The following is a 57,312-nucleotide window of genomic DNA, read 5'->3' on the forward strand; positions in this document are numbered from 1 at the left end:
AATGCGCTTTACGCCATCTCGGTGGTGAATATTCCTTTCTTCGCCCGTAATATTCGCGGTCTGACCGTTGGCCTGCGTCAGCGCGATTTTATTCAGGCGGCGCGGCTGTCGGGCAAAAATCATTTGCAAATTTTGCTGACCGAAGTGCTACCCAACATGATGCCGGTTGTGGTGGTCACCATGTCAACCACCGTCGGCTGGATGATTTTAGAGACCGCCGGGTTGTCGTTCCTCGGACTGGGAACCCAGCCACCCAACGCTGATTTAGGCTCGATGCTGGGTCAGGGACGCGCACAGATGTTCAGCGCACCGCACGTTTCCATCGTACCTGGATTGACGATTTTCATTCTTGTCATGAGTTTTAATCTGCTGGGTGACGGCGTGCGCGACCTGCTCGATCCACGCCTGAAGTCCGGCATTCTATTGCGCGGGAAAGCCGTCACTACGGTCAATCGTGCCAGCGTTCCCTCTGCCATACAGGGCAAGAATGCGCTGCTGGAAGTGGTGGATTTACAAGTGAATTTCCGCTCGGGAAAACAATCCGTCGCAGCGGTCAAAGGCGTAAGTTTTTACGTTGCCAAAGGAGAATGTCTGGGGCTGATTGGGGAGAGCGGATCTGGAAAAAGCGTCACTGCGCTGTCCGTGATGGGGCTGGTATCTTCCCCACCGGGAGAAATCACCGCTGGCGCGATTTACGTCGGCGGCGAAGAGATGCTGTCGCGAACGCAAAGCCAACTGCAACAGTGCCGCGGCGCGCGGGTGGCCTATATTTTCCAGGATCCGCTGACCACCCTGCACCCTCAGTTCAGCATTGGCGCACAAATCATTGAAGCCATTCAGGCCCATCAGCCGCTGTCAAACCGGCTGGCTAAAGAGAAAGCACTGACGCTGCTCCACAGCGTAGGAATTGATGAGGCTGCGGCGCGCTTCGACGCCTTTCCCCATCAGCTTTCTGGCGGGCAGCGTCAGCGTGTCGGCATCGCAGTGGCACTGGCCAATGACCCGGAAATCATCATCGCCGATGAACCCACTACCGCGCTGGATGTCACGGTACAGGCACGTATTCTCGAGCTGCTGCAACAGCTGCGTCGTGAACGTGGCCTGACGCTGCTATTCATCACTCATGATTTTAGCGTGATCGCCCAGATTTGCGACCGGGTGGCAGTGATGCGTAACGGCGAAATTGTTGAAAGCGGTGAAACCCGGTCAGTGCTGCGGGACCCGCAGCATGATTACACCCGCAGGCTGATTGCCAGTGTGCCGAAACTCGGCCAGGGACGCGATTTCCTCAAACAGGTCGGCGAACTGTATGCCAACTCAAAACCACAGCCGGGGGCAATATGAGCAACGTGATTGAAGTCAACGGGCTGGTGAAAACCTTCGGCAGTACCTCCGGCTGGTTCTCCGGCCGCAAACTGCAGGTTGAAGCGGTAAAAGGGATATCTCTGCATCTGGCTGAAGGCGAAACGCTGGCGGTAGTGGGTGAAAGTGGTTCAGGTAAAAGTACGCTGGCGCGAATGCTGGTCGGTCTGGAACGTCCGACGTCCGGCACCATTAAACTGATGGGCGAAGCGATGTCGACACATGCTAAACGCAGTGACAAAGCCTTCGGCCAGATGATTCAGTATGTTTTTCAGGATCCTGTGGCCTCGCTCAACCCCCGAAAAACCATCGCTGATACGCTGGATGTGCCGCTGCGTTATTTATGCGCCTACCCCACCATGCGACGTAAAGCGCGAATGCTGGAATTGATGGAGGCAGTGCAGATGCCTGCCGATGCGCTCAGTGGTTATCCGCATGAGTTTTCTGGCGGTCAGGCTCAGCGGTTAGCGATTGCCCGCGCACTGGCGGCCGAGGCCCGTATTCTGGTGCTTGACGAGCCGGTCAGTGCTTTAGATGTGTCGGTACAGGCACAGGTTTTGTTATTACTCGATCGCCTGAAACGTGAGTTCGGTCTGTCGTATCTGTTTATCAGCCATGATTTAGCGGTGGTGGAGTCCATTGCCGATCGCGTGGCGGTGATGTATCACGGTGATTTAGTAGAATGCGCGGATAATGATCGGTTGTTCAACGCACCGCAGCACGCCTACACGCAACGTCTTCTGGCCAGTGCGCCAAGGGTTTAAATCAATGAAGGGATTTATGAGTATTGAAATGACACACCAACCGGAACCGGTACGCCGCAAGCGCACTGATGAAATTGTCGATGCCATCAAAGAGAGCATCATCAGCGAGAATCTGCTGCCCGGCGACCGTCTGCCGCAGGAGAAAGATCTGATAACGCGTTATGCCGCAGGGAAAGGCACAGTGCGTGAAGCGCTGAAATCTTTAGAGGTTCAGGGGCTGATCCGCACCAAAACCGGCCCCGGTGGCGGTGCGTTTATTGATTCAATGACCGAATCTCGCGCCATGAGTTTGCTGTCCAATTATCTGTTTACCCGTCAGCTTTCCATCAGCAATATCTACGCCTTGCGCAAAGCGCTGGAGCCTCTGGTGGCGGTCAGCGCCATCGGCAATATCGACGCCAAAGGCTTCGTGCAACTGCATCAGCTGATTGCCGTCTACGATCATGAACCCGCTGACGAAGCTGAACGCTGGGAACAGCGCATGGCCGAACTGGATTTTCACGGCGTGGTGGCCAGTTATTCTGACAACGTTCTGCTGGCGTTTATCTGCCATTTCCTGCAACGTCTGCTCAAAGATTTGGCCGTCTGCAAAGATATTTACCAGCGCCCCGAGCCGGTGGCGCGCAGCGTCGGCATTGATTATCAATATCGCCTGATCGACGCGATGCGCCGTCAGGATGCCGCCACCGTTCAGCAGATCATGACCGAACACATGCAGCATGCCGAAGACGCCATGCTTGGGCTGGAAGCCACGCTTGAGGAGCGTTTTTTGAGCGACCGGGCGGAGTGACGCGTCTTCTGAAACCTGTTTCAGCGTGTAAGTATCCCGCTTAAGCGGAAGTTAGATCAGAACAGAGGTATGGCTGTCGCTGGTGTTGTGAGCAGCCAGATATTCATCTATTTTTATTATGCTGATGAAAATAAGAGAAAATGTCATGCGCCTGTACATGCTTTACCTGGGGACTATGCAGCCGGGTGATATACCTGTACCGGGATATTTGATTCAGACAGACGAAGGAATAAATATCCTTGTCGACAGTGGCTGGCCGCGCCAGGAGAGCAAAAGTTATTCCGCGTCAGACAATACGTTGCTGATAAGAACGGTCTGACAGCGCACCCCGGGCATCATTTTTTCCAGGCCGTCTGTCAGCATTCTGCCGGCCGCATGCAGCGCATCCACAGGCATTTCAGGCAGGCTCTCAAGGATGAACCACATGCTGCTGTCTGCCACGCTCAGCCGCGTCCGGACGCCTTGTCGCCAGTTCCACCGGCGGCAGGTCACGCCGGTGTCATCGCGCCAGACAACTTCTCCCGCCTCCGGTGACTCGCTTCCCGGCTGACCGTCTTTCATAGTGTCAAAAATTTCGGTTCCGTCAGCAACAACCAGCTGCGGCATCCCGGCGTAAGCCGCAAGGTTTTCACCACCTACCGGAATGGCATACCGGATGCTGACCGCGTTATACAGATCAACCACCGGATCGAGAGCGGCCATCGTGCCATCCTTTATGACGCGCTTTCTCAGGGCTTCTGCCGAACAGGGCGTACGCTTAGGTTTTGCACCGAAGGCGCGGAATACCTCCGCCCATGCGCTGAGGTGGGCCTCAGCCCAGGCTGGCTGCCCGGCCTGAGCGGCCTCGCAGGCTTCCCGCAGCGCGACTTCCCCCACCCGCTCATCGGCCACGGGGCCGCTTTCACGCAGATGCTGAGCGCACGAAAACCCGGTGCGATGCGGTAAATTTCAGGGCTGATTGACGGTGACACGGCTGGCATAGGATAATCCTGTAATGACTGATTTATTACATAATAATGACCTATGACCAGTAAAGTCAATATAACGACCGACGCCGATGCAGCCAGAATAAACGAGGCCGTTTCCGCGCGCACAAAGCTTTACCGCAGCCAGAAAAAAATGTCGCTCGATGAGCTTTCCCGCCGTGCGGGCGTCAGTAAGGGAATGCTGGTTGAGATAGAAGGATGCCGGGCCAACCCCAGCATTGCCCTGCTCTGCCGCCTTGCGTCTGCGATGAACGTCTCCGTGGCCGATTTTGTCAACGTAGCTGGCAAGCCCGCAGTTCATCTCATCAATGCCGGTGACATTCCCGTACTCTGGAAAGGAGAAAAAGGTGGCAGCGCGCGCCTGCTTGCGGGCACGAGCGGGCCGGACATGGTCGAGCTGTGGGAGTGGGTGCTTTACCCCGGGGAAACCTTTGAGTCTCCCGGCCATCCGGAAGGCACCAGTGAACTGCTTCATGTGTCCGGCGGAACCCTGACGCTCGTCGTCAGCGACACCACTTACGTGATAAGCCCCGGTGGTGCAGCGGTTGCAAGAACCGACGCGCCGCATGCCTATATGAACAGTGGCACGGAGGTGACCGTGTTTACCATGACGGTGAATGAGAAAGGCCGCTGAAAACGGTGGCTGCTGCTTCCCCGGGTGTGATTCTGAGTAGTTCAGCTACCGGTCAGCCCGGTGAGGAAAGTTCGAGGTGCGCTAAATAACCTTGTAAAAACAGCGTGCGAGAGTGAGCAGTCTCGGGCAGGGTCAGCCTGCTCACGCCCCGATGTCACGCCTAAACTGTCATCTTGACAGTTTGCTGGCTCATCTGATAAAGAAGAAGTCCCGATTGATCCCCCATCATCACTCAGCCTGTTTTGTGCGTGTTGCGGCGCTTTCTCAGACAATAAGAAGGTCAGAGTCTGACACTCCCGAAATCTGATTTTAGTATCTACCTGTATCAGGGACTAACTATGCCATTTTTGAAGTATGAAAGCGGACTTTTTACTAAAAACAAATCACGTAAAATTCTGTATATGCCAATGGCATTATCGGTGATGCTGTGTATTTTTGTTATGGTGTTTAATCTTGTCGCATTTTCTACAAAACAGAACGAGGGTTCCTGGATACAAAATTCTGGCTGGATATTTGATGGCATCCAATTGCTGATACTTAACTTTATCTTGTGGAACTTTAATCGATTATTATTGAAAACCAGTCTTCGCCGATGGATAAACGCGGGGCTGATGATATGGATTGTGTCTGCAGCATTTGATCTGATGGATGAAATTATTCGCCAGCCGATGTGGGTCGGGTATTATCTTGAGGATCTCAGTAAGCTGGCAGGTATGGTCTGCGTCTCGGCAGGCATCTATTTCATCGTACGTTATGTGAATAATAAATATTCGGATATGAGCATTAATTCATTCCGTGATGAGCTTACACGTTTGCCAAATCGTCGTTATTTTAAAAACGCCCTTATGGACTTAGATAATGTCAGTGTTTACGTCTTTTTAATCGATATTGACTTCTTCAAAAATATAAATGACAAATACGGCCACTACATTGGCGATGATGTCCTGAGAGCCTTTAGCCTGATGCTCAGTGAACTCTTTAAAAATAACGTCATCGCCGCCCGCGTCGGCGGAGAAGAATTTGCCGTCATCGTGCAAACGTCAGTATTTGAAGAAGCACGATTAATGGCCGAAAAAATATTAGTTCATGTCAGAGAATTAGTGATTAATGATGAAATTCGCTTCACCGTCAGCATCGGTGCCGGGATAAAAAAAGAAAATGAAAGCCAGGAAAGCTTGTTCCGACGTATAGATATCGCGTTGTACCAGGCGAAGCACTCTGGAAGAAATCGTGTCGAATGGGTGGAGGAGTAAGAGATACAACGATCGGGTATCAATCCCCCTGCATAAGCCCTCCCGATTCCGTGTCCGGCCATATCATCGCGTTGATTAAAGTTGTGTAAATGTGAATCATTTACACTTTGCAATGATTGTAACTGTGAGTGATTATCATTTATTGTGCGCATGCCGCAGGGATCTTGTCCTGCCCGGGTCACAATTAGTTTCAATTACTCTGGGATATCAACGATGAATGCTTTGCCTCGCACCGGACTGCGCCGTATCACGCTTGCATCGGCTCTGGTTTTCTCCGTCAGCCTTCCGGCTTTCGCCCAAGATACTTTGACGCTTTATACCACTCGCGAACCCGGTCTGATCCAGCCATTGCTGGATAGCTGGACACAATCGAGCGGCATAAAAGTCAATACGGTTTACATCAAGGATGGCATGCTCGAACGTGTTAAAGCGGAAGGCCAGAACTCCCCTGCCGACCTGCTAATGACGGTAGATGCAGGAAATCTCATTGATTTAGTGGAAGCAGGTGTGACACAACCTGTGGAGTCACAAACGCTTAAGACGGCTATTCCGGCAAACTTGCGAGGAGCAGATAATCAGTGGTTTGCGCTTTCTATGCGCGCTCGCGTGCTTTACGCCGAGAAATCGCTGGCGATGGATAACTGGCATTACGAACAGCTTTCCAGCCCGGAATACAAAGGCAAAGTGTGTATTCGCTCCGGCCAGCATCCTTACAATACCGGACTGATTGCCGCCATGATTGCCCACCACGGTGAAGCGAAAACCGAAGAGTGGCTGCGTGGTGTGAAGGCTAATCTGGCACGTAAAGCGACTGGCGGCGATCGTGACGTTGCTCGCGATATCCTCGGCGGTATTTGCGATATTGGCCTCGCAAACTCTTACTATATTGGCCATATGAAAAACGCCAAAGAAGGCACCGATGCGCGTAAGTGGGGCGATGCCATTAAAGTGGTGAAACCTACCTTTGAACAAGGCGGCACGCACGTGAATATCAGTGGTGCTGCAGTGGCTCGTTATGCGCCGAACAAAGCTGATGCCGTAAAACTGATGGAATATCTGGTTTCCGCACCCGCCCAGCAACAATACGCCAAAGCGAACTTTGAATACCCGGTGCTGAAAGGTGTGGCGCTTGATCCGGTGATCACCGCCACCATCGGTGAAATCGATGTCGATAAAATCCCGTTAACCGAGATGGTGAAATACCGTAAACAAGCGAGCCTGCTGGTAGATAAAGTTGGATTCGATCAATAAATCACTTCGTCTTCCGACGTTACGCGGCCTGGTTTCCGGGCCGCAGTCATTATTAACGCCGCTGCATCTTGCCGCGCTAGGTATTGCGCTTGGCGTACTCACACCTATCGTTGCGCTAATCTGGCAGGCGACACAGGCTGATTTCTCGCACTGGGATAATCTCATTACTTTTGTGCTGCCTTCGGTGTTGAAAAATACCGGGCTTTTGCTGGCAGGTGTCGCCGTGATCGTGGGGGTGACTGGCGTCGGCAGCGCGTGGGCGGTCACAGCATGGGATTTCCCCGGACGCAAAATACTTAGCTGGGCGTTACTGCTGCCGCTAGCCATGCCGACTTATATTGTGGCCTTTGCCTGGCTTGACCTGCTGCATCCCCTTGGCCCGCTACAAACATTCATTCGTTTTTTGCTGGGCTTCGACAGTCCGCGGCAGTTCCGTTTACCGGATTTACGCTCCCTGCCCGGCGCCATTATTCTGCTCGGCTTAGTGCTGTATCCTTACGTTTATCTGACGACCCGTGCGATGTTCATCAGCCAACCTGCACATTTGCTGGAAGCCGCTCGTACCCTGGGTTGCAGCGCTGCCGGTGTTTTCTTTCGTGTTGCCCTGCCGATGGCTCGCCCGGCGCTGGCTGTCGGTATCAGCCTGGCGCTACTGGAAACGCTCAATGATATCGGCGCATCTGAATTTCTTGGCGTACAAACGTTAACCGTCACCGTCTACACCACCTGGATTTCGCGTTCCGATCTTGCCGGTGCCGCGCAAATCGCCTGCATGATGCTGATGTTTATTTTCTGCATTCTGACGCTGGAATTTTATGGTCGCAGAAAACAAGGCCTTAGCAGCCGCAGCTTGCGAGAGATTCAACCTACCAGAGTACGCGGCTGGCGTGGATGGCTGCTCAGCTCGGTTATTGCGTTACCGGTTATTCTGGGGTTCCTCGCACCGGTTGTATTTTTAGCCTGGGAAAGCGCAAAGCGTTTAGGTGAAGAAAATCCCCTCTCCCCTTCGTTGCTTTCAGCCTTACAAAATACGCTGTCGCTGGCGGCAGGCACCACTCTGGTGGTGGTTTGCGTCAGTTTACTGGTGGCCTGGAGCGCGAGGCACAGTGCCGCAGATAACACAATGTCGGGCTTTCGTCGCGGCGTAATGCGCCTTGCGTCCTTAGGCTATGCGGTGCCTGGCACCATTCTGGCGATTGGTTTTCTCACTCCGGCAATGGCAGCAGACAAATGGTTGGCAGATTTAATGGATATTCGCGGCTTACCGCTGATGTCAGCCGGTATCTTGCTGGTTATCTGCTGCGCGATGCGCTTCCAGGCCATTGCCATCGGCGCACTGGATTCCGGGCTTGGCCGTATCCCTCTTTCGCTGGAACAAGCATCGCGTTTGTTGGGGGAAAATGGTGCGGGGACTTTCGTGCGGGTTCACTTCCCGTTGCTGCGCCCCGCGCTGGTTAGCAGCGCATTATTAGTCTTTGCCGACGCGATGAAAGAACTGCCGACAACCTTGCTTTTACGCCCGGTAAACTTCGAGACGCTGGCAACGTTACTCTATGCAGAAGCAGCTCGTGGAACCTATGAAGAAGGGGCCATTGCCGCCTTAATGATTGTTCTCGCAGGCACGCTGCCGGTTATATTGCTGGTGCGTCATCAGATGACTCGCCACGGCTAAAGGAACCACCATGTCAGAAATTGCGTTACGCCTTCAGGATGTGCATGTGGCTTATGACAACGGCCAGCAACCGGTATTGAAAGGATTTTCAATGTCAGTACGTGAGGGGGAGCTTGCTTGCTTATTGGGAGCCTCGGGTTGCGGGAAAACCACGGTGCTGCGTGCCGTTGCCGGGTTTGAACGGCTGCAAAGCGGTGAGATCTATGTTTCACAGCAGCGCGTTGCCGGGCCAGGTCTTCATCTGCCGCCAGAAAAACGTCATGTCGGCATGGTCTTTCAGGAATATGCGTTATTCCCACACCTGACAGCTCAACAGAATGTTGCGTTTGGCCTGCGCAGGATACCGCGTGAGGAGCAACAAGCCAGAGTGACGGCGCTGTTAAAACTGGTGGAATTGCATAGCCATGCCAGCCGCTATCCCCACGAACTCTCCGGCGGGCAACAACAGCGCATTGCGTTGGCTCGCGCGCTGGCACCGAATCCAGAGATCCTATTGCTGGATGAGCCCTTTTCCAGTCTGGATAAAAAAACGCGCGAGCGACTCGGCGGCGAGGTGCGCGATATTCTGCGTGAAGCCGGGCAAACGGCACTTCTGGTGACGCACAGTGAGCAAGAAGCGCAATTGATGGCAGATCATATTGGTTATGTGCAACAGGGTGAATATCACAAAATAAAGGTGGACGATTCGAATTACGCGAACATTTAGATTTCAAGTGCAGCAAGTATTACGGTTTCCATTTTCTCCGGGGTGGTGAACGGTGCAAAACGCTTGAGCGGTTTGCCGTCGCGTCCGATCAGGAACTTAGTGAAGTTCCACTTGATCCGCCCACCGAGTACACCGGGCAATTCGTTTTTCAGATACCTAAACACCGGGTGCGTAGCAGCGCCGTTGACCTCCACTTTTTCGAATATCGGGAAGCTCACACCATAGTTGATGTGACAGGTCTGCGCGATTTCGTCGGCGCCGCCGGGTTCCTGCTTACCGAACTGGTTGCAGGGAAAACCAAGCACCACCAGACCCTGTGCAGCGTACTTCTTGTAGAGCGCTTCAAGGCCTGCGTATTGTGGCGTGAAGCCACAATGGCTGGCGGTATTCACCACCAGAACCAGCTTACCCGCATAGTCGGCCATAGAGATGAGCTGGCCATCCAGACTGGTGGCGGTGAGTTGATGAAAGGTGATCATGTCGGGCTCCTCAGAGGGAATTGGCAAAGTCGAACGAAAAGAAAAACAAACCGACGTGCTAAAGGCCTCGCGTCGCGATGAGTAAGATAGAGTCAGTCGCAGCACCGGTTCAATGAGTCTGCCCGCAAAACCGATGACTATGGGCATCCGGGCACTCTGTAGATCTCAGAAATAACCTGCATCGTTGCGTCTTCGATCATTCCTTCATTACGGCATAAAACCCAGCCGTGATCTGCAACTTCCCGCTCGAACGCCTGGGTACAGGCGACATGATCTTCCAGCTTATGAATCACCGTACTACTTAGCCCACGCGGTCGGGCTGCGGCCCTCGCCCATGAAATATCAGGCGCGGTAACCACCCCGACATGCAGGTCTGGCATTCTCACATTTCGTTCAATGTTAAGCTGTAAAATCTCTGCAAATGGAACCATCCGGCGAAACGCGGCTTCCGACGGGTACCAACGATCCATCAAGATAATGCTGTCCGGTGGCTGTTTAGTCAGCACATGCCGGGAAATCCATGCACGGCTATCAGCAAAGCGCTCACAAACCTCCAGCTCCAAATCACGGGAGGGATTTCTGGCGAGCCTGTTCACGAGGGCCATTGTTTCCCTCCTGTAAGGATCGCTTTTTTTCTCGCAAAGCCGGACCACCTTCTTGTTGTCAGCCCTGAGTACTTTCGTCATGGCCTCCAACAGTGTGGTTTTGCCGACCCCCTTGGGCCCATCCAGAGAAATAAACAACGGACGACTCATTCCTGAAATGACGATTGATACAGGGTTTTTGTAAAGCTCAAATCTGGCAAAAGCATCTTATTTCCTTCAGATGAACAGACACTGATGAACATTCCGGCAAGGGTTCTGACTCACGGGTTGTGACCTGCACGGTGTAGTTTAAGGGATCCGCTTAGCAAACGGAAAACATCCCACGTTAAGCCTCACAAATTCATCACCATGCCAATAGCAGCGAGATTCTGGATAAGTTTTACTTTATATATCGTCCTCTCAGCCAGAACCTTTCAGGTTCAAAACTGTATTTAATCGAAATTTTATGTAAGCTGACATACTCATGTACTAGTCAGGTGGATTGAAGATGAATTTTTTGTCAATTGAAGATGTTAGAAATCGAATCGATCAGATTGATCGCGAACTGGTTAAGATGATCGCGCAACGCAGCGAATGTGTTAAAGCTGCAGCAGCTTTCAAAATTGACCACTCAGCCGTTCGCGCGCCTGACCGCGTCCAACAGGTCATCGACAAGGTATGTCAACAGGCCACTGAAGCAGGACTTCCCGAAGTGATTATCGAAAAGGTCTACCGGACAATGATCGGTGCGTTTATCGATTATGAACTCGAGCAACACGACCAGCTCCGACAGGAAAAACGCTGACATCATGCGCCAACATACCATTCAACTTCTCCCCCTTACTGTAGCGGGTATCGAGGCGGTAAACGCCAACAGCGATATCTCTTTTGGGCGGCATACTCACGACCAGTTCGGCATTGGTTTGATGGACAGCGGCGGGCAAAAATCCCTGTATACCGGTGTGGCTTACCTGCTGTTTATGGCGTGGCAAACGCTACGGGATAAGACACTTTTATCTGCTGACTGCCCCGGTTTGGCGTTATCTCATCGCGCCTTGATACAGCAGGCTGTGGTTGCCAATCTTCTTAATCCCAAGCTTTCGCTATTTTTCCTGGCATTTCTTCCGCAGTTTATCGCCGCCAGCGATGTACACCCCACACAGAGCATGTTGATTCTTTCTGCAATTTTTGCGGCCATGACTTTTGCTGTGTTTTCTCTGTATGGCATTTTTGCTTCGGCTGTTAGTCATAGTGTATTAGGAAATCACAGGGTGATGACCGGCATTCGTTGGGGTGTAGCGCTGGCCTTTACTGCAGTTGGGATTCGACTGGCGATGGCCGTGCAATAATAAATATTCGTATTAGATAGCACTGGAAAAAAGTGTGCTTATAAGAGCTATTGGATGTCCGAATTTGGCACTAACCGGCCCGCTACGTTGGAAACGTCGGCTCTGAGCGAAGAGCTGACGCTACTCCTGGAAATAAATACTTATTAGCCATAAACATGAACAAATAAAAAAGCATCTGCTATAAATATCAGCATGCATTGTGTTTTGAAATCAATGAAGGTGAATGAGATGGCTGATGAAAACATGCTCATTACTGATAGTAATGAGCTTGAGCAACTTTACGGTGCGGTAGCAAAGCCTTCTTTAACAAAGGTGACAGACCATATTCATCCTGCCTACCGCCCCTTTATTGAAGCATCAACATTTGTGGCGCTTGCAACATCGGGACCTGATGGTCTGGATGTATCGCCAAGAGGTGATCCTGCAGGCTTCATTTACATCGAGGATGCTAAAACTCTATTTTTGCCTGACCGCCGGGGTAATAACCGCATTGATAGTCTACGCAATATATTAAATGACAATCGGGTTGCGCTTCTCTTTTTAATACCCGGCATTGGCGAAACTTTGCGTATAAGTGGCACAGCTGAAATACGTAAAGACCCGGCTTTGCTGGATAAATTCGCAATCAATAATCAATCCCCTAAAACGGTATTGCGCATTTCAGTGGAAAGCGTTTTTTTCCAGTGTAGCAGAGCGATCATTCGCTCAAAACTCTGGGATCCTGCCGCACAAATTGACAGGCAGGCTCTGCCCAGCACAGGAAGTATCCTGAGTATGATCTCACAGTCAGAAATTGATGGTTTGGCTTACGACGAGGCCTTGCCGGAGCGATTGAAAAACACACTTTACTGATTGTAATGTTGGGCGACTAAATAACATCAGCATCGATATGCCGAAGTAGCCAACAATCCCCTGATATCCCGGAGAAACGCAGGGAATGCGAACCTGGATTGACAATCCTTAACCCTCAGGCAATCTTTCATCTGATAGATGAACCCTGTGAACTTCAGAATTGAATTAATTTTTTCAGCCCTGCTTGCCGGGCAGAGCAGTGACTTTTTGCCCCTGCGCAACAGCAGAACAGCTCAGAGCCAACAAAAGTGATAAAGAAATCCCGGCTTTCATAAACGACCCTCTCTTTTCGGCTGCATTAAATTTTGCGCCACTATTGCTGATAAGGCGCGTTAACCGCGCCACCCTCACAATCCATTTTCATCGCACTCAGCTCCCTGGTTGATTCGCAAGGGTGAGAGTCGTGGCGCTTGTTCAGGCAACGGCGGTACGATGCCATCAACAACATGAGGAACATACGGTGCTTCCAGCGCTGCAATTTCTTCTGCCGATAATGTCAGGTTAAGTGCTTCCACGGCGGTGGACAGGTGCTCCGCTTTAGTGGCACCGATTATAGGTGCGGTAATCACAGATTTTGACAGCAACCATGCAAGTGCAACATGTGCACGAGGAACGCCCCGCCCGGTGGCCACCTGCGCCACAACCTCAACCACTTTCCGGTCCTGCTGCGCGGCATTTTCATACATTTTCAGCGCAAAGACGTCGTTCTGCGTTCGGGTGGTGGTTTCACTCGAGTCGCGGGTTAACCTGCCGCGCGCCATCGGGCTCCAGGGAATAACACCCACGCCCTGATCCTCACAAAGCGGCAGCATTTCCCGCTCTTCTTCCCGGTACAGTAAATTGTATTGCGGTTGCATAGAGACAAAGCGCGTCCAGCCGTTACGCTCAGCGACATGCTGCATCTTTGCAAAACGCCAGGCTTCCATTGAGGATGCACCGATATAGCGAACTTTCCCGGCTTTCACCAAATCGTGAAGTGCTTCCATGGTTTCTTCAACAGGTGTGCCGTGATCAAAACGGTGAATCTGATACAGATCCACATAATCCATACCCAACCGGGTCAGGCTGTCATCGATAGACTGAAACAGCGATTTTCGCGAGAGAAAACCGGTATTGGGTGAGTTACGCCATGGGAAAAATGCCTTAGTAGCGACGACAATTTCATCCCGGTACGCCATATCGCGTAGCGCCCGACCGACAATTTCTTCTGAGCTTCCACCTGAATAAATATTAGCCGTATCAAAAAAATTAATTCCCGCCTCAAGTGCCTGGCGAATCAACGGTCGCGAAGCACTTTCATCAAGCGACCACGGCTGAGGAAGGCGTTCCGGTTCGCCGTAACTCATGCATCCCAGACACAGTCGTGAGACTTTCAGGCCACTGCGCCCCAGGTTTACATACTGCATAATCATCTCCCTGCCACGTTATTTAATGAAAATTGCGACGTCTGTTATTGCCAGTTGCCCACCATTTTCGGGATGAATTCACGAATCTCATATTCAGCGAGATTGGGGTGATAGGCGTCTTCGCTCAGAATAGCGTCCAGCTCTTCCCGGCTTTCAGTCTGAGCAATAATCACCCCTGCTCTTTCGCGATCGGAATAGGGACCGATGAGAACAAACTTGCCTGCATTGAAATACTGCTGAAACCAACTGACATGGCGTGTGAAAAGCGCCTCATGCTGAACAGCCGTGATATCGCCATTCACCGTAATATTGATGAGATACATTTTCCCTCTTCTCCTTTACACAGCCATTTTTAAAGCAAGGGTAGTTTCTTTAATCGCGGTAATCAGACGCGCGGCATGAACTTTTGCCAGTGTTTTCTGTTCCAGGACTTTAGCTTCATCACGCCCTGCATAGCTGATGCCAAAGGTGTAAACCGGATCCTGCCAATCCAGATTGCACAGCAGTGCTGTGGTTTCAAACGGTGTGATGTATTGCTGAATGTCGTGACCGAACAAACCTTCAGGGGAATACAGGCCCTCTGGTGCTCCGGCGGTAAAGGAAATGATCAGCTTTTTGCCACCCAGTTTTGCGGTTGAGCCATGGGCGAAACCATGAACAAAAACCTGATCAATCCATAACTTCATTAAGCCCGGCACTGAATACCAGGAAAAAGGAAACTGCCAGACAATCACATCGGCGTTGAGTAAGGCTTCCTGTTCCTGTGCCACGTTGATGTGGTAGTCAGGATAAAGAGTATCAAGAAAGCGAATTTTGGCCCCGGGCAACGCTTTTGCGACTTCATCCAGGATAGTGGCGTTACCAATGGATTCACTAAGATTCGGATGACCTGAAATAATCAGTACATTTTGCATTTTTGGCTTCTTTAACAGGGGTTTGTTTTACTGTAAGTGAGTATAACCAACCCTGATTCTGTTTTTTAGAGCAGTAATAGCTCATACACTCTTAGCCAATAGCTAATAATCTAACTTTGTTTCCTCTGCTGGATGTCGCCATGAACAATGTCATTTACAACCAAATCCGTATTTTCCAGAGCATCGCCCGTGAAGGCAGCATCACTGCTGCGGCCAGGAAACTTGAGATAACGCCACCTTCGGTCAGCAAAGCGCTAAAACTGCTTGAGCAGCATATTGGTCACCCGCTTTTTGTGCGCACCACCCGGCGCATTGAGCTGACGGATGCCGGGGAACAATTGTTGCAACAGACATCGCGGGCTGTGGCGTCACTGGAAAGTGCGGTGGAAAGCATCAAAGACCTGAATCAGGAACCCTCCGGGCTGGTCAGAATTACGCTGTCACGCTTTGCCTACCTGCTTATCCTGAAGCCCTTTATGGCAGAGTTTTGCCAGAGCTACCCCGGAATACAGCTTGAGATATCCGTTTATGACGGAACAGTAAACATGGTTGATGAACGTTTTGATTTGGGCATTCGTTTTGGCGATATCCTTGAAGAGAGTGTTGTGGCCCGCCCGTTGATGAAACCGTTTCGTGAAGGTTTGTATGCTTCTGCAGCCTATCTCGCGGAACACGGTACGCCCAAACTGCCAGCGGACTTGCATCAGCATCAACTCATCGGCTACCGCTTTATTACCAATAACCGCCTCCTCCCTCTGATGCTGGAAGATAAAGGTCAGCAATTAACCGTTGAGATGCCAGGGCAGCTCATCAGCAATGATATTGATGTCATGGCAGATGGCATACGCAGCGGTCTTGGAATTGGCAGATTGTTTGAGCCGGTGTATGAATTGCAACACGATAAAGAGCAGTTTATCCCGGTGATGATGCCTTACTGGAAAACCTATCCACCGGTTTATCTCTACTACTTAAAAAACACCGGCAAGGCAAAACGAGTCAAAGCGCTGATTGATTTTTTAATGATGAAAACCAAAAAATAGCTGACGACATAACCTGTTAAAGGTCCACATCCGTTTGAAGCGCTAAACAGCGCTACAGGTATATCGCTGCGTGCGCCGTAGCCGTTAAGGTCAGGAGCAATAACTGGCCGACCACCCGGAGGTCTGTGAAATTTCGGATCCCTCAAAGTACCGGTTAAGCCGTTGATAAATATGACAGGTGCGATGTTACCTCAGTCTTTTGGTGGTTTTGACAGGATAAGAATTCAAATTTAGTTTATTTATTAGCCAGCTCATGGCAAAAGTGATCCAGTCAAAGGAGCCAAATTTAAGAAGCCCGCTTAGGAAACTCAGCGGGCTTCTTGCTTTTCATGCTCCGGTACTATGCCTTTATGGCTTTGATGCAATCAGTGAGTGTGAAATTTCCGAAGACAGCCACAGATTCCATGCATTAGCATTTAGGTAACTTTATGATTTTTCCATACCATTTCTGAGAAACCCGCTAAGGACCAGACTGCATTTGTTTAACATCAGATATTGAAAACAGTACGGCAACGGCTGTCATCTTCATTCCAGGCATCATTCACTTCGCTTAATGGCCGAATACGAAATGGGACTGAGAAATCACTCAAAGCAGCAGCTTGTAATAGTTCACCAACCGAAGCGACCAGTTCAGCATCAGATACGCTGCCAAGTCCGCTCCCCATCAGGGTCAGTCCTGATGAGCGTAGTAATTTGCTATGTAATGATATTTCTTGTCCACTTAATGAGCCGATCTGCACAAAACGCACCAGTCTGGCACCTCCGGCAGCGGCAGACTTCATAATATCAAGCGCACTCTCCCCCCAGAGATAATCCAAAACGACATCAACACCCTGTTCCATGAGTGCCGGGAGTTCATGCGATAATTCATCCAGCGTAAGCGTGATATCAGCCCCCTGAGTACGGAGTTTCGCCAGGACTTCAGTATTACGCCCAGTCGCGATGATTTTCCCCGCGCCCAGGTGACGAGCGATACGCACCGCCAGACCGCCGGAGGTGCCTGTCGCGCCATTGATGAGAACAGTTTCCCCTTTTCGCAGCTGCGCCCTGCGCGTTAATGCTGTCCAGGATGACATTCCGGGATTACCAATGGCGGCTGCCATTGAGAGATCAAGTGTTGCCGGGAGCGGCACAATACTTTTAGGCGTAACCAGGGTCATCTCAGCCATACTGCCAAAAGGGGAGCTCAATGCGAAAAAAAAGACCGGGTCTCCGTTAGTCAGATAACCTGCGCCATCAATTCCGGGTATAAACGGATATTCCATTGCTGAACTGTAGTGTGTTCCCGCGGCCCGCGACTTGGCCAGTTGACTGATTGCAGCGGCTTTAACGTTGACCACTATATGCTGCTCATCTCCCTGAGGGTCCATGAAATCACCGTAAATCGGCGTTTCGCCTTTGCCATTAACAAGTGCTGCTTTCATTAAGTTCACCTTTAGCTCAAGAAATATATGTGTACAATGCACACATTATTCCCACTCCCGGATGCCGTCAATGAAAAGAGTGCAAAATACACATAAACCCGATTATTTTGATGATTTACATGATACGTTGCTGGCTATCGTCGGTGCTTTCAATCGGCCGCAACGTGATGAAATAATGATAAAAAACTCCGGTATTAATATTGACCGTGCATTATTTCCACTGCTGGTCCTGATAGGCCGCTTTGGCCCTATAGGTGTAGGAGAACTCGCTGATCGGGTGGGGCGGGATTATACGACGGTAAGCCGTCAGGTAACTAAACTCGGGCAAATGGGCCTAACCCATCGACAGAGAAATGTTAAAGATAAGCGAATTAACGAAGCGGTCGTTACGCCTGAAGGAAAAATGATGACCGATAAAATCGATCACACGCGAGCACTCATTTATAACGACATCTTCAATAGCTGGCCGGACAATGACCGCGTCGAATTCGAAAGATTATTGAAAAACTTCGTTCATGATTTTAATGCATTGGAACCCATTAAGTCCGTTTGATCCGGACTTATGAATATGCAGGCGAAGTGCGCAATAAACTTAGCCTGCACGTAAACAGCCGTACATGGCAGGGTCCGCTAGTCTACAGCTCCACGCTCCTACCCTCCTCCCAAGGCCTTGTAAAGGGTAATAAGACTGTTTTGCTGCGAAAGTCTGCTCTGAATCAGAGACTGTTGCGCAGAGAATAATGTCCGCTGCGCATCCAGCACATTCAGGTAGTCCGTCGCACCGTTAGCATAGCGATGGCTCATCACCATTCCCAACCCTACCGTGATGTGTTGAGCATGTCTGACTCATTCAAAGGCACTTGCGCTGAACGCCTGCGTCAGCGGCTTCTCTTTGCCTTTGAGAAAATATCAAAGGACAAAAAAATCCAGCAAATGCTGCGCTTGTCTTTGACTGAGGGTGTACGTCTTCCGGAAATTGTTGATCGTCATTATGACGAATTCGTAGAGCCTCTGGCAGGAGCAATAGGCAGCTTAATCTGAAATATGCTGCCCGGTGCTTTGTCAGGGGATAATGCGTGCCGCTCTCAGTTGCGTGAACAGGCTGAAAAACATTTCGTGGGTGGCCTGCATACGGGTAAAGCCTGCCCGGCGCAGCTTGCTGCCATCACCAAACATGTCGTAATCCCAACCAAACACAAAATCTGCAAAACTCCCGTCGTTCAGCTGTAAAATGTCAGTTTCCATCAACCGCTGCCCGGCAAGTTCACGCCATGTCGTGCGGTAGTCCTTAAACAACTGATGAAATGACAGCCGGACCGGCGGTGCGTATTCCAGCTCAAACCAGCGCGCGATATGCGGCCAGAGCTCGCTCCAGCGCCAGATGTCACCGTTATTCACGTTGAAAGCCTGGTTCTCTGCCGCAGGCGAGGTTGCAGCCCACAATGTCGCCTCTGCCAGCAACCCGGCGTCAGTATGATCAACGATGCTATGCCAGGTTTGTTCTGAACCGGGAAAGCGGAGAGGTAAATCCTGAGCCTTACACAGCGACGCATACAGTGCGATGCTCATTGCAAGATTCATGGCATTGCCGGGCACCGCGCTGCCAACCACACCCGGCCTGATTGCATTCCAGTGCCACGTTTTCCCACGCTGAAAATGGCTGAGCCATGTGAGCTGAGCCGCGTTAAATTCTGCGCCGGGTATGGCGGGATCGCTTTCACGCGCCGGGGTTTTGAACGGTCCAAGATGTGCGCCATAAACTTTGTATCCTTGCATCAGGCTTACAATCTGGAGGGGTGCCGTTTTCTCAATGTTACTGACCAGATTGCGCAACATGGTGACGTTCGGTTCAACCATTTCTGTCCAGTTCGCGGCGTTCACCCAGGCGCTGTAAAAAATATGGGTGATGCGGCTGAGTGGTTGCAGTGCCTGCGCGCTGTTTTGCGCATCCAGTAAATCGACGTTTACAACCTGAATATTATCAGGGTGAGATAATGCATTGCGGCTCAGCCCGATAACCTCCCACTCATTTTGCAGAAGTGTTTTGACAAGCTGGCTGCCGACAATACCGCTGGCGCCGGCGACCAGCGCGACCTTTTGTTGCTGCGTCTTATTCATGGTGTTTCTCCAGAGAAGGTGACAGATACAGTGTGATATATTATTTTTTTCACACATATCCCATGAAACTGATGGCACTTATAAGCAGAATCATTAAATGAATAATAAGCTCAATGCCATTGCCACCTTTCTGCGCGTAGCACAAGCAGGCTCTTTTTCTGCAGCCGCCCGCCAGAGCGGTATGAAGCAATCTGCGGTCAGTCAGCAGATTGCCGCACTTGAGGAGGAGCTCGGTGTGGTATTGCTGCATCGTACAACGCGTGTGATGGCGCTTACTGAGCAGGGAGAAAGTTACCGGCGTGATATGCAGCTTTTGCTGGAGGCCATGCGGGAAGCAGAAAGGCGTCTGAACCCTGCCGATCACCACTGGCATGGCAGGGTTCATGTGCAATTGCCGAGCGGGCTGGGCCAGCTCTTTTTACCCCATCTGCTGACGCTTCAGAAAATGAACTCAGGATTGCACCTTACGCTTTCACTTGATGACCGCATCGCCGATCTTGTCACTGAAGGGGTGGATGTCGCGCTGCGCTTGACCCATGAGCCTCCGCAAACGCATGCGGCGCGCGTGCTGGCACGTATTGAAACGGCGCTTTTTGCCGCCCCCTGTTTTAAACCGGTTCATTCTGTGAGTGAGCTGGCGGCACATCCACATGTGCGATTCAGCGGCATCGCGCCGGAGGCACCACTACGGTTAGTTTCTGATAGTGAAACTATCGACATCAAAGTTAATACCGTGTTCCGGGCTAATACCAGTGAAGCGCTGTTACAGGCGATAGAGTCAGGCATGGGTATCGGTGGCATGCAGCTACCGCTCGCGGCCAGGGCTTTGCAAGCCGGTACGCTGGTTCCGGTATTACCCGCCTACAGGTTAGCTGATCGCTTCCTCTATGCGGTCTACCCGGACGCCCGCTTTATCCCGCAGAGGGTCAGAAGCATTATCACTGTAATCGAACAATTACTGCCTGAGATGACGGGGCCTTTACGCATTCTATAATGCTTTTTTCATAAAAATACGGCTCGTGCCTTCCGGTTGACAGTCAATACGCCCAACCCCTTCCCTCCCATCAACATGAACTCCCCCACAAACGCCGGCTTCAATTCAGAGAGTGGAAGACCCTCACTGTGGGTAACGCGCTGATTGACGCATTTATTGACCGGGGCTCATGCGATCTGGCAAAGGAATTTGCGTTCCCTTTAACCTGGCTCATAGACATGGTGATGGCGGGACTGCGCGCGGGGGCACCGCTACGCTCTGTTTCTCAATAGACGACGGCAAAGCGTGCATGCAGAAACTTCCTGCGATATCAATATCGTTGTATTACTGTCTGCTGAACTCTACCTCTATTTTATCTGTATCCCCCATCGCGGGGAGTGTCCCGGGATTTACAACGTTCCCGATGGGGGTGTAGCGATATGAAGAGTCAAATGAGGCATAGAATAAAACCAACGTTTGCGTTCCGTACAACATGAGATCACCGGCATGAAGGGTCCCCGGCTGCACCGGGCTGGAAGGCAAGCTATGAGGCAGTTCGGCAAATTTCTCGTTACCATTTAACTCAGTCATTTCGAGTTGCAGAGGTAACATATTAACAAAGGATTTAGCCGCCGGATTGTCGTGAATTCTGACTTCAAATGGTTGGCCATTAATGATCATTCTCGCCTTCATGACGTTATCCTTACGCAGTGTGGTGTCGGCATGGCTTGCAAAAGCGCACACCCAAAGCAGGCTCGTGAGTAAATATTTCACATGACCTCCGGAAGAGCAGCCACACCCGGCAGGATGTGGCTTTGGCGTTTAACTGAGGTGAGTTTTAAAGAATGACGCCAGCTTGGCGAAAGGGATCAAATCGGTACGGTCATACAAATCGACATGGCCAGCACCCGGGACGATATACAACTCTTTCGGCTGTCCGGCACGTTTGTAGGCATCTTCGCTGAATTCCTTCGAATGCGCCTGGTCGCCGGTGATGAAAAGCATCGGGCGCGGAGAAATCGTTTCGATATCATTGAACGGATAGAAGTTCATAAACTTCCCTATGCTGCTCAGCATCGGTTTTGTTGTCAGCTCTTCTTTCTCGCCCTGTGGCGTATAACCCCCCCGTGATGTGCGATAGAAATCGAAGAATTCCCGCTGAACCGCAGAGGTTGAATCATCGAGCTTGTTCACGGTTCCGGGAATATAGGCAATATCGCCGCCTTTAAACTCGACCAGCCGTTGTTCTGTAGCCGACTTAATAAACGCTTTGCGCTGTTCAGGCGTCACGGAATGATTAAGACCATGACGGAACACAGACCCCATGTCATACATGCTGACGGTGGCAATGGCCTTCATTCTCGGGTCAATTTTGGCTGCACTGATAACGAAGCTGCCGCTACCACAGATACCCAGTGCACCAATTCTCTGCGGATCAACATAAGGCTGAGTGCTGAGATAATCGACTGCAGCACTAAAGTCATCCGCATAGATTTCAGGGGAAATCAGATGACCGGGTTTGCCGTCACTCTCCCCCCAGAAGGAAAGATCAATCGCCAGCGTCACGAACCCTTGTTCCGCCAGTTTCTGGGCATACAAATTTGAGCTTTGTTCTTTCACCGCCCCCATCGGATGACCAATGACAATAGCGGGATGCTGCACGTTTTGCTTCATCCCTTTCGGTATAAACAAATTACCGACGACTTTCATTTGATACTGGTTTTTAAAGGTCACTTTTTGCCGGGTGACCCTATCGCTTTGGTAAAAGTTATCTGCTCCGTTAGACATATCGGCTCCTGTCGCAGCAAATGAGCTGATTAACAGCCCTAACAGCAGGGTAAATACTTTCATTGATGAATCCTCAGTGGGTTGGATGGATATCTTTACGTGACGTTAATAAAGCCAGGGCAGCCGCGATGACGAGTAAAATGACACTGATGAGAAAAGTGCTTTGATAACCACTATGGTCAAAGGCAAAACCCCCGAGAGTGGAGCCCATAGCGATTGACAGTTGCACGATGGCGACCATAAGACCTCCGCCCGCCTCCGCATCTTCCGGCAGGGTTCTGGCAATCCATGTCCACCATCCGGTGGGGGCCGCCGTGGCGATTAATCCCCACAACCCCAGCAACGGCGCAACGATCCATACACTGTTTCCAAAAGCGATCAGCGCCCCGGCGATTGCAGCCATCAGCAAGGGAATGGTGATAAGTGTGGGATAAAAGGCGGTCTTCAAAAACGTGCCAATCACCAGGGTGCCGATAAAGCCTGCCATACCGATGGTCAGCAAAATGAGCGACAGCGTGGTGATATTTACCTGCGTGACTGTCTCGAGGAACGGGCGCAAATAGGTGAATAAGGAAAACTGCCCCATAAAGAACAATCCGCAGGCGGTAAGGCCAGCGGCCACAAGCGGGTTAGCAAAAAGACGAAAAACATTGGCAGTCCTCTTATCGGCTTTCTCCGTGGTCATTGCAGGCAGGCTGAACCACTGCCATATAAAGGCAATGACCGCCACCGGAACGATGCAAAAGAACGCCCCGCGCCAGCCGATGACAGACCCGAGATAACTCCCCAGCGGAGCGGCTATAACGGTTGCCAGCGCGTTACCGCCGTTAAAAATAGCCAGTGCACGGGGAACCCGATGCGCCGGAACCAGGCGAATAGCCGTAGCGGCAGAAAGTGACCAGAATCCTCCGATCGCGATACCAATTAATGCGCGGCCCACCATGTAAATCAGATAACCGGGTGCCAGCGCGATAATTGCACCGGAAACGGCCATCAGCAACGTCATGCTCAGCAGCAATACCTTGCGGTTGAGTGTTCCGGCCAGAGCAGAAATGGAGAGACTGGTCAGTACCGCAAACAGACCGGAAATCGCGATCCCCTGCCCCACGCGTCCCTCACTGACACCTAAATCGGCTGATATCGGCGTCAGCAAGCTCACAGGCATAAATTCCGAAGCGATGAGCGCAAAGACGCATAACGTCATCGCGAAAACCCCGCTCCAGTAAGCGTGCTCTTTTTGACGTTTTGTATGACTCGGCAATGCGGACATAAATAGTAATTCCCAATAATCCAGGGTTATTTGCACACACGCTGAACGCTATTCGCAGAAATAACGTAAAAAATAAAACGTGAAATAAAGATGAAAAAATAAGAGCGTTAATCTTCCCTCGCGGAATAAGCTCTTGTTGAAAATTTTACACGCGGTGTGCATCATTACTAGCTAATGGATACTGAATGGGCTTATAAGCATTACTTATTAATAAGGCGGGAAGAACTTTATGAAACGCAACCTGAACGATCTTCTTTATTTTATTACGGTTGCCCGTGAAAGCAGCTTCACCCGCGCCGCTGCCAAGCTGGGCGTCACCCAATCCGCACTGAGCCAGGCGATTTCGGCACTTGAAGAGGATATGCAAATTCGCCTGCTGACGCGTACAACCCGTAGCGTATCGCCGACCTCTGCCGGAGAACGGTTGCTACTGACCATAGGCGATCATGTTGATGGCATACTCGCCGAGTTAGACATGCTGACTGAGATGCGTGATAAACCCGCAGGAACTGTTCGCATCACCTGCGGCCCCCATGTTCTGAAAACCATACTGTTGCCCAAATTATCGCCTCTGCTGAAACACTATCCGGATATCCGACTGGAGTTTGATGCTAACCACGGTTTTCGCAACATCGTCGCCGACAGGTTTGACGCGGGCGTCCGTCTGGGTGACACCATCGATAAGGATATGATAGCGATACCGATTAGCCCGAAGTTGCAAATGGCTGCGGTCGCATCGCCTGAGTATTTTGCTACCCATACGATGCCGCAGACGCCACACGACCTTCTCCAGCACAACTGCATTAATATGCGGCAAGCGACGTCAGGGGGACTTTACGTCTGGGAGTTCGACAATGAAGAAGGCCCGGTAAATGTCCGGGTTACCGGGCAACTGACGTTTAATACGACAGCACACATGGTGGACGCGGCATTAGCCGGGCTTGGCATTGCTTTTCTGCCGGAAGAAGAGTTTGAATCACATATTGAGGAGGGGCGCCTGATACGCGTGCTTGAACCGTGGTGCCAGCCATTTCCCGGCTATTACCTGTATTATCCCAGCCGTAAGCAACCCTCACCCGCATTTTCACTGGTCGCTGATGCCTTACGCCACAAGGCATAGAAAAGCCCGCGGGCCTTCAGGCAACGATGAGCGAAGAGATGACCAGGTCTTGTTATGTTAGCCAGTGGCAGGCCGACATATTGCGTCTAAATTTCCATGCCCATGATGTGCAACTTACTTATCTGTGATTCCGTTCTGAATTCAGTATCAGTTATGTGTCGCATGCCTGAAGCTTCATAGAATTTACGAGCGCGATCGTTTTTCTCTCTCACCGAAAGCCACAAAAATTTCTTATCTTGCTTTTGCGCAGCTGTAACGATTTCTTTAAATATTTCTTTTCCAAAGTGTTTACCCGTCGCTTCCGGTGCAAGATAAAGCCGGTCAAGCGATACCCCAGAAATAGCCGTTCCCGGAATCGTATTGATCCACGTGAGTTTGGCAAATCCAACCGGTTTATCGTTTTGCGCCAGAAACCAGCAAACTTTTGGATCCCTTAGTCCGTCATTGAGTGCGGACAAAGAGAATTCACTTTCCAGATACGTATTCATTTCGCGCTCTGACAACCACATATGTCTGAAGTGCGCCGGATATATATTGAAAGCCAGGCTGCGCAACAGGCTGGCATCTACCGGGTGGGCGATTCGTGTATTTATATTCATGCAGAAACCTTAAACCAGCAATAAATTGGAATGACTTAACATATCAAACTTACTTTAATAACGGTCGAACTCTTCAGCAAGGGTATTCATCACTGCCCTGACTCTTGCAGTGTGCGACAGATCCTGATGCATAACCAGCCAGACCTCATAAGGGCTTTTACGCGTTCTTTCTGGCCACAGGCGGATAAGTTCCGGGTACATTTTCGCAAGATAATCTGGCAGCTCACCCAGGGCCAGCCCTGCGCGAATAAACGTTGCTAACATCATGCTGGAGTCCAGCTCTGCCACTACGCGCCCTTTATGTCTCGGTTCTCCTGCCAGCAGTCCATCCTGAGAGCGCGTAATGCCTGACTGGTAAAGCGCGATACGGTGCCCGTCAAAGCCTTTGCCGGGTTCTGGTATGCCAAACCTGTCAATATACTTATGCGTCGCAAAAAGTCCCACCTCCCTGGAGGCCAGTTTACGGGTAATCAAATCCGGCTGTTCTGGCCGAATGGTGCGTACCGCTATATCCGCTTCGCGTCGGCCGATATCCAGCAGGCGTGTGGTGGTGGTCAGATTTACCCGAATATTGGGAAAGTTATGCTGTACGCGCTCGATTGCCGGTAAAACAAAATCAATGGCCAGCGAGTCAGTGGCAGTCACATGCACTTCTCCTTCAAGCCGGTCATCATCCCCGGAGCCGCGACGTTCAAAGCTGACCGTCAGGCGCTCAATCTCTTCTGCAAGCGAGAGTATTTTTCGCCCGCCAGCGGTCAGAACCCAGCCCTGACGGCTTTTTAAAAATAGTTTACTCCCCAATAATTTTTCAAGCGTATTGAGTCTGCGGCCTACGGTAGTCTGATCAACTGAAAGCTGCTCAGCCGCGCTGCGTAAAGTACCTGCGCGGTATACCGCCAGGAAAATCCGGACATCATCCCAGTTCATCGTTCCTCATGCTGCATTTTTGCAGGTATTGCCTGCATGATAATGCATTTAAGCAGGATGAAACAGACGTTAAGCTACGCACTTCTTCTGCTGATAACCCTTTTCAACACCGGAAATTTTATGCCTCGACTCTCTTTTATTATTACCGTTGCTATGCTGAGCGCGTTCGGTCTCATCGCGTCCGATATTTATCTTCCGGCGATGCCAGATATGGCACGCGAATTTGCGGTGGATCCATCGCGGATATCTCAGACCATTTCAGCCTATTTACTGGCACTGGCCATATGCCAGCTTTTTTACGGTCCTCTTGCAGATCGCTTTGGACGAAAACCCGTACTGCTCGCTGGCATTGCGATTTACATTGGCGGATCGCTGGGATGTGCAATTGCTGAGAGCTATTCTTCTTTTCTGCTCTTTCGCCTGCTGCAAGGGGCAGGTGCAGCGGCTGGTCTCGTCATTGGTCGCACGCTGATCGCGGATACCTGTAATAAAGCCATTTCTGCCAGGGTCTACTCGGTCATCTATCCACTGGTCTCATTGTCACCTGCAATAGCACCAATGATAGGTGGACATCTCGCCGCCACATTTGGGTGGCATACGGATTTCATTTTCGTCGCCATTTTCGGCATGGCTACCACGCTGATGATCATTTTCATGCGCGAGACGCGACCTGAAAATATCTCTGCTACGGCCTCGCCGTTTTCAGGATTTAGCGTTATTTGCGGCGATACGGGGTTCTGGCGTTATACGCTTATCGTCTGTTGCATCTACAGTGCATGGTTTATTTATCTGACTCAGTCTCCTTTTTTATTTGCGCAGCTCGGGATGAGTGAGGAGGCGCGAGGATGGCTCTATATTCCCTTAACGGCAGGTATTATCGGTGCCAATGTGTTAACGAAACGGCTTTTAAACTTCTGGCAATATGATCGCATTGTTACTGCCGGCATCATGTGTTTTGTGCTGGGTGGTCTGGCTTATGCCACAGTAATGTTTACGGCAGAAAAAGGGATTTTATCTATTTTGCTTCCTATGTGCCTGGTCAGTCTGGCAAACGGCTCCAGCCTTTCACTGGCAATATCCGGGGCAATCAGCAGCGGGCATGGTCATGCCGCCACGGCCTCCGGAATGATTGGTTTTATGCAGATAGGCAGCGCGGCTGTTTTTGCCAACTTCATAAGTGCAGAGTTTGGTTTCAGCCAGCCGGTACTGGGCTCTTCAGTTTTATTGCTGGCTCTCACCGCACTTGTGGCCTGCCGTAAACAGCGTATCCGGCGCCATCATATTCAATCCTCCCGTTGAGCCTCTGACCGGCTGTGAAGGTTGTAATGTTTATTTCTGTCTCGAAATAAGAGTAATTAATCAAAGTTCAAAATAGCGCATTATTTCCACTATTAACGAATTTTTTCAGGCTTAACAAATAACAGGTCATCAACGATGCAATTTTCTTCCCGCAAATACATATCCCGGGGTTTTATATAAATAATGTATAAATAATGGCACAACACTCATTGAGTGCATGCCCTTTTTGATCATGCCAATATTCTCACGACTTCAAACGTCAAACAGTATTAACATCTATTTAATTAAAGGATATTTGCATGACAAATTTAAATTATAAACCGACAATCTGGACACGTGCTGATGCTCTGAAGGTCAACGAAAATGACCCGACCACCACACAGCCTGTTGTTAGCGCCGATTTTCCGGTTATGAGTGATGAAGTATTCATTTGGGATACGATGCCGCTTCGGTCATTAGACGGCACGGTGGTTTCTGTCGACGGATGGTCCGTTATTTTCACGCTGACAGCGCAGCGTAATAACAATAATTCAGAATATCTCGATGCAGACGGAAATTATGATATTACCAGTGACTGGAATAATCGCCACGGGCGCGCCAAAATTTGTTACTGGTATTCCCGTACGGGTAAGGATTGGATTTTTGGTGGCCGTGTAATGGCTGAAGGTGTTTCCCCTACGACCCGCGAATGGGCAGGGACGCCAATTTTGCTCAATGAAGACGGCGAGATTGATCTTTATTATACCTGTGTCACGCCAGGTGCGACCATTGCAAAAGTGAGAGGCAAAGTGCTGACCTCAGAAGAAGGCGTAACACTGGCCGGTTTCAACGAGGTTAAATCATTATTTTCAGCCGACGGCGTGTATTACCAGACTGAAAGCCAGAATCCATACTGGAACTTCAGGGATCCAAGCCCGTTTATCGATCCTCATGACGGTAAACTCTACATGGTGTTTGAAGGTAACGTGGCGGGTGAGCGGGGTTCTCACGTCATTGGCAAACAGGAAATGGGTACCCTTCCGCCGGACCATCGTGATGTGGGCAATGCAAGATACCAGGCGGGCTGTATTGGTATGGCCGTCGCCAAAGATCTTTCAGGAGATGAATGGGAAATTCTCCCTCCTCTGGTCACCGCTGTCGGCGTCAATGATCAAACCGAACGCCCTCATTTTGTCTTCCAGGATGGAAAATATTACCTGTTCACGATCAGTCATAAGTTTACCTATGCGGAGGGTCTGACGGGGCCTGATGGTGTTTACGGTTTCCTGAGTGATCGCCTTACCGGCCCTTATTCTCCGATGAACGGCTCCGGTTTGGTATTAGGTAATCCACCTTCTCAGCCCTTCCAGACTTACTCGCACTGCGTAATGCCCAATGGCATGGTGACATCTTTTATTGATAACGTTCCGACCACCGACGGTAATTATCGTATTGGCGGGACAGAGGCTCCTACCGTAAAAATTGTCCTGACCGGAAACCGTTCATTTGTAGAACGCGTGTTTGATTATGGGTATATCCCGCCGATGAAGAATATTATTTTAAATTAATGAGGTGATCTGCCTTTCCGCATACGCTTTGCGGAAAGGCAGTGCAACTGGATTAAAACGGCACCGGCCTCCCCGCTGACTGAACGATTAAAGATTTATATTGATTCCAAAATCCCTGCCAATACATCTCCCGGCCTTTCAAGCACGGCCAGGTGAGTTCTGGCATTCTCCAAACGTTTCACCTCAAAAAAATCATGCGCCATAGCGAAACGCTGTTGTAAAGCAAGGTATTCGTCGTTTCTGTCGAGGGAATAGATATGGGTAGCCTTCGGTGGATTTTTGAGTTTTTCAAGGCGCTGGAGTGGCGAACCGTATGTCTGATAGGCATCGGCGATCACCTGCCCTGCAAGTCGCCACAACGGGTAGCTGGATTCAGACATTTCGGTTTTGAAATGATGGATCATGGTGGGTGACTCGCTTCCTGCCAGCCAAAATTCGTACAGCTGGTTCCGTGCAGACTGCCAGCGTTCTTCATGCTGCATCTCGTTGATTGAAGTGAAAAACGCCGTTGCAGGATGATTCATGATCCAGTCAAGGAATATCACCGCAGGCACACGTTCTTTCAAACTTTCGGCCAAATCAACCGCTATCCAGCTGGCATGTGCAACGGAAACCGGTACTACGCGGGTCAGACCGAGATGGTCAATGAGTGTCAAAGCGTCTGTTAATAACGCCGCACCGTCAAAATCCTTGCCATCGGTCGATGATTTTCCATGACCACGCCAGTCAATAATGACAACACGGAAAAAAGCAGCGGCCAGTTCAGAGAAGTCCTTGAAGACAGTTTTTGGCTGGCACCAGCCTGGCATAAGGAACAGCGTTGTGTCACCCGTACCGATATCCTGATAATCGATATCGCCATGCTCTGTATGCAAAATAGGCATGTTTTCGCCCCGTAGTGAAGTGAGTGGATAACTAACCTATCCGATCCCTCACCAATTAAACAAGCATTTGCTTGTTTAAATAGCACTAATGTCTTATCTCACGAGAGATCGCTAACTGACCTTTTGATTAACGCGATTATTTTCGAACTGCATAATAAGACTCAGCGCAGCAGGCAAAACAGTCAGCGTGACGAAAGTGGCAACGATCAGCCCGCCGATAATCGCATAGGCCATCGGCCCCCAGAAAACCTGCTCAGCAATCGGGATCATTCCCAGTATGGCAGCGCACGCCGTGAGCAATATGGGCCGGGAACGGTGTTGTGCCGCAGCTTTGATGGCTTCATCGCGGTCAAGCCCCTCCCTGACGTTATTGTCCACTTCACTGATGAGGATCACCGCATTGCGGATAATCATGCCTGCTAATGCGATGATGCCGAGCAACGCAACAAATCCCATCGGCGTACCCGTCGGCAACATCGCCAGCACAATGCCAATCAGTCCGAATGGCGCCATGAACAACGCGAGAAGCATGCGGGAGAAGCGCTGCAACTGGACCATCAGCAGGATCAGCATAACAAACAGTGTGACCGGCAACACCGCGAATACCGAGCTGTTGCCTTTGTCCGACTCGTCTACCACACCGCCCTCCTCTATCGTATATTCCGGCGGTAAGCTTGCCCTGATACGTGAGACCAGAGGAGAGAGTTGTTGAGAAACAGCCTCTGCCCGCAGACCTGCAGCTAAATCCGTCTGTACCGTGATAAACGGCAGGCGCTGCCGACGCCAGATAACCGGGTCATCAACTCCCCAGACCGGCGTCGCCACCTGACTCAGGGGGATTTTCTGCCCGCTTGCCGTGGTGATCATCAGCCCGGACAGCGTGGTCAAATCCTGACGTTCGCGCTTATTCCCGCGCAGAACAACGTCAATCAGCCGGTTTTTATCCCTGACGGTGGTGACAACGCTGCCAGACCAGACAGTGTTGAGCAACGTGGCGAGACTTTCGGAAGAAACACCCGCCGCCCGTGCTGCGGTCTGATTCACCTGTAACGTGATGACCCGCTCAGGTTCACCGGCGGTCAGATTAACTTCGCGGGTCCGGGGACTGTTTCCGAGAACGCTGGCGAGGTGCTGCGCAATCTGCCTGACCTTCGCATAATCCGGTCCGCTGACGCGATATTTTACCGGCCAGCCGACCGGCGGCCCCAGTTCCAGCGGCGAAACGCGCGTCGTGATATCACTGAAATCCCGGGCCAAAATAGTGTCCAGTTGCGCACGTAACTTATCCCTGTCCTCCAGACTTTTGGCGACAACAACCAGTTGTGCCGTGTTCTCATCATCCAGTAACACGTCCATGGGCAGGTAAAACCGCACCGCGCCTGACCCCACGTAGGTAGAAAAATGATCTACGTTCGGATTGTCTTTCAGGGCGTGCTCCAGCCTCTCCGCCCGGCGTGCCGTGTCGCTTTGCGAAGCGTTACCGGGAAGCGTAAGGCTGACCAGCAGTTCCGGGCGATCGGACGCCGGGAAAAATTCGCCCTGCATAAACGTGGTCGCATAAGCGGCAAGCCCTAACAAAAGGCAGGCGAAACTGAGAGTCGCCACGCGTCTTTGCAAAACCTGATTCAGCAGACGCTGATAGAAACGCATCAGTCTGCCCTGTTTTTCAGCGTGTGACGCCAGTTTCTCAGGTAACAGCCAGGTTCCGATCAGCGGTGAAAACAGAATGGCCACTACCCAGGAACATAAAAGCGCAATCAGCACCACGGCGAAGAGAGAATAGCAATACTCTCCCGCACTTGAGGCGGCAAAGCCTACCGGAATAAAGCCCGCTATCATCACCAGCGTGCCGGTCAGCATCGGGAAAGCAGTCGTTTCAAATGCGTAAGTTGCCGCCCGCCATTTAGAATCACCGGCCTCAATTCGGGAGACCATCGCCTCGACGGTGATCATGGCATCATCCACCAGCAAACCCAGGGCGATGATTAACGCCCCCAACGAAATACGTTGTAACCCGATGCCGGCAAGCATCATGCCGATAAACGTCATCGCCAGCACGATGGGGATCGCCGCTGCTACCACCAGCCCGGCACGGGTGCCTAATGAGACGAAGGACACCGCCAGCACAATAACCACAGCCTCAATCAATACACGGATAAAGCCGCTTACCGCCTGCGATACTACGGCCGACTGATCCGCGACTTTAACCATTTCAATGCCGTGCGGGAGCTGTGCGCTAATCACGGCCATCCGGTCACTCAGCGCCTTGCCAAAAGAAAGCATGTTGCCTGTAGAAGCCATGGAAATGGCGAGACCGATCGCGGGCTGACCGTTGACCCGAAATGCCGGTGACGGGGGCTCTGCATCCTGGCGGCTAATGGTCGCGATATCCGTCAGCGGAATGTAGCGCCCGCTAATATGCAGCGTCACGGCACGTAAACTTTGCTCTGACGTCAGTGCGCCGCTCACACGCAGGGCAATGTTTTCACGATCGCTTCGCAAGACCCCCGAAGGTTCTACCGCATTTTGAGCCTTCAGTGCATCGGTGATTTGCCGGAGATCCAGCCCCATTCCCGCCAGTTGTGCCGGTGAAAATTCGAGAACAATATTCTCCTCCTGGACGCCCAGCAGGCTGGCTTTTCCCATATCCGGCAGCGACATCAGACTGCGGCTGATATCATCGACCTTGTCACGAAGCTCACGCGGCGTGAAACCTTCCGCAGTAAAGCCATAAATGGTGCCAAAGGTGTCATCAAATTCGTCATCCACCGAGGGACCCTGCACACCTGCTGGCAGTGACGGCGCGATATCCTGCATCTTTTTGCGCACCTGATACCAGATACCCGCAACCTCTGCAGGTGGCGTGTTATCGCGAAGATTCACAAAAATAACCGATTGCCCTGCACGCGTTTCACTTTGCACAAAATCAAGATAAGGCGTTTCCTGCAGTTTTTTCTCCAGCGTATCGGTGACCAGATTAACCGTATCCTCCACGCTTGCCCCCGGCCAGCTCGCGGACACCACGGCAGTTTTAATGGTAAACGCCGGATCTTCATTACGGGGGAGTTGCTCATAGCTGATGACACCCGCCGCCATTAACAGCAGCATAAAAAAGGCAATCAGTGACTGATGATTCAGCGCCCAGGCTGAAAGATTGAAGGCCCCGACCGGGGAAGACGGTTTCATTCGCTGTCCTCCCCGGACATGACTTTTTCACCTTCGCGAAGTTTACTCACACCGGCAATGACCACCCTTTCGTCAGGCTGTACACCGGCAGACAGGAATATTTCAGAGGTACTGTAACGCCCAATAACCACGGGTCGTAAATGCAGCGTCAGCGTTTTCTCATCAACAACAAAAACCGCCGGTTTATCACCGGATCGGGTCAGCGCAGAAGCAGGCAATGCAATCAGACGCGGACCTGACGCGTTAAGTGTCAGTTGAACACTGGCACCGAGTGCCATGGCCGGTGGCGGGTTATCGAGGGTGATGCGAAGGCGCCAGGTGCGGGTTTGCGGGTCGGCCTGCGGGCTGACGTCGCGGAAATGCCCCTGCGCAACCACGGAAGGGGCCGAAAGTAACGATATAGTAAACAGGCTGTCAGCTTGCTGAGGAACAGACTGGGGATCGGCCACATCAAATACGGCATCACGCAGGCTGCCACTGGCCAGGGTGATCACAGACTGTCCGGCACTGACCACTTGTCCTGCCGACGCGCTGACCTGGGTAATCACGCCGTCAGCCGGAGCCGTGAGTTTTGTCCAGGACACGTTTTCCTGCGCATTTTTGAGCGCATCTTCACTGCTCTGACGCTTCGCGCGGGCAGCCTGCCAGTCAGCTTGCGCACTATCAAGCTGCGAGCGTGCGATAGCCCCGGAAGGCATCAGTAACTGCATACGCCTGAGACTGAGCGCCGCAACCTGCTCTGCCGCGCGGGCACTGTTCAGATCAGCCTGCGCACTGCTGAACTGGTTGCGGCTGGTCTCGCTTTCTTGCGTGGCGAGAACCTGACCGGCGATCACACGATCCCCCACCTCAGCCTGCCGCGTCAGAATGCGCCCGTCCAGCCGGAACCCGAGCGTCACCTCTTCATGGGCGCGTATTTCACCCGTTTGAATCAGGGAACTCAAAGCAACAGGAGGCGGTGCGGAAATGGTACGCACCGGCCTGACAGAGGGCGCTTGTTTATGGGCTTTGTCACCACAACCTGTCAGCACAATAGCAACGATGATCAGACAGGCGGCGGGAATGAAGGGAAGCATCCGACCGGTAGCGGATAAATGGCGAACGGCGTGACGCGCATAATCGGTGAAGGTAACAGCCATGACAGTCTTCCTGAATTGAGATGTCGCTATTCAATCCAATCACTGTCCAGATTCCCGTAATATTTCATCAAGAAACCGTCAAGATGCGCACTTTTTTGCAAGATGGCTGACCGGCGCAGTGACAGCGGACGTGCAGCATGTAAATCAACATCGGCAACGTCCACCGCATCGTCGTCTTCAATAATCAGCATCTGCCTGGTCTCCATACAGGTCATCTTGACGGTTTCTTCATAATTCCCCGACAGTTTATTGACACTGCCTCTTCATACTTCGGGTTTCAGACGCGGCTGCAATCCGCTACGAACCAACGTTTAGGTGATGAGGAATCACAATGACATCCAGAAAACTAATGCTGCAGATGACCTGTTTCAGCCTGTCCGCCACAGTGCTGCAGGCAATGGCCGACAACACGCCCTCTGCGCCGACGTTTACCGTCGGCATGGGTGCACAAAGCGCGCCGCGCTACAGCGGTTCCGATCAGCGCCACTGGCTGGTCGGGCCGGTCATTCAGGCGCGCGATGGCGCCTTTTTCTTCGATTCGCTCAAAGGCGTGGGTTATGACCTGCAGGCGGATAACGGCCTGTATCTGGAACATACGCTGGGATACAGCCTCGGGCGGACAGACAAAAATTCCACCTGGCGGGATGGCTCGAATAAGCTCAAAGGCATGGGGAATATCGATGCGACCATGAATACCGCGCTCGCGGTGGGCTGGTCTGCAACGCCGTGGCTGTCTTTTGAAGGCAAAGCCACCCTGCCACTGACGGACGGGCAAGGTGTGCATTATCAGACTTCCGTCACGGTACTGCCGCTGCAAAACGACACTGACACTGTTGCACTTCAGTCGGCAGCGCTCTTTGGCGACCGGCGCTATATGAATACCTTTTATGGTGTGAGCCGCGAACAAAGCGACCGCACTGACTTCGCGCCTTATCAGTCGGCCGGGGGTTTCTATGGCGTGGACAGCAGCCTGACCTGGAGCCATCAGTTCACGTCCCACTGGGGCGGCGTTATCAGTGCCGATTACACCTGGCTGGACGACAAAGCCGGTAACAGCCCGATTGTCGTTAAGCGCGGCGGCACGACTTACAATTTGGGTGTGCTTTATACCTTCTGATGCAATGAACATGAACCTATGAAAAGTCGTCCCGAACGGCGACTTTTTCATAGGCCCAAAAACACAAAGTCACAACCTTTCTGATAATAAAGGCAGAACACATGAAAGGAGATATCGCAACGCTGGTTTCAATTATTTTGTTTTATATTTTCTCATACTATTGCGTCTTTTTGACGTTATCCCCTCCGCAATTCGGCGGTCATTTCCGGCATATTCTGGATGTCCTCTTAAACTGAAAAAATATATGTGTGATCACAGAAAAATAAGCGCACATTCCCGGGCTGGTGCTGTTTAGAAAAGATATTTAAAACGCACACGGGCACCATAACGGTCATCCGTATTACCGGTTTTTACCGACGGCGATTCCAGCCAGGAGGCATAAGCCCCAAGATAAATATTGAAGTCAGGCATATCCATGATATCAGGCAGGTGCCATGAGGAATGGATGGTGTGAATGTCATATTTTCCCGGCGCCAGAATCGCGCAGTCGCTGTCACAGTCACTGGCTACCCCGGCCATATTGAACTTGTCGATATTGTTGTGCGCATAGATGTAACCCAGTTCCACGCGGTGCCATAAGGCATTTATGCCTGCGCTGAAATCTTTTTCGTCAGCGGCGTCGAGATAAGCCGTACTCAGGTTAACAACCGCACCGTTTTCTGCATCGGTTTTAAGCGTGTTCCAGCTCATCGTCATGCCGTAACCGGTCCGGCCCGACTGGTCTACCCAAACACCCTGAGTATCCTGATATCCATAGGCATTGTTCACCAGGTTGCTTTCGACAGCGGCGGCAACCGACCACGCGCCGGATTGCCAGGCCACGACCGGGCGGGCATAAACCACATTTTTACGGTTATCTAACGCATTGCCGTGATAGTTATTGTCGACAAATAGCGAACTGCCATCCTCTATAAGCGTGTTGAGTTCGAAATACCAGTTATCGAGTGTCTTACTGAGCAGGAAATTGCCACCGCTGCTGCTGCGCCCGCGCCCCTCTTTCATCATGTAGATATAACCGTAACCGTCACTGTAGAGATCGTTGGCGGTATTACCGGAATACTCAATGAACGTATCCTGATTCAGCGGGAACATATCCCAGGCCTCGAAGCGACCTATTTTAATTTTCCAGTCATCCTGCTGACCAAAGAAAAATGCCGCATCGTCGAGATTCATTTTTCCGTTTATATCAGCCAGTGGCTGAACAGTGAATCCGGCATATTTTCCATTAACCCCGTTTCGCAGACCATCAAACCCCAGAAGAATACGACCATTCATATCCCAGCGTTCTTTATCTCCGGGCGCCCAGTTTTTATTTGTACTGGTTTTTACCGACGTCAGGCTACCCGTGCGGCTGGCACCGTCCATATTAAATTCAACGTCCCCGTAAAATTTAATATTACTATTCCCGCTGAGCTGAATAGCGGGAGTCGCGGGAACTGCGGGTGTATTGTTTACCACGGAGGATAATTGCTTCTCCTGCCTGAGTGCGCGAATTTCTGCCTCCGCACCCGCAGCGCGTTGCTCGGTGACTTTCAGCCGCTGCTCCATTTGTTCCAGCCGTTGTTCGAGGGAAAGCGTATCCTGTGCATTGGCTACTGAGGTACATACAGACGTCAACATACATCCGACCCAGATTTTATTCATCGGAAAAGACCTTCTTATTATTGATATTAGTGTGTCATTTTTTGTATAAATACAGCCCGAAGATAAACGCAGTAATAACCCGCCCATCATCAAAGACGGGTTATTCGCGACGCTGAACAGAATTTATTCCAGCTGCCAGGCTCCGGCATCGGATAATGTTGCCGTTCCATGCCAGGCAAATAAATTTAATTCTCGGTGACCGGCATCAGGATATATCCGGCTACTGAGGCAGGCCTGGCCGTCATTAACAAATACCTCGACGGATGAGCTGTCGATAAACACACGTAAAGCCAGAGGAGCGCCGGGCACTAACGGTACGCTGCGCGTGCCACATAATCCGTACTGCGGATAGCGGCGTTCCAGCACCAGACGCTGCATCTGGGTATCAACATAGACACGTAAACCGTCCCCCAGGCTAAGTCCATACTGCTCCGCATCACTGCGTGCGCCATCCCAGTGAAGCGCAACTTCCATCGACTCCCCTTTTTCCGCCATCAGGATCTGCTGATTTTTCAAGGTACTGACAGGCCACGGGAACCAGGCCTGACGCAGGGCTTCCACCTCTTTCGCGGGACGCATCTGCAGACGATTGTTCTCATCAAGACTCAGCTCACGCGGCAGAGACAGCATCCCGGCCCAGCCGTCCTGTTGCTCCGGCATCGGCGACTCCCACATAGCCAGCCAGCCAATCACGATGCGGCGGCCATCCGGCGTCAGGAAACTCTGCGGGGCATAGAAGTCGTGCCCGTGATCCATTTCAATAAATTCTCCTGTACGAACAAACGGCTCGCCGGGCTGCCAGTCCCCCACCAGATAACCGCTCTGGAACAGATTACGGTTCTCAAAACCCTGCGCGGCTATCCCCTGCGGAGAAAACATCAGGACGCGTTTACCATTAAGGGTAAAGAAATCAGGGCACTCCCACATAAAGCCCATACCGGCTTCTGCCTCATCCAGGATCCCTTCATCCTGCCACTGACGCAGGTCGGCTGAACGATACAACCGTATTTGCCCGGTATCGCCAACGCGCGCACCGACGACCATGTACCAGCTATCCCCTTCGCGCCAGACCTTAGGGTCGCGGAAATGATGCAAGTCCGCCGGGGTATCGATAATGATCCCCTCACGTTTAAAGTGAATACCATCGCCACTGGTTGCCAGGCACTGCACCTGATAAAGGTTTTCGTCATTACCGGCGTCGCCGTGAAATTTATGCCCGGTGTAAATCAGCGCCAGGGTATCGCCATCCACCACCGCCGAACCCGAAAAACAGCCGTCTTTGTCTTCCGGTCCTTCCGGGGCCAGTGCAACGGGCAAGTGCTCCCAGTGAAGCAAATCTTTGCTCCGCGCATGTCCCCAGTGCATCGGTCCCCACTGGGTGGAATACGGATGATGCTGATAAAAAGCGTGATACCAACCCTCAAACCAGATCAGGCCATTAGGATCGTTAATCCAGCCAGCCCTCGCGGCCAGGTGATAGCGCGGGTACCAGCGCAGATTTACCCTCCCGTGCTTAGCCTGAAGTTCCTGTTCAGCATGAGCAATTGTATACGTCATCGTTTTCTCTCTTTTCAATCAGATAGTAGAAAGTTGCGGTATCTGTGGATCCCTAGAAGGCTTACCTGAGCGCAACAAGAAAATAGAAATAAAGGTGATACAGAACACCATCAGCCCCATAACCAGGTAGGACTGGGCAAATCCATATTTTTCGTAGCTGTAGCCGGCGAGGGGGGACAACACGGTGGCTATCACTGAGCTCGTACAGGCAAAGCCCACCAGATAGAGCGTGGATGAGAGTCGTTTATCGAAGTTAAGACTGTTGTATTTGAAGATAGCGATTAACAGTACCGGGAGTTCGACGGCATGCAGCAGCTTAGTAATGGAGATAAGCAGCGGGCCTTCCACTAAACCGGAAGCGACCATGCGCATCGCCATCACCATTCCGGCGAAAATCAGACCATTTTTGGCACCGATACGATTGACCAGCCACGGCGCACAGAACATGCCTGCGGCCTCCAGGAACACCTGAAACGAATTAAGATAACCGTACATGGCATTCCCTTCATGTTGCGTCGGGAACTGTGAGGAAAAATAGACCGGGAACTGCTGATCGTAGACGCCGTAAATACAGGTGCCGACCACAAAGAATACCAGAGCCCAGAAGCGCGGCAGGGTCAGCAGGCGTAATGCGTCCTCAAGGGTGACTTTGCCGCCTGACACGGCTTCCTGCATCGCGTGCGGTGCCGAGGAGACGCGTAACCGCATCAAAAGCATAAAGAAGATCAGACCAGAACAACTGGCGACCGCGAAGTTCAGTTTCGGGTTGATATTAAACAGTAACCCGGCGAAAAACGTGGCGACAGCCCAACCCAGCGATCCCCACATTCTTGCTTTTCCGAATTCAAACTGGCTCTGGCGGGCAACACGCTCGGTGTAGGATTCAAGTACACCAATACCGCCATTGAAGGTCAGGCCGATATAGATCCCGCCAAAAAAACTGCCCAGAAAGACATTAATTTTCAGAAGATGTCCAAACAGCAGATAGGCCGGACCGGAAAAGATCAACAATGCCGTGATAAACCAGAGCAGGTTCTTACGCAGACCGAGTTTATCCTGAATAAAACCATAACAAATTTGCACAAACAGCGTGGAAAGCGACATCACGGAAAAAATGATCCCGGTGTCCCCTGCTTTCAGACCCACTTCCTGATGTAGCCAGATCGAGAGCAACGACCCTGTAGAGGACCAGGTCACAAAGAAAAAGAACAATAAAGCGCTGAGTATCAGATAACTGTGAGAATGACGGGTTTTCATCATGGCAATCTCATGCTGAGGTGGAGCGCAAATGATAACGTTAACATAAAATAAAACGCATGCCGTTTTACGGCGATTCTAGATGTTAATCACAAAAGTTAACGTTAACATTATCAGTGTGAGATCATGATCAACTTTTCGGGTTTACAGCAAACGACACACGCAGTCCAAAATCACGTATGATCCTTTTACATCAGCAAGTTAGTTTTATAGCCTGTCGCGTAGTGACAAGTTTGGAGCGAGAAGAATGGCATCCCTGAAAGATGTGGCAAAACTGGCAAACGTGTCGCTGATGACGGTTTCCAGGGCATTAAACTCCCCGGAACGCCTGAAGCCGGAGACCCTGGCTCGCGTACAGTCCGCTATCGACGCCACTAATTACGTGCCCGATTTATCAGCAAAAAAAATACGTGGCGCTCACGCGATTGCAAAAACCATCGGTGTGCTGGCACTTGATACTGTGACCACCCCCTTTTCAGTGGAAATCACACTCTCCATCGAAGAAACCGCACGTGCGCATGGCTGGAACAGCTTTGTGGTTAACATGTTTTCCGATGACAGCCCGGAAAAAATCGTTGATCTGCTTCTCTCACATCGCCCGGATGGCATTATCTATACCACCATGGGATTGCGGCAGGTACCGCTGCCCGGAAAGTTGTTAAACCTCCCCTGTGTGCTGGCCAACTGTGAAAGCCTGCATCAGCAGGTAGCGAGTTATATTCCCGATGATGAATATGGACAGTATGTTGCGGTGCGGGCACTTTTATCTGCAGGCTATCGTCGCCCGCTCTGCTTACATTTGCCTGCCAACCATCTTGCGACTGTCAGACGCCGCAAAGGGCTGGAGCAGGCATGCACGCAAGCCGGTATAGCTCCTGATACGCTCGACCACCATTACATGGAATATGGCGATGAGCATTATCACGATATTCCCGACATGCTTTTGGCCCATATCAACCAGGGCAAACCTCAATTCGATTCAGTGGTATGTGGAAACGATCGTATCGCATTTATGGTCTATCAGACGCTGCTGTCACAGGGCTTAAGGATCCCTGATGATGTTGCGGTGCTTGGCTACGATAATATGGTGGGTATTGGCGATCTATTCTTACCCCCCCTCTCGACCGTGCAATTACCCCATTACGAGATAGGACGCCTTAGTGCGCTTCATATTATTAACGGTGAGTGTCATAAGAATACTGTGGCCGTTGAAAGTCCGTTACTCCTTCGTGAATCAGTAAAAAAACCACAGTAAAAGCAGATGAATATGATCAGCCGCTTTTAAAAGAATGGAAAATATCACAGGCCTGAGAATTGTCCGCAGAAAGCGTTCAGGAGCCTTATCGGGTAGTGAATTAGACTGATTTTCTGGATTGTCTATTCAGCGTTGGAGTGCTTATTTTCACGGGATTAATGTCTAGACTCAACTTTCTGACAAATACCTAAGGAGCACACCATGGCAGACCATTCTGTTAAAGGCAAAGTTGTGATCATCGCAGGCGGTGCTAAAAATCTCGGCGGTTTGATCGCCCGCGATTTAGCCGCTCAGGGGGCGAAAGCCATCGCCATTCATTACAACAGCGCCTCCTCAAAAGCAGATGCTGATGAAACGCTGGCCGCCATCGAAGCCGCCGGAGCCAGGGCGGTGGCATTGCAGGCAGATTTGACGACCGCTGCAGCCGTCGAAAAACTCTTTGCTGACACCATCGCCGCCGTTGGCAAGCCGGATATCGCTATCAACACCGTGGGCAAAGTCCTCAAAAAACCCATGGCGGAAATAAGCGAAACTGAATACGACGAGATGACATCCGTTAACTCGAAAACGGCTTTCTTTTTCCTCAAAGAAGCCGGTAAAAATCTCAACGACAACGGTAAAATCTGCACGGTAGTCACCTCACTTCTGGGTGCCTTTACCCCGTTTTACGCCGCGTATGCAGGCACGAAAGCCCCGGTGGAGCATTACACACGGGCAGCGTCCAAAGAGTTTGGCGCGCGCGGTATTTCGGTCACGGCGGTAGGGCCGGGTCCGATGGATACCCCTTTCTTTTATCCTGCTGAAGGCGCTGACGCGGTGGCATATCATAAAACTGCAGCAGCACTCTCTCCTTTCAGCAAAACAGGCCTGACCGATATTGAAGACGTGGTGCCTTTCATTCGCCATCTGGTGAGCGATGGCTGGTGGATCACCGGCCAGACTATTCTGATCAACGGCGGCTATACCACCAAATAACCGATGACATCTGAATATCGGACTGTAAAAAGGATGGGTGATATGCTGAAGGCCCTGGAATATCCCCGTCCCTGCCGCAGACAAAGAGCAATAGCGAATTTCCTTTGTCAGGTATAACAACGAGATATTAAAGATGGACAGGTTCAACCAATATCGCGTATTCACGCAGGTCGCAGAAATGGGAAGCTTTGTTCGGGCCGCCAGCGCACTCTCTGTGCCGCGAGCCTCCGTTTCTGCCGCCATCCAGCAATTAGAATCGCAACTGGGCGTGAGGCTGTTGCATCGCACCACCCGCACAGTGCGGCTGACTACCGACGGCGAGCAATTGCTCGAACGGGTGCGCCCTTTACTGGCAGAAGTAGAGGATATCGACCAGTCATTTCAGCTCAGCCAGCGCCAGGCCTCAGGGAAGCTGACCATCGATGTCCCCAGCCGCATTGCCCGTCGCCTGATTGCCCCGGCCCTGCCAGAGTTATTGCGGTGCCACCCCCATTTACAGCTGGTTCTGGGGTCATCGGACAGGGCTATCGATTTGGTACAGGACGGCGTGGATTGCGCTATCCGTGTGGGCGTATTGCATGACAGCAGTTTAGTCGTACGCTCCCTGGGTCACATAACCCTGATCAACTGCGCCAGCCCTGCATATCTGAGCGAACATGGCCTGCCCTCCCAGCCGGACGATCTCGTCGGGGAGCATCTGGCCATCGGTTATATTTCATCAAGAACGGGTAAAGAGTTACCCTGGCAGTATCAGTCAAAGGACGGACATATACACAGTGTCAGCGTCCCCCACCAGGTTGGGGTTAACAATGCAGAAAGTTATATCGCCTGCTGCCTTGCAGGCCTTGGGCTGATCCAAATCCCCCGCTTCGATGTTCAGCATCTTCTGGATTCAGGGGAACTGACTGAGGTCCTGCCAGATTACCGTGCAGCGTCTATGCCGGTATCACTGCTCTATCCACATCGCCGCCAGCGATCCCGGAGACTGGCTGTTTTTCATGCATGGTTTGAGAAACTGATGCAACCCCATCTGGATACTTGAATTATCTCGTTTATTGACCAGAGAATTGCAGACTAAAATTAGCCACACCGACAACATCAGCGACCTGTCTCACCCTGGCGAACCTTACCGATTCGCCAGCCGGTTTAAAATTCGTTATCATCCGCTCCCACTCTTCATCCGGGTATCCTGATGTCTGCGATTATCGATACTTTTATTGCCCCGCCGTGCCATGGCCAGATCGAGACGCTGTATCAGGACGAGCATCTGGTGCTTATCAATAAACCCACCGGACTGCTCAGCCTCTCGGGGAAAAACCCGCAAAATCTGGATTCCGTACATCACCGGCTGGTAAAGATATTTCCCGGCTGTACGCTGGTTCACCGTCTGGATTTCGGCACGTCCGGGCTGATGGTGATTGCGCGTAATAAGGCTATCAATGCCGCCCTCTGCCATCAATTCAGCCAGCGCACGGTGACCAAAGTGTACAGCGCATTGCTTTGCGGGCATCTGCAACATAACGAGGGAGTGACAGACGCGCCGATCGCCAAAGACCCTGCACTGTTTCCCCTGATGTCAATTTGCGCCGTCCACGGCAAGCCCGCCCGCTCCGGCTATCAGGTGGTTGAGCGCTTTTATCGTGAGCAGGAAAACGGCGAATTACTGCCACTGACGCGGGTACTGCTGACTCCGCAAACCGGGCGCACTCATCAGCTTCGCATTCACTGTCAGTATCTGGGCCACCCGATTTTGGGCTGTGATTTGTATGGCGGACGCCTGCTGCCGGGCACGGAACAGACTCCGCGACTGATGCTGCACGCCAGTGAACTGCATTTTGTTCATCCCGTCAGCGGAGAACGGATCGAAGCCCGCCATGCCAGCCCGTTCTGAAAGCGAAATCCTTTTTAACACCCCGCCCGGCACATTCCCTGCATTAAATTGCCCTCCCGCTTTGCAAAAGCGTTTTTAACCTGACGTTTGACGCTGTAGTCTCAGTAGCGGTTTTTATTTTGCTGCGTTCCAGCCAGGTAAACGGCCTTTAACCGATTTTAATAACGAAAAATTTTAGAAATCTGACGAACAGACAGGACAATTATGGACTCCATGCTCACCGCCCCCCACCCCGATGAGGAGATACCTTCATATCACCGTGCCCGCCGGGCTGCCTGGGGCAGTTTCGTCGGCGCAGTCGTAGACTGGTTTGATTTTTTGCTCTACGGCATCACCGCAGCATTAGTGTTTAACAGCGAATTTTTTCCGCAAATCGACCCGGCAATGGGCACACTCGCCGCATTTGCTACTTTCGGCGTCGGCTTTCTCTTCCGCCCGCTCGGCGGCATTGTCTTCGGACATTTCGGCGATCGCCTGGGTCGTAAGCGGATGCTGATGATGACCGTCTGGATCATGGGCATTGCCACCGCGTGCATCGGTATTCTTCCCTCTTTCGCGACGATTGGCTGGTGGGCTCCGGCGCTGCTGGTCACCTTGCGCGCCATTCAGGGATTTGCCGTGGGCGGCGAATGGGGTGGCGCGGCACTGCTGGCGGTGGAAAGTGCACCTTCCGGTAAAAAGGCGTTCTACAGCAGCGGGATACAGATGGGATACGGCGTCGGCCTGTTGCTGGCGACCGGACTGGTGTCACTGATCAGCAGCCTGACCACTGATGCGCAGTTCCTCAGCTGGGGCTGGCGTTTGCCATTTTTGTTCAGTGTGGTGCTGGTGCTGGGCGCGCTATGGGTGCGCAATGGCATGGAAGAGTCGGTCGAGTTCGAACGTGCTCAGGAAAAGCTCCCCAAAGCAGCAAAAAAGCGGCTACCGGTATTTGAAGCGCTGTTGCGCCATCCCGGCGCATTTTTGAAAATCATCCTCCTGCGCCTGTGCGAACTGCTGACGATGTACATTGTCACGGCGTTCGCCCTTAACTACTCGACGCATAATCTGGGGATGTCGCGTGAGCTGTTTCTGAATATCGGGCTGCTGGTCGGCGGTATCAGTTGCCTGACGATCCCGTTATTCGCCTGGCTGGCAGACCGTTTCGGCCGTCGCCGCATTTACATTACCGGCGCACTCGTCGGCGCGATGAGCGCCTTCCCGTTCTTTATGGCGCTGGAAGCCCGCTCCATTGCCGGGGTGGTGATCTTCTCGCTGCTGCTGGCAAATATCGCTCACGATATGGTGGTCTGCGTCCAGCAACCGATGTTCACGGAAATGTTTGGTGCAGGTTACCGCTACAGCGGTGCGGGTGTCGGTTATCAGGTCGCCAGCGTCGTGGGCGGCGGATTTACACCGTTTATTGCCGCCGCATTGCTGAATTTCTCCGGCGGTGAATGGCATTCCGTCGCCATTTATCTGATGGCTGGCTGTTTGCTTTCTGCGCTGACGGCGATGTTTATGAAGACACCTGCGCCGCGCTGAACCGCCGGCCATGTAGAAAAGCCCGCTTAAAAATATTAAGCGGGCTTTTTTGCACCTGAAACAGATTTAGACCACCCGCAGCTCCTCGTAAGAGATCATCACATGTTCCGCAAATGCCGGACGCTGTGTGAGTTTTTCATAATAGTGTTCAATAGCCGGGAAGGACGGCCGTTCAATGGCAATATCGAAATAGCGATACAAACTGTGTCCAAACTGAATATCGGCCAGTGTGAATGCGCTTCCGGCAAGGTAGCCATGCCGGGCAATCTGCGCTTCGGCAATCGCCAGCTTCTTGTTCAGATTCTGCAATGATTTTTCTAATGCCTGATGATCCTGATCTTTAGCCGCCGTTCTCACCACCATCCAGAACACCGGCGTAGTGAAATTCATCGCTACGCTGATTTTTGCCCATTCCGTCCATTTATCGGTTTCGGCTCGCCGTTCAGGATCCTGCGGCCAGAATTCATCAGCACCGTATTTTCCTGCCAGATAACGCAGGATGGCGCCGGTTTCCCACAGCGGCTGGCCTTCACCATCGCGGATCACAGGAACCGTGCCATTGGGGTTCATCGCCAGAAATTCCGGGGTGTCATTCCCCCCGTATTTATGGCCGATGTCAAACCGCTCATACTCCAGCCCTAATTCCCCGATACACCACATCAGCGCCTGCACATTTGACGACGTTTTTCTGCCCCATACCCGAATCATTCACTTCCCCCTGTTCGTTCATAAAAGCACCATCCGGCTCTTGTACCCTAATAAAACATTGGCGACACCGTGCAGACAAGCCATATTTAGAATGAATGACCATAAACGAAGCCCAAAGGAAAAGCGTATGGATAACAAGTCCCTCACCCCCTCACAGGCGATTGAGAAGCTCGAAAAGATGTACAACGACTCTGTGGCCGCCCTGCGGGATGCGATTAAAGATTTCATCGTTCAGGGTACGTTGCCTGATATCACAGCGCGTGCTGCCGGGCTGTTTGTTTATCCGGAACTGCGGGTCAGCTGGGATGGCGTGACGCCAGCCAAAAACCCGACCCGCGCTTATGGCCGTTTTTCGCATCCGGGCCGTTATGCCAACACCATCACGCATCCTGAGCTGTTCCGTGATTATCTGCTGGAACAGCTTTCCCTGCTGGAAGAGGAATATGATGCGGTGATTGAAGTGGTGCCGTCACAGCAGGAGATCCCTTATTCGTATGTGATTGACGGCTCGGATCTGACGCTTGACCGGTCGATGAGCGCCGGGCTGGCGAAGCATTTCCCGACCACAGAACTGTCGCAGATAGGCGATGAAACCGCAGACGGCCTGCATTATCCCGGTGACACTTTCCCGCTGTCGCATTTCAATGCGCTGCGCGCTGATTTCTCGCTGGCACGCCTGCGCCATTACACCGGCACGCTCACCGAACATTTTCAGCCATATGTGCTATTCACCAACTACACCCGATACGTCGATGAGTTTGTCAGCTGGGCGTGTGCGCAAATTGCCGATCCGGAAAGCCCGTATGAAGCACTGGCCTGCGCGGGCAGTGTATTTATCACGGCAGAAACGCAAAACCCTGAGCAGGCAGTGTCTGATCTGGCCTGGAAAAAACACCAGATGCCCGCCTATCATCTGATTGCCCGCGACGGTGCGGGGATTACACTGGTGAACATCGGCGTCGGCCCTGCCAACGCCAAAACCATTTGTGACCATCTGGCGGTGCTGCGTCCCCATGTCTGGCTGATGATTGGTCACTGCGGCGGATTACGTGAAACACAGTCGATCGGTGATTACGTTCTGGCGCACGCTTATTTACGTGACGACCATGTACTGGATGCCGTACTGCCGCCGGATATCCCGATCCCAAGCATTGCTGAAGTGCAACGTGCCTTGTATGACGCGACCAAAATGATGAGCGGCATGCCGGGTGAGCTGGTCAAGCAACGCCTGCGTACCGGCACGGTGGTGACTACCGATGACCGTAACTGGGAATTGCGTTATTCCGCCTCGGCATTGCGTTTTAATCTCAGCCGCGCCGTCGCCGTCGATATGGAAAGTGCAACCATCGCCGCGCAGGGATACCGCTTCCGGGTGCCTTACGGCACGCTGCTGTGCGTATCGGATAAGCCGTTGCACGGTGAAATCAAACTGCCGGGTCAGGCAAACAAATTCTACGAAGGCGCCATCTCAGAACATCTGCAAATTGGTATCTGTGCCATCGACCTGTTGCGCGCTGAGGGCGATCATCTGCATTCACGCAAATTGCGTACCTTTAACGAACCCCCTTTCCGCTGATAACCACTCTGATTCCCCTAAAAGAGTTCGTGTTGCAGGCAGGCGGCAAGTTTGATAATCCCGGTGAGCTGACATTAAGTCAGTGATTCGGGTTATTAACCGCAGCCCCCCCATCTGCGGCACGAAATATGGCGGGGAATTAAGGATTTCCTAAAAAAGACTTTGCATAATGCAGAGTCTTTTACCATCATAAATTAAAACGCTGTTCTACTTTCTTCCACACTGGAATTCTCTTGCAAAACGTCATCGTCTCTTTGCGCAAAGCCATCGAGCGCACGCCCTGGTATCCGAAACGGCGTTCTTACCGTACGTTGTTCTGGCGCGAAATAACGCCCCTCGCTGTCCCTATTTTCTTCGAAAATGCCTGCGTACTGCTGATGGGCGTACTGAGTACTTTTCTGGTCAGCTGGCTGGGCAAGGAAGCAATGGCAGGCGTGGGTCTGGCCGACAGTTTCAATATGGTGGTGATTTCATTCTTCGCCGCTGTCGATCTTGGTACCACCGTCGTCGTGGCGTTCAGCCTCGGTAAACTCGACCACGAGCGCGCCCGTGCGGCAGCACGTCAGTCACTGGCGATCATGACCGTTTTTGCCGTACTGCTGGCGATACTTCTGCAATTTTCCGGACATGTAATTGTCGACATGATCGCCGGCAATGCCGAGCCGGAGGTAAAAGAACTGGCGCTGTCTTACCTGCAAATGAGCAGCTGGAGCTATCCGGCGGCAGCCATTGCCCTGATCGGTTCCGGTGCTTTGCGTGGTGCGGGTAACACCAAAATCCCGATGTTACTTAACGGCGGGATGAACATCCTCAATCTGGTGATCAGCAGTGTGCTGATCTATGGTTGTTTCGGCTGGCACGGTCTGGGCTTTATCGGTGCCGGACTGGGGCTGACCATTTCACGTTATATCGGCGCGGTGGCCGTCATTTTCGTGCTGATGATTGGTTTCAATCCGTCCCTGAAAATCTCGCTGAAAAGCTATTTTCTGCCGCTCAATACCAACATTCTGCGCGAAGTCTTAGGCATCGGTATTCCGGCCAGTATCGAATCGGTATTGTTTAACGGCGGTAAATTACTGACGCAGGTTTTTGTCGCAGGCATGGGCACCAATGTGATTGCCGGTAACTTTATCGCCTTCTCGATTGCGGCGCTGATCAACCTGCCGGGCAACGCGCTGGGTTCTGCCTCGACCATTATCGTGGGAACACGTCTGGGCAAAGGGCAAATTGCCCAATCTGAGCGCCAGTTGCGCCATATTTTCTGGCTTTCCACCTTCGGGCTGTGTGTTCTGGCCTTCCTTTCAGTGCCATTTGCCGGTTTGCTGGCACGGTTTTACACCAACGAACAGGATGTTATCGACGTCGTCAAAATCCTTATCTGGCTGAACGCCGCCTTTATGCCTTTCTGGGCTGCCTCGTGGGTATTGCCTGCGGGCCTGAAAGGCGCGCGTGATGCCCGCTTTACCATGTACGTTTCTATGCTCGGGATGTGGGGCTGCCGTATTGTGGTGGGCTATTTCCTCGGGATCGTCCTGGGCTTCGGCGTAGTCGGCATCTGGCTGGGGATGTTCCTCGACTGGATCGTGCGCGGCCTGTTTTTCTACTGGCGTATGGCCAGCGGCCGCTGGTTGTGGAAATACCCGAAGGCCAAAAGGACAGCATGACTTACTGCGGTTATGCCCGCCGGTACATCCGGCGGGGATGGCCGATTTTCCCGTAGAGCATGTCGACTTTCAAATCGCCTTTCTGCACACAGTGTTCGAGATAGCGGCGGGCAGTGGTTTTACTCAACCCCGTTTCGCTGACGACTTCATCCACTGAATAGCAGCGTCCGGCATCCTGCATAAAGATGCCTTCCACCAGATTCAGCGTGTTTTCCTCGATGCCTTTATTACCCGCTTTCGGCGTGAAATCCTTCGCCTGGAGCTGATAAAGGCTGTCTACGTTTTGCTGATCCACCACTTTCCAGGTCCGCTGTGTCTGGCTGAACTGGATAAAGCGATCCAGCGATTGTTGCAGCCTGTTCCACGACACCGGTTTGAGGATGTAATCAAAAGCACCACAGCGGATCGCCTGACTGCAGGTATTCATGTCGCTGGCGGCGGTGATAAAAATCACCGAACAGGGTGTTCTCTTCAGCAGGTCATCTTCAATCAGTGAAATCCCCTGACCGTCAGGCAAATAGTTATCCAGCAACAGCAGTTGCGGACGCTTTTCTTCGATAAGCACTTTCGCTTCATGCAGCGTGGATGCGACACCCACCAGTCGCAACCAGCGGTGATTATCAATCAGTTCGGCATACAGTTGTGCCAGCTGGTTTTCATCTTCAACAATCATTACGTCAATCATTTCAGCTTGCATCATTTGCTCTCTTCCAGTTCTTCTGGTCGGGGATTACCGGCATAAAACCACCCTTTTCTTCAGGGCAGCACACCGGAATAAAGACCGAGAAAACAGCGCCGCTCGGCGGATTATCGGACACTTCAATGGTTCCGCCCGCATGGCTGACATAGCTGGCAACCAGATGCAGTCCCAGCCCGTGATCGCCTTGCGTTTTGGATGTCACCCCCAGCGCAAAAATCTGTTCGCGCCGCTCCTGCGCAATCCCGATGCCGTGGTCAGCGACTTCAATCACCAGCTCATCCGTGCCGGAAACGACATACACTTCAACCGGCCCGGCATCACTGCCGCGCAGTAACGTGGCTTCGATGGCGTTATCCAGCAGGTTGCCGATGATCGACATCAGTTCAGTTTCACTGAGCGCAGCAGGCAGATACGTTAATTCACAGGCAGGATCGAATGTGAGCTCAACACCTTTTTCCCGTGCACGGGCATATTTTCCGAGTAATAAACCGCACAACCTTGGCGAGCAGAACCGCTCTGAAACGAAATCCAGCAATTCCTGCGCACTTTCAGACTGGGCCTCGATATAACGAATCGCCTCGTCGTAGCGTCCCATATGCAGCAGGCCAGCGAGCGTTGCCGTCCAGTTGAGCTGTTCATGCCGCATCACCCGCAGGTTATCGGCATAGCGCTGCACCTGACTTAGCTGGATGCTGAGCCGGTCGATATCGCTGCAATCGCGAAAAGTGATCACCCAGCCCTGAAGCTGGTCTTCCAGCATGATCCGCACCCGACTGGCAATCACGGTCAGGTTATTGAACAGACAGATTTCATCGTGAATGTCTTTTTTCAGCATGACCTGCGGGTCAAAGAAACTGACCGGCGCAATCACCTGCCTGAGCGGCTGACCACGCAGTTCACGGGACGGCACGTCAAGGTTGAGCAGCTTTTTGGCCGCCTGGTTGATGACCGCCACGCGGGAGTGCGCATCAATGGCGATCACCCCTTCGTAAATCGACTCCATCAGCGCCTTTTGCTGACGCACCAGCAGGCCGATTTCCCGGGGCTCCAGCGCAAACATCTGTCGTTTAATCGAACGTGAAAAAAACCATGAAAAGGTAAACAACGCCAGCAGCAAGGTAGCGGCCGCCAGTAAAATGCGGATGGCTTTTTCAACGGTCAGGCTGTTGATGTGGCTGGTGAGATAGCCGACAGAAACGATACCCATCACCTTGCCTTGCGCGTTCACGATCGGTGCTTTACTGCGCAGCGACAGCCCGATCCCACCCAGCCGGATGGTGGTGGTGCTTTTACCCGCCAGCACTTCTTCGTTGTCCCCTCCGACCAGCGTTTTTCCGACGCGGTCAGCATAAATCGAATGAAACAGATGTATCGCTTTACCATCGCCGATCACCATATAACTGGCATCGCTGTGAGCAGAAATATTCCTCATTAAACTGTTAATTGCTGAAATGTCCTTATTTTCAACTGCGGTAATTAATGAGGGAATAAGTGCAATTTCCTCTGCCTGAACTTTTGCACGAATACCCATATCTTCATATAACTGACGTTCTATATCGTGATAGTAATAAACACCTGTCAGCGAAAAAAGCGCCATAAATAACAGAACAAGATAAACAAAAAGCTTTATCTGAAAAGAAGGACGGAACCGCATCGGAGAACCTATCGCCAGACCGTGATATTAACAAACAGTATGTGAAGATTATCATTCTCCGGTATTTCCGTCAGAATGAAGGATCAAAGTTGCGAGGCATGCCGCAGAACACCTTCAGGCACCGCAAGCCTCTGACGGCACAACACATAATTCACAACAGCTATTTCACGATAAATTAACAGTAATATTATAATTACAAATAACACCATAAAAACCACGAGAAAATAAACGCATCACGCGTTTTTAAATTAATTAAAACCATAAAAACCTTTCGCTCCTTTAAAATACCCTGTCTAATTTGCGGCACTTCACATATTACCGGTTATTATTCCTCTTACACTCCCTGCACAAATTGACACAGGGGATTCATCATGAGTACAACCGACGACACTTATTCTGTTCCCGCGGGAGTTTCTTCCGCAAAACAGCTCTCATTAAAAGAAAAATGGTGGCACATTCTCGACACCTGGAAAATCGGCATTATTCCGTTGCCGCTGTTTGCCATGGCGGGGTTGCTTATCGCAATAGATTGTCTCGACGGCAAACTGCCGAGCGACATCGTGGTCATGGTCGCCACGCTGGCGTTCTTTGGATTCGCCTGCGGCGAATTCGGCAAACGTCTTCCTTTCATCGGCAAGATGGGCGCGGCAGCGATTTGCGCCACGTTCATTCCTTCCGCGCTGGTCTATTACGGCCTGCTGCCGGATGTCGTGGTGGAATCCACCACCAAGTTCTATAAAAGCACCAACATTCTGTATCTCTACATTTGTTGCATCATCGTGGGCAGCATCATGAGCATGGATCGCAAAGTGCTGATCCAGGGTTTCATGCGTATTTTCTTCCCGATGCTGTGTGGCGAAGTGGTCGGCATGCTGGTCGGGATGGGCGTGGGTCTGTCGCTGGGCATGGAACCTTTTCAGATTTTCTTCTTCCTGATCCTGCCGATTATGGCCGGTGGCGTCGGTGAAGGAGCGATCCCGCTTTCCATCGGTTATGCAGCCATCCTGCATATGGATCAGGGCGTGGCGCTGGGTCGCATTCTGCCTATCGTGATGCTGGGCAGCCTGACCGCTATTGTCATTTCCGGCTCGCTCAACCAGTTAGGTAAACGCTATCCGCATCTGACCGGCGAAGGCCAGCTGATGCCGTCCTCCAAAAATGCCACCGCTGACAGCAGCAAGCTGAGCGGCACCGGTGGTAAAACGGATGTCACCACCATCGCGGCAGGCGCCCTGCTGGCCGTTCTGCTGTATATGGTGGGCATGCTGTTACACAAACTGATTGGTCTTCCTGCACCGGTCGGCATGCTGTTTGCGGCCGTTGGCCTGAAACTGGCGCACGGCGTTTCACCCCGCCTGCTGGAAGGCTCTCAGGTGGTGTACAAATTCTTCCAGACTTCCGTCACCTACCCGATTTTGTTCGCCGTCGGCGTGGCCATCACACCGTGGAATGAACTGGTCGCCGCATTCACCATTTCTAATCTCCTGGTCATTGTCAGCACCGTTGCGGCGCTGGTCGCCACCGGCTTCTTCGTCGGCAAGAAAATTGGCATGCACCCGATTGATGTGGCCATTGTTTCGTGCTGCCAGAGCGGTCAGGGCGGTACCGGTGACGTCGCCATTCTGACAGCGGGTAACCGCATGCAACTGATGCCGTTTGCCCAAATTGCCACGCGCATTGGCGGCGCCATCAATGTTTCAGTCTCCCTGCTGGTGCTTGGCAACTTCCTTGTCTGACGCCGGGCTAACCCTTTTTTAATTCAGGACATTTTTATGAAACTGGCAAGTTATCTCTATCAGGGACGCAAGTCCTACGGCATCGCGACAGAGCGCGGCATGATCGACCTCGGCCGTCATCTCGGGCAACGTTATCCCGACCTCAAAGCCCTGCTGGCAGGCAATGCGCTGGCACAGGCCCAGGCGCTGGCTGCCCTGCCCGCTGATGTGGATTTCGACGACCTGACTTTTCTGCCGGTGATCCAGAATCCGGAAAAAATTCTCTGTGTCGGCATGAATTACGCCGAAAAGCGTAAAGAGTTTGATCAGCATAATCCGGCCCCGACGCTGTTCGTCCGCTTCGCCGATTCCCAAACCGGCCATGCCTCTCCCGTTATCAAACCGAGCCTTTCTGTCGAGTTTGATTACGAAGGTGAACTGGCGGTGATTATCGGTTCTGCGGGGGAAAATATCTCCCGCGAAGATGCACTTACTCATGTCGCAGGATATAGCTGTTATATGGACGGCTCCGCCCGTGACTGGCAGCACACCTGGTTTACCGCCGGTAAAAACTGGCCGCAAACCGGTGCGTTCGGACCGTGGATGACCACCGCCGATGAAATCCCCGACCCGCACACCCTGGCGATCCGCACCTGGCTGAACGGCCACATGGTGCAGGACGACAACACCCGCAGCATGATCCACAAAGTCGCCGAACTGATTGAGTACATCAGCACCTTTACCTCGCTGAGTGCCGGTGACGTGATCATTACCGGCTCACCGGGCGGCGTGGGTAAAAAGCGCGTACCGCCGCTGTTTATGAAACCCGGCGACCGTATCGAAGTAGAAATCGAAAAGATTGGTCATCTCAGCAATATGATCGTCGCAGCAGACACGAAGGTTGCCGCCAGCCGTCAGGTGAGTCATGCCCAGGCAGCCCACTAACCGGTTAACACTGACCGAACTGGCCGGGCATTCAGCCCGGCGTTTTAAACATCGCTTTGACTTACAGCCGACATCAGGAACGCATTATGTTCAGCCGTGACCAACCGGACTTTCATGTCATCAGTGTCAGCCAGCCGCCGGAAGGCATGCTGGAGGATATCCGCACCCTGTTGCAGCAAAGCCAGTTAGGCATGGATGACGACATTGAGCAGTTCGTGGTGGCCTGCTCCGGCCGCCGGCTGGTCGGCTGTGCCGGTCTGGTCAGCAACACTATCAAATGCGTCGCCGTGGCCGCCGACTGGCGCGGGGAAAATCTCAGCGCCAGATTGCTGGGTGAAGTGGAAAATCTGGCGGTGTCCGGCGGCAAATTCCATTTATTTCTCTATACGCGGCCATCGAATCTGCAGCGCTTTCGCGGCTGCGGATTTTACCCGCTGGTGCAATGGGACGACGTTGCCGTGCTGATGGAAAACACGCCGGTGGGCATCAGCCATTATTGCCGCGGGTTGCAACGCCATCATCACAGCGGCCAGCGCATCGGTGCCGTGGTAATGAATGCCAACCCGTTCACCCTCGGGCATCGCTTTCTGGCAGAACAGGCAGCGGCAACCTGTGACTGGTTGCATGTGTTTGTGGTGAGCGAAGATGTGTCGTATTTCCCGTTTAAAGAACGTCTTGAAATGGTCCGTCTGGGTGTCGCGGACCTGCCCAACGTGACGGTGCATGCCGGTTCTGAATACCTGATCTCCCGCGCAACTTTTCCTGGCTATTTTCTCAAGGACGCCGGGCTGGTGAATCAGGCGTGGAGCGTGATGGATTTGCTGATTTTTCGTCAGTACATCGCACCGGCGTTAGGCATTACCCACCGTTTTGTCGGCAGCGAGCCTTTCTGTCCGGTGACCCATCAGTACAACTGCGACATGCATGACTGGCTGGAAGCGCCCGCACGCCTGACGTCGCCACCGCTGAAGGTGATTGAGTTGCCGCGCAAACGTCACGCCAGCGGCCGGGCCATTTCGGCCTCAGAAGTGCGTGCGCTGCTCCGGGCGCATCAGTTACCGCGCATCCGGGACATTGTTCCGCTCAGCACTTATGTACACCTTGAACAACACTATTCCGCCACTGCGCCCGCAGAACCGGCGCATGACGATGTCCTTATTATTTCACCCTCACTTTGTTAACAGCAGGAAATATTGATGAAAATTGTGAAGGAGGCGCTGGCAGGCACGGTTGAATCCAGCGATTTACTGGTAAAAATCGCCCCGGCCAGTGAGCTGAATGTGGTAATCAGCAGCGAGGTCGCCAAACAATTTGGCGACCAGATCCGCAGTGTAGTGAATGACACGCTGAGTGCACTCGGCGTCATCGCGGGTTTGGTGATTATCGAAGATAAAGGTGCGCTGGATTGTGTGATCCGCGCCCGGGTACAAAGTGCAGTACTGCGTGCGGCACAGGCTGAAGAGATTAACTGGGAGACATTACGATGAAAAAACTCCGCCGCAGTATGCTGTTCCTGCCGGGGTCCAGCGCCGCCATGTTATCCACGGCATTTATCTATCGCCCTGACTCCATCATGTTTGATCTGGAAGATGCCGTTTCGCTGCGCGAAAAAGATACCGCACGCATTCTGGTATTTCATGCCCTGCAACACCCGATGTATCGCGATATTGAAACCGTGGTGCGCATCAATCAGCTCAGCACCCCCTTTGGCCTTAAAGATCTCGAGGCCGTGGTGCGGGCGGGCGTGGATGTGGTGCGCTTACCCAAAACCGATACGCCGGAAGATATTTTTGAGCTGGAAGCGCATATCGAACGCATCGAGAAAGACTGCGGTCGCGAAGGTGGCTCCACCAAAATTATGGCGGCCATCGAATCGGCCATTGGTGTGATTAACGCCGTGGCGATCGCCCGCTGCTCGCCGCGTCTTATCGGCATCGCGCTGGCGGCTTTCGATTATGTGATGGACATGCAAACCGAGCGCGGCGACGGTACCGAACTGTTTTATGCCCGTTGCGCCGTGCTGCACGCGGCACGCGCCGCCGGAATTGACGCCTTCGATGTGGTGTATTCCGACATCAACGATGAGGCCGGTTTCCTGCGTGAAGTGGAACTGATCCGCAAGATGGGCTTTAACGGCAAATCCCTGATCAACCCGCGACAGATTGAGCTGCTGCATAACGCTTACGCACCGACGCAGGAAGATGTCGACTATGCGCACCGCGTAATTGCCGCCGCAGAGGAAGGCGAGCGCAAGGGTCTGGGCGTAATTTCGCTCAACGGCAAGATGATCGATGGCCCGATCATTAACCATGCGCAGGTGGTACTGGAACGCGCCAGTGCATCCGGCATCCGTCGCTAGCCCTCAATTTTGCACAGGAATATCAAGATAATGAGTCATTTAACTGAAACTTTGCACAGCCTTTATCCGCAGCTCAGGCATCTGACTGCCTTTGACGGCGCGCACCGCAATACGCCGTATCTTTCCGATCCCGATGCCCGCCTGCACCGTAAACTTTGCGATTCACTGGAACAGGCGATCGCCCGCAGCGGCCTGAAAGACGGCATGACCATTTCCTTCCACCATGCTTTCCGTGAAGGTGATCAGGTCATTAATAACGTCGTCGCCACACTGGCGAAGCTCGGTTTTAAAAACCTCACGCTGGCGTCCAGTTCGCTGATGACCTGCAACGATGCGCTGATCGAACCTATCCGCAACGGCGTCATCACCCGTATTTATACCTCCGGGATGCGTGGCAAACTGGCCGATGCCATTTCTCACGGACTGATGAAAGAACCGGTACAAATCCACTCACA

General features: G+C 52.1%; 54 protein-coding genes and 2 pseudogenes (2 of these 56 cut by a window edge). 32 read left to right on the top strand and 24 right to left on the bottom strand.

From position 1 onward, the window contains the following. The 3 genes in view from DXU84_RS05100 to DXU84_RS05110 are tightly spaced (at most 16 nt apart) and all read left to right on the top strand, a layout consistent with a single transcriptional unit that may run on beyond the window. On the top strand, positions 1-1,344 hold the 3' portion of the coding sequence (locus tag DXU84_RS05100; RefSeq protein ID WP_131638795.1) for a dipeptide/oligopeptide/nickel ABC transporter permease/ATP-binding protein. Its footprint begins 453 nt before the window's first position; only the last 1,344 of its 1,797 coding nucleotides appear in the window; its start codon lies beyond the left edge, outside the window; its stop codon occupies positions 1,342-1,344. Next, positions 1,341-2,126: an ATP-binding cassette domain-containing protein gene (locus tag DXU84_RS05105; RefSeq protein WP_013574976.1), complete on the top strand. Its 786-nt coding sequence runs from the start codon at positions 1,341-1,343 to the stop codon at positions 2,124-2,126. The genes DXU84_RS05100 and DXU84_RS05105 overlap by 4 nt, the downstream gene beginning before the upstream one ends. A 16-nt stretch (positions 2,127-2,142) precedes the next feature. Next, a complete protein-coding gene (locus tag DXU84_RS05110; protein ID WP_013574975.1) occupies positions 2,143-2,916 on the top strand; it encodes a FadR/GntR family transcriptional regulator in 774 nt (257 codons plus the stop codon). Positions 2,917-3,192: 276 nt separating this feature from the next. Here the strand turns inward: DXU84_RS05110 and DXU84_RS05115 are convergent. Beyond that, positions 3,193-3,896, bottom strand: a pseudogene (locus DXU84_RS05115) (B3/4 domain-containing protein). Positions 3,897-3,939: 43 nt separating this feature from the next. Between DXU84_RS05115 and DXU84_RS05120 the strand changes: the two are divergent. From DXU84_RS05120 to DXU84_RS05140, 5 genes are all read left to right on the top strand, one after another. Beyond that, the gene (locus tag DXU84_RS05120) at positions 3,940-4,536 is read left to right on the top strand and encodes an XRE family transcriptional regulator (protein ID WP_112197731.1); all 597 of its coding nucleotides are present in this window, start codon (positions 3,940-3,942) and stop codon (positions 4,534-4,536) included. Between the two features lie 338 nt (positions 4,537-4,874). Next, entirely contained in the window at positions 4,875-5,789 is a 915-nt protein-coding gene (locus DXU84_RS05125) for a GGDEF domain-containing protein (protein WP_013574972.1), read from the top strand. Positions 5,790-6,002: 213 nt separating this feature from the next. Then, a complete protein-coding gene (locus DXU84_RS05130) occupies positions 6,003-7,040 on the top strand; it encodes an extracellular solute-binding protein (RefSeq protein WP_013574971.1) in 1,038 nt (345 codons plus the stop codon). Continuing rightward, positions 7,024-8,712 carry an iron ABC transporter permease gene (locus DXU84_RS05135; protein ID WP_013574970.1) on the top strand — a complete coding sequence of 563 codons (1,689 nt, stop codon included), beginning with the start codon at positions 7,024-7,026 and terminating at the stop codon, positions 8,710-8,712. Before DXU84_RS05130 ends, DXU84_RS05135 begins: the two co-directional genes overlap by 17 nt. A 10-nt stretch (positions 8,713-8,722) precedes the next feature. After that, positions 8,723-9,418, top strand: a complete 696-nt coding sequence (locus DXU84_RS05140; RefSeq protein WP_153375025.1) for an ABC transporter ATP-binding protein — start codon at positions 8,723-8,725, stop codon at positions 9,416-9,418. Here the strand turns inward: DXU84_RS05140 and DXU84_RS05145 are convergent. Both DXU84_RS05145 and DXU84_RS05150 read right to left on the bottom strand, forming a co-directional pair. After that, positions 9,415-9,897, bottom strand: a complete 483-nt coding sequence (locus tag DXU84_RS05145; RefSeq protein ID WP_013574968.1) for a glutathione peroxidase — start codon at positions 9,895-9,897, stop codon at positions 9,415-9,417. The two genes, DXU84_RS05140 and DXU84_RS05145, sit on opposite strands and share 4 nt — an antisense overlap. 137 nt (positions 9,898-10,034) lie before the next feature. Further along, positions 10,035-10,652: a dTMP kinase gene (locus DXU84_RS05150; RefSeq protein WP_112151781.1), complete on the bottom strand. Its 618-nt coding sequence runs from the start codon at positions 10,650-10,652 to the stop codon at positions 10,035-10,037. 337 nt (positions 10,653-10,989) lie between these two features. Here DXU84_RS05150 and DXU84_RS05155 point away from each other — a divergent pair, with 337 nt between their 5' ends. The 3 genes from DXU84_RS05155 to DXU84_RS05165 all read left to right on the top strand — a co-directional run bounded on the left by DXU84_RS05155 (position 10,990) and on the right by DXU84_RS05165 (position 12,682). Beyond that, positions 10,990-11,286, top strand: a complete 297-nt coding sequence (locus tag DXU84_RS05155; RefSeq protein ID WP_013574966.1) for a chorismate mutase — start codon at positions 10,990-10,992, stop codon at positions 11,284-11,286. Positions 11,287-11,290: 4 nt separating this feature from the next. Beyond that, complete coding sequence (locus tag DXU84_RS05160) at positions 11,291-11,830, top strand: LysE family translocator (RefSeq protein WP_153375027.1); 540 nt, start codon at positions 11,291-11,293, stop codon at positions 11,828-11,830. A 228-nt stretch (positions 11,831-12,058) separates the two neighbouring features. Continuing rightward, the gene (locus DXU84_RS05165; RefSeq protein ID WP_015689647.1) at positions 12,059-12,682 is read left to right on the top strand and encodes a pyridoxamine 5'-phosphate oxidase family protein; all 624 of its coding nucleotides are present in this window, start codon (positions 12,059-12,061) and stop codon (positions 12,680-12,682) included. Positions 12,683-13,029: 347 nt separating this feature from the next. Here the strand turns inward: DXU84_RS05165 and DXU84_RS05170 are convergent, their stop codons facing one another. From DXU84_RS05170 to DXU84_RS05180, 3 genes are read right to left on the bottom strand one after another with little or no spacing between them, the layout of a single operon-like run. Further along, on the bottom strand, positions 13,030-14,088 hold the full coding sequence (locus DXU84_RS05170; RefSeq protein WP_153375029.1) for an aldo/keto reductase: 1,059 nt from the start codon (positions 14,086-14,088) through the stop codon (positions 13,030-13,032). Positions 14,089-14,132: 44 nt separating this feature from the next. After that, entirely contained in the window at positions 14,133-14,411 is a 279-nt protein-coding gene (locus tag DXU84_RS05175) for a YciI family protein (protein WP_013574961.1), read from the bottom strand. Positions 14,412-14,426: 15 nt separating this feature from the next. After that, a complete protein-coding gene (locus DXU84_RS05180) occupies positions 14,427-15,002 on the bottom strand; it encodes an NAD(P)H-dependent oxidoreductase (protein WP_153375031.1) in 576 nt (191 codons plus the stop codon). A 140-nt stretch (positions 15,003-15,142) separates the two neighbouring features. Here DXU84_RS05180 and DXU84_RS05185 point away from each other — a divergent pair, with 140 nt between their 5' ends. Further along, positions 15,143-16,042, top strand: coding sequence for a LysR family transcriptional regulator (locus DXU84_RS05185; RefSeq protein WP_153375033.1), 900 nt, complete (start codon positions 15,143-15,145; stop codon positions 16,040-16,042). Between the two features lie 488 nt (positions 16,043-16,530). On the opposite strand, the gene DXU84_RS05195 is transcribed toward DXU84_RS05185, so the two are convergent. Next, a complete protein-coding gene (locus DXU84_RS05195; protein WP_013574958.1) occupies positions 16,531-17,466 on the bottom strand; it encodes a zinc-binding alcohol dehydrogenase family protein in 936 nt (311 codons plus the stop codon). A 70-nt stretch (positions 17,467-17,536) separates the two neighbouring features. Between DXU84_RS05195 and DXU84_RS05200 the strand changes: the two genes are divergently transcribed. Then, complete coding sequence (locus DXU84_RS05200) at positions 17,537-18,019, top strand: MarR family winged helix-turn-helix transcriptional regulator (protein ID WP_013574957.1); 483 nt, start codon at positions 17,537-17,539, stop codon at positions 18,017-18,019. Positions 18,020-18,117: 98 nt separating this feature from the next. On the opposite strand, the pseudogene DXU84_RS05205 reads toward DXU84_RS05200, so the two are convergent. Then, a pseudogene (locus tag DXU84_RS05205) lies at positions 18,118-18,261 on the bottom strand (TolC family protein); the annotation flags it as partial. Between the two features lie 42 nt (positions 18,262-18,303). On the opposite strand from DXU84_RS05205, the gene DXU84_RS05210 reads away from it, so the two are divergent. Then, positions 18,304-18,507 carry a hypothetical protein gene (locus DXU84_RS05210; RefSeq protein ID WP_015689645.1) on the top strand — a complete coding sequence of 68 codons (204 nt, stop codon included), beginning with the start codon at positions 18,304-18,306 and terminating at the stop codon, positions 18,505-18,507. 21 nt (positions 18,508-18,528) lie between these two features. Here the strand turns inward: DXU84_RS05210 and DXU84_RS05215 are convergent, their stop codons facing one another. After that, a complete protein-coding gene (locus DXU84_RS05215) occupies positions 18,529-19,584 on the bottom strand; it encodes an SDR family oxidoreductase (protein ID WP_013574956.1) in 1,056 nt (351 codons plus the stop codon). A 97-nt stretch (positions 19,585-19,681) separates the two neighbouring features. On the opposite strand from DXU84_RS05215, the gene DXU84_RS05220 reads away from it, so the two are divergent. After that, positions 19,682-20,578 carry a LysR family transcriptional regulator gene (locus tag DXU84_RS05220; RefSeq protein ID WP_153375035.1) on the top strand — a complete coding sequence of 299 codons (897 nt, stop codon included), beginning with the start codon at positions 19,682-19,684 and terminating at the stop codon, positions 20,576-20,578. A gap of 324 nt (positions 20,579-20,902) precedes the next feature. On the opposite strand, the gene DXU84_RS05225 is transcribed toward DXU84_RS05220, so the two are convergent. From DXU84_RS05225 to DXU84_RS05235, 3 genes are read right to left on the bottom strand one after another with little or no spacing between them, the layout of a single operon-like run. Continuing rightward, the gene (locus tag DXU84_RS05225; RefSeq protein WP_232829671.1) at positions 20,903-21,331 is read right to left on the bottom strand and encodes a cyclophilin-like fold protein; all 429 of its coding nucleotides are present in this window, start codon (positions 21,329-21,331) and stop codon (positions 20,903-20,905) included. Positions 21,332-21,379: 48 nt separating this feature from the next. Continuing rightward, positions 21,380-22,408 carry an alpha/beta hydrolase gene (locus DXU84_RS05230; RefSeq protein ID WP_153375037.1) on the bottom strand — a complete coding sequence of 343 codons (1,029 nt, stop codon included), beginning with the start codon at positions 22,406-22,408 and terminating at the stop codon, positions 21,380-21,382. Positions 22,409-22,418: 10 nt separating this feature from the next. Next, positions 22,419-23,615 carry an MFS transporter gene (locus DXU84_RS05235; protein ID WP_131638788.1) on the bottom strand — a complete coding sequence of 399 codons (1,197 nt, stop codon included), beginning with the start codon at positions 23,613-23,615 and terminating at the stop codon, positions 22,419-22,421. A gap of 229 nt (positions 23,616-23,844) precedes the next feature. Here DXU84_RS05235 and DXU84_RS05240 point away from each other — a divergent pair, with 229 nt between their 5' ends. Then, complete coding sequence (locus DXU84_RS05240) at positions 23,845-24,735, top strand: LysR family transcriptional regulator (protein WP_037035906.1); 891 nt, start codon at positions 23,845-23,847, stop codon at positions 24,733-24,735. An 86-nt stretch (positions 24,736-24,821) separates the two neighbouring features. Here DXU84_RS05240 and DXU84_RS05245 read toward each other — a convergent pair whose 3' ends face one another. Together DXU84_RS05245 and DXU84_RS05250 are read right to left on the bottom strand one after the other, a co-directional pair. Beyond that, positions 24,822-25,334 (bottom strand): GNAT family N-acetyltransferase, encoded by a 513-nt coding sequence (locus DXU84_RS05245; protein ID WP_013574950.1) that lies wholly within the window; start codon positions 25,332-25,334, stop codon positions 24,822-24,824. Positions 25,335-25,388: 54 nt separating this feature from the next. Beyond that, positions 25,389-26,261, bottom strand: a complete 873-nt coding sequence (locus DXU84_RS05250; protein WP_037035909.1) for a LysR family transcriptional regulator — start codon at positions 26,259-26,261, stop codon at positions 25,389-25,391. 36 nt (positions 26,262-26,297) lie between these two features. Between DXU84_RS05250 and DXU84_RS05255 the strand changes: the two genes are divergently transcribed. Together DXU84_RS05255 and sacB are read left to right on the top strand one after the other, a co-directional pair. Further along, positions 26,298-27,560 (top strand): multidrug effflux MFS transporter, encoded by a 1,263-nt coding sequence (locus DXU84_RS05255; protein ID WP_153375039.1) that lies wholly within the window; start codon positions 26,298-26,300, stop codon positions 27,558-27,560. A gap of 299 nt (positions 27,561-27,859) precedes the next feature. Continuing rightward, positions 27,860-29,107, top strand: coding sequence for a levansucrase (gene sacB / locus DXU84_RS05260; RefSeq protein WP_153375041.1), 1,248 nt, complete (start codon positions 27,860-27,862; stop codon positions 29,105-29,107). 95 nt (positions 29,108-29,202) lie between these two features. On the opposite strand, the gene DXU84_RS05265 is transcribed toward sacB, so the two are convergent. From DXU84_RS05265 to DXU84_RS05280, 4 genes are all read right to left on the bottom strand, one after another. Next, on the bottom strand, positions 29,203-29,991 hold the full coding sequence (locus tag DXU84_RS05265; protein ID WP_121019465.1) for an alpha/beta fold hydrolase: 789 nt from the start codon (positions 29,989-29,991) through the stop codon (positions 29,203-29,205). A 111-nt stretch (positions 29,992-30,102) separates the two neighbouring features. Beyond that, complete coding sequence (locus tag DXU84_RS05270; RefSeq protein ID WP_153375043.1) at positions 30,103-33,177, bottom strand: efflux RND transporter permease subunit; 3,075 nt, start codon at positions 33,175-33,177, stop codon at positions 30,103-30,105. Then, positions 33,174-34,316 carry an efflux RND transporter periplasmic adaptor subunit gene (locus tag DXU84_RS05275; RefSeq protein ID WP_153375045.1) on the bottom strand — a complete coding sequence of 381 codons (1,143 nt, stop codon included), beginning with the start codon at positions 34,314-34,316 and terminating at the stop codon, positions 33,174-33,176. The genes DXU84_RS05270 and DXU84_RS05275 overlap by 4 nt, the downstream gene beginning before the upstream one ends. A gap of 26 nt (positions 34,317-34,342) precedes the next feature. Continuing rightward, a complete protein-coding gene (locus DXU84_RS05280; RefSeq protein WP_112151766.1) occupies positions 34,343-34,522 on the bottom strand; it encodes a hypothetical protein in 180 nt (59 codons plus the stop codon). 125 nt (positions 34,523-34,647) lie between these two features. Here DXU84_RS05280 and DXU84_RS05285 point away from each other — a divergent pair, with 125 nt between their 5' ends. Beyond that, complete coding sequence (locus DXU84_RS05285) at positions 34,648-35,433, top strand: MipA/OmpV family protein (RefSeq protein WP_112151765.1); 786 nt, start codon at positions 34,648-34,650, stop codon at positions 35,431-35,433. Positions 35,434-35,724: 291 nt separating this feature from the next. Here DXU84_RS05285 and DXU84_RS05290 read toward each other — a convergent pair whose 3' ends face one another. The 3 genes from DXU84_RS05290 to DXU84_RS05300 all read right to left on the bottom strand — a co-directional run bounded on the left by DXU84_RS05290 (position 35,725) and on the right by DXU84_RS05300 (position 39,894). Further along, positions 35,725-37,077 carry a carbohydrate porin gene (locus DXU84_RS05290; protein WP_153375047.1) on the bottom strand — a complete coding sequence of 451 codons (1,353 nt, stop codon included), beginning with the start codon at positions 37,075-37,077 and terminating at the stop codon, positions 35,725-35,727. 123 nt (positions 37,078-37,200) lie between these two features. Then, positions 37,201-38,634: a glycoside hydrolase family 32 protein gene (locus DXU84_RS05295; protein WP_112197740.1), complete on the bottom strand. Its 1,434-nt coding sequence runs from the start codon at positions 38,632-38,634 to the stop codon at positions 37,201-37,203. An 18-nt stretch (positions 38,635-38,652) separates the two neighbouring features. Continuing rightward, positions 38,653-39,894: an MFS transporter gene (locus DXU84_RS05300; protein WP_015689639.1), complete on the bottom strand. Its 1,242-nt coding sequence runs from the start codon at positions 39,892-39,894 to the stop codon at positions 38,653-38,655. Between the two features lie 244 nt (positions 39,895-40,138). Between DXU84_RS05300 and DXU84_RS05305 the strand changes: the two genes are divergently transcribed. The 5 genes from DXU84_RS05305 (at position 40,139) to shiA (ending at position 45,536) form a co-directional block, all read left to right on the top strand. Beyond that, positions 40,139-41,146, top strand: coding sequence for a LacI family DNA-binding transcriptional regulator (locus DXU84_RS05305; RefSeq protein WP_112151762.1), 1,008 nt, complete (start codon positions 40,139-40,141; stop codon positions 41,144-41,146). A 201-nt stretch (positions 41,147-41,347) separates the two neighbouring features. After that, a complete protein-coding gene (locus DXU84_RS05310; RefSeq protein ID WP_013574936.1) occupies positions 41,348-42,121 on the top strand; it encodes an SDR family oxidoreductase in 774 nt (257 codons plus the stop codon). A gap of 133 nt (positions 42,122-42,254) precedes the next feature. Further along, complete coding sequence (locus DXU84_RS05315) at positions 42,255-43,163, top strand: LysR family transcriptional regulator (RefSeq protein WP_153375049.1); 909 nt, start codon at positions 42,255-42,257, stop codon at positions 43,161-43,163. Between the two features lie 150 nt (positions 43,164-43,313). Next, positions 43,314-44,012, top strand: a complete 699-nt coding sequence (locus DXU84_RS05320; protein ID WP_119261449.1) for an RluA family pseudouridine synthase — start codon at positions 43,314-43,316, stop codon at positions 44,010-44,012. Between the two features lie 204 nt (positions 44,013-44,216). Further along, a complete protein-coding gene (gene shiA / locus DXU84_RS05325) occupies positions 44,217-45,536 on the top strand; it encodes a shikimate transporter (RefSeq protein WP_013574933.1) in 1,320 nt (439 codons plus the stop codon). Positions 45,537-45,602: 66 nt separating this feature from the next. Here the strand turns inward: shiA and DXU84_RS05330 are convergent, their stop codons facing one another. Further along, on the bottom strand, positions 45,603-46,244 hold the full coding sequence (locus DXU84_RS05330; RefSeq protein WP_013574932.1) for a glutathione S-transferase family protein: 642 nt from the start codon (positions 46,242-46,244) through the stop codon (positions 45,603-45,605). Between the two features lie 127 nt (positions 46,245-46,371). Between DXU84_RS05330 and DXU84_RS05335 the strand changes: the two genes are divergently transcribed. Together DXU84_RS05335 and DXU84_RS05340 are read left to right on the top strand one after the other, a co-directional pair. Beyond that, positions 46,372-47,820 carry an AMP nucleosidase gene (locus DXU84_RS05335; RefSeq protein ID WP_037035937.1) on the top strand — a complete coding sequence of 483 codons (1,449 nt, stop codon included), beginning with the start codon at positions 46,372-46,374 and terminating at the stop codon, positions 47,818-47,820. A 233-nt stretch (positions 47,821-48,053) separates the two neighbouring features. Then, positions 48,054-49,484, top strand: coding sequence for an EmmdR/YeeO family multidrug/toxin efflux MATE transporter (locus tag DXU84_RS05340; protein ID WP_037035940.1), 1,431 nt, complete (start codon positions 48,054-48,056; stop codon positions 49,482-49,484). 10 nt (positions 49,485-49,494) lie between these two features. Here DXU84_RS05340 and DXU84_RS05345 read toward each other — a convergent pair whose 3' ends face one another. Then, positions 49,495-50,181, bottom strand: coding sequence for a response regulator (locus tag DXU84_RS05345; RefSeq protein ID WP_015689638.1), 687 nt, complete (start codon positions 50,179-50,181; stop codon positions 49,495-49,497). Then, the gene (locus DXU84_RS05350) at positions 50,171-51,838 is read right to left on the bottom strand and encodes a sensor histidine kinase (protein WP_013574928.1); all 1,668 of its coding nucleotides are present in this window, start codon (positions 51,836-51,838) and stop codon (positions 50,171-50,173) included. Before DXU84_RS05350 ends, DXU84_RS05345 begins: the two co-directional genes overlap by 11 nt. Before the next feature lie 371 nt (positions 51,839-52,209). Here DXU84_RS05350 and DXU84_RS05355 point away from each other — a divergent pair, with 371 nt between their 5' ends. From DXU84_RS05355 to citF, 6 genes are all read left to right on the top strand, one after another. Further along, positions 52,210-53,574: a 2-hydroxycarboxylate transporter family protein gene (locus DXU84_RS05355; protein ID WP_134706051.1), complete on the top strand. Its 1,365-nt coding sequence runs from the start codon at positions 52,210-52,212 to the stop codon at positions 53,572-53,574. Positions 53,575-53,610: 36 nt separating this feature from the next. Further along, positions 53,611-54,498: a fumarylacetoacetate hydrolase family protein gene (locus tag DXU84_RS05360; protein ID WP_013574926.1), complete on the top strand. Its 888-nt coding sequence runs from the start codon at positions 53,611-53,613 to the stop codon at positions 54,496-54,498. 86 nt (positions 54,499-54,584) lie between these two features. Further along, on the top strand, positions 54,585-55,679 hold the full coding sequence (gene citC / locus DXU84_RS05365) for a [citrate (pro-3S)-lyase] ligase (protein ID WP_037035949.1): 1,095 nt from the start codon (positions 54,585-54,587) through the stop codon (positions 55,677-55,679). 15 nt (positions 55,680-55,694) lie between these two features. Beyond that, on the top strand, positions 55,695-55,985 hold the full coding sequence (gene citD, locus DXU84_RS05370; protein ID WP_013574924.1) for a citrate lyase acyl carrier protein: 291 nt from the start codon (positions 55,695-55,697) through the stop codon (positions 55,983-55,985). Continuing rightward, a complete protein-coding gene (gene citE, locus DXU84_RS05375) occupies positions 55,982-56,857 on the top strand; it encodes a citrate (pro-3S)-lyase subunit beta (protein WP_013574923.1) in 876 nt (291 codons plus the stop codon). Before citD ends, citE begins: the two co-directional genes overlap by 4 nt. Positions 56,858-56,887: 30 nt before the next feature. Continuing rightward, a protein-coding gene (gene citF, locus DXU84_RS05380; RefSeq protein ID WP_037035955.1) for a citrate lyase subunit alpha crosses the window boundary here: on the top strand, positions 56,888-57,312 show its 5' portion. 1,102 nt of this gene lie beyond the right edge of the window; the window shows 425 of its 1,527 coding nt (coding positions 1-425); it begins with the start codon at positions 56,888-56,890; its stop codon lies beyond the right edge, outside the window.

Origin of the sequence: Rahnella sp. RcJ3 (assembly GCF_009498575.1) — a bacterium.
GTDB classification, from domain to species: Bacteria; Pseudomonadota; Gammaproteobacteria; order Enterobacterales; family Enterobacteriaceae; genus Rahnella; species Rahnella aceris.

Coding starts and splice junctions, on each gene's coding strand:
- DXU84_RS05105 (WP_013574976.1), top strand. CDS start 1,341: ATGAGCAACGTGATTGAAGTCAACGGGCTGGTGAAAACCTTCGGCAGT.
- DXU84_RS05110 (WP_013574975.1), top strand. CDS start 2,143: ATGAGTATTGAAATGACACACCAACCGGAACCGGTACGCCGCAAGCGC.
- DXU84_RS05120 (WP_112197731.1), top strand. CDS start 3,940: ATGACCAGTAAAGTCAATATAACGACCGACGCCGATGCAGCCAGAATA.
- DXU84_RS05125 (WP_013574972.1), top strand. CDS start 4,875: ATGCCATTTTTGAAGTATGAAAGCGGACTTTTTACTAAAAACAAATCA.
- DXU84_RS05130 (WP_013574971.1), top strand. CDS start 6,003: ATGAATGCTTTGCCTCGCACCGGACTGCGCCGTATCACGCTTGCATCG.
- DXU84_RS05140 (WP_153375025.1), top strand. CDS start 8,723: ATGTCAGAAATTGCGTTACGCCTTCAGGATGTGCATGTGGCTTATGAC.
- DXU84_RS05145 (WP_013574968.1), bottom strand. CDS start 9,897: ATGATCACCTTTCATCAACTCACCGCCACCAGTCTGGATGGCCAGCTC.
- DXU84_RS05150 (WP_112151781.1), bottom strand. CDS start 10,652: ATGAGTCGTCCGTTGTTTATTTCTCTGGATGGGCCCAAGGGGGTCGGC.
- DXU84_RS05155 (WP_013574966.1), top strand. CDS start 10,990: ATGAATTTTTTGTCAATTGAAGATGTTAGAAATCGAATCGATCAGATT.
- DXU84_RS05160 (WP_153375027.1), top strand. CDS start 11,291: ATGCGCCAACATACCATTCAACTTCTCCCCCTTACTGTAGCGGGTATC.
- DXU84_RS05165 (WP_015689647.1), top strand. CDS start 12,059: ATGGCTGATGAAAACATGCTCATTACTGATAGTAATGAGCTTGAGCAA.
- DXU84_RS05170 (WP_153375029.1), bottom strand. CDS start 14,088: ATGCAGTATGTAAACCTGGGGCGCAGTGGCCTGAAAGTCTCACGACTG.
- DXU84_RS05175 (WP_013574961.1), bottom strand. CDS start 14,411: ATGTATCTCATCAATATTACGGTGAATGGCGATATCACGGCTGTTCAG.
- DXU84_RS05180 (WP_153375031.1), bottom strand. CDS start 15,002: ATGCAAAATGTACTGATTATTTCAGGTCATCCGAATCTTAGTGAATCC.
- DXU84_RS05185 (WP_153375033.1), top strand. CDS start 15,143: ATGAACAATGTCATTTACAACCAAATCCGTATTTTCCAGAGCATCGCC.
- DXU84_RS05195 (WP_013574958.1), bottom strand. CDS start 17,466: ATGAAAGCAGCACTTGTTAATGGCAAAGGCGAAACGCCGATTTACGGT.
- DXU84_RS05200 (WP_013574957.1), top strand. CDS start 17,537: ATGAAAAGAGTGCAAAATACACATAAACCCGATTATTTTGATGATTTA.
- DXU84_RS05210 (WP_015689645.1), top strand. CDS start 18,304: ATGTCTGACTCATTCAAAGGCACTTGCGCTGAACGCCTGCGTCAGCGG.
- DXU84_RS05215 (WP_013574956.1), bottom strand. CDS start 19,584: ATGAATAAGACGCAGCAACAAAAGGTCGCGCTGGTCGCCGGCGCCAGC.
- DXU84_RS05220 (WP_153375035.1), top strand. CDS start 19,682: ATGAATAATAAGCTCAATGCCATTGCCACCTTTCTGCGCGTAGCACAA.
- DXU84_RS05230 (WP_153375037.1), bottom strand. CDS start 22,408: ATGAAAGTATTTACCCTGCTGTTAGGGCTGTTAATCAGCTCATTTGCT.
- DXU84_RS05235 (WP_131638788.1), bottom strand. CDS start 23,615: ATGTCCGCATTGCCGAGTCATACAAAACGTCAAAAAGAGCACGCTTAC.
- DXU84_RS05240 (WP_037035906.1), top strand. CDS start 23,845: ATGAAACGCAACCTGAACGATCTTCTTTATTTTATTACGGTTGCCCGT.
- DXU84_RS05245 (WP_013574950.1), bottom strand. CDS start 25,334: ATGAATATAAATACACGAATCGCCCACCCGGTAGATGCCAGCCTGTTG.
- DXU84_RS05250 (WP_037035909.1), bottom strand. CDS start 26,261: ATGAACTGGGATGATGTCCGGATTTTCCTGGCGGTATACCGCGCAGGT.
- DXU84_RS05255 (WP_153375039.1), top strand. CDS start 26,298: ATGATAATGCATTTAAGCAGGATGAAACAGACGTTAAGCTACGCACTT.
- sacB (WP_153375041.1), top strand. CDS start 27,860: ATGACAAATTTAAATTATAAACCGACAATCTGGACACGTGCTGATGCT.
- DXU84_RS05265 (WP_121019465.1), bottom strand. CDS start 29,991: ATGCCTATTTTGCATACAGAGCATGGCGATATCGATTATCAGGATATC.
- DXU84_RS05270 (WP_153375043.1), bottom strand. CDS start 33,177: ATGAAACCGTCTTCCCCGGTCGGGGCCTTCAATCTTTCAGCCTGGGCG.
- DXU84_RS05275 (WP_153375045.1), bottom strand. CDS start 34,316: ATGGCTGTTACCTTCACCGATTATGCGCGTCACGCCGTTCGCCATTTA.
- DXU84_RS05280 (WP_112151766.1), bottom strand. CDS start 34,522: ATGGAGACCAGGCAGATGCTGATTATTGAAGACGACGATGCGGTGGAC.
- DXU84_RS05285 (WP_112151765.1), top strand. CDS start 34,648: ATGACATCCAGAAAACTAATGCTGCAGATGACCTGTTTCAGCCTGTCC.
- DXU84_RS05290 (WP_153375047.1), bottom strand. CDS start 37,077: ATGAATAAAATCTGGGTCGGATGTATGTTGACGTCTGTATGTACCTCA.
- DXU84_RS05295 (WP_112197740.1), bottom strand. CDS start 38,634: ATGACGTATACAATTGCTCATGCTGAACAGGAACTTCAGGCTAAGCAC.
- DXU84_RS05300 (WP_015689639.1), bottom strand. CDS start 39,894: ATGATGAAAACCCGTCATTCTCACAGTTATCTGATACTCAGCGCTTTA.
- DXU84_RS05305 (WP_112151762.1), top strand. CDS start 40,139: ATGGCATCCCTGAAAGATGTGGCAAAACTGGCAAACGTGTCGCTGATG.
- DXU84_RS05310 (WP_013574936.1), top strand. CDS start 41,348: ATGGCAGACCATTCTGTTAAAGGCAAAGTTGTGATCATCGCAGGCGGT.
- DXU84_RS05315 (WP_153375049.1), top strand. CDS start 42,255: ATGGACAGGTTCAACCAATATCGCGTATTCACGCAGGTCGCAGAAATG.
- DXU84_RS05320 (WP_119261449.1), top strand. CDS start 43,314: ATGTCTGCGATTATCGATACTTTTATTGCCCCGCCGTGCCATGGCCAG.
- shiA (WP_013574933.1), top strand. CDS start 44,217: ATGGACTCCATGCTCACCGCCCCCCACCCCGATGAGGAGATACCTTCA.
- DXU84_RS05330 (WP_013574932.1), bottom strand. CDS start 46,244: ATGATTCGGGTATGGGGCAGAAAAACGTCGTCAAATGTGCAGGCGCTG.
- DXU84_RS05335 (WP_037035937.1), top strand. CDS start 46,372: ATGGATAACAAGTCCCTCACCCCCTCACAGGCGATTGAGAAGCTCGAA.
- DXU84_RS05345 (WP_015689638.1), bottom strand. CDS start 50,181: ATGCAAGCTGAAATGATTGACGTAATGATTGTTGAAGATGAAAACCAG.
- DXU84_RS05350 (WP_013574928.1), bottom strand. CDS start 51,838: ATGCGGTTCCGTCCTTCTTTTCAGATAAAGCTTTTTGTTTATCTTGTT.
- DXU84_RS05355 (WP_134706051.1), top strand. CDS start 52,210: ATGAGTACAACCGACGACACTTATTCTGTTCCCGCGGGAGTTTCTTCC.
- DXU84_RS05360 (WP_013574926.1), top strand. CDS start 53,611: ATGAAACTGGCAAGTTATCTCTATCAGGGACGCAAGTCCTACGGCATC.
- citC (WP_037035949.1), top strand. CDS start 54,585: ATGTTCAGCCGTGACCAACCGGACTTTCATGTCATCAGTGTCAGCCAG.
- citD (WP_013574924.1), top strand. CDS start 55,695: ATGAAAATTGTGAAGGAGGCGCTGGCAGGCACGGTTGAATCCAGCGAT.
- citE (WP_013574923.1), top strand. CDS start 55,982: ATGAAAAAACTCCGCCGCAGTATGCTGTTCCTGCCGGGGTCCAGCGCC.